The 46,537-nt window shown below is 45.9% G+C and carries 41 protein-coding genes and 1 pseudogene (1 of these 42 cut by a window edge); 20 read left to right on the top strand and 22 right to left on the bottom strand.

Annotated elements, in window-relative coordinates; genetic code table 11:
* A pseudogene (locus tag Q369_RS0117240) lies at positions 1–1,670 on the bottom strand (gliding motility-associated C-terminal domain-containing protein); the annotation flags it as partial.
* 284 nt (positions 1,671–1,954) lie between these two features.
* On the opposite strand from Q369_RS0117240, the gene Q369_RS0117235 reads away from it, so the two are divergent.
* From Q369_RS0117235 to Q369_RS0117225, 3 genes are all read left to right on the top strand, one after another.
* Positions 1,955–2,626: a succinate dehydrogenase cytochrome b subunit gene (locus tag Q369_RS0117235; protein WP_031529030.1), complete on the top strand. Its 672-nt coding sequence runs from the start codon at positions 1,955–1,957 to the stop codon at positions 2,624–2,626.
* Between the two features lie 59 nt (positions 2,627–2,685).
* Positions 2,686–4,674, top strand: coding sequence for a fumarate reductase/succinate dehydrogenase flavoprotein subunit (locus tag Q369_RS0117230; RefSeq protein ID WP_031529029.1), 1,989 nt, complete (start codon positions 2,686–2,688; stop codon positions 4,672–4,674).
* Between the two features lie 71 nt (positions 4,675–4,745).
* Positions 4,746–5,498: a succinate dehydrogenase/fumarate reductase iron-sulfur subunit gene (locus Q369_RS0117225; RefSeq protein ID WP_205624333.1), complete on the top strand. Its 753-nt coding sequence runs from the start codon at positions 4,746–4,748 to the stop codon at positions 5,496–5,498.
* A gap of 73 nt (positions 5,499–5,571) precedes the next feature.
* On the opposite strand, the gene Q369_RS0117220 is transcribed toward Q369_RS0117225, so the two are convergent.
* The 4 genes from Q369_RS0117220 to Q369_RS0117205 all read right to left on the bottom strand — a co-directional run bounded on the left by Q369_RS0117220 (position 5,572) and on the right by Q369_RS0117205 (position 9,848).
* Complete coding sequence (locus Q369_RS0117220) at positions 5,572–6,192, bottom strand: OmpH/Skp family outer membrane protein (RefSeq protein WP_031529027.1); 621 nt, start codon at positions 6,190–6,192, stop codon at positions 5,572–5,574.
* A gap of 101 nt (positions 6,193–6,293) precedes the next feature.
* Positions 6,294–6,641: a hypothetical protein gene (locus Q369_RS0117215; protein WP_031529026.1), complete on the bottom strand. Its 348-nt coding sequence runs from the start codon at positions 6,639–6,641 to the stop codon at positions 6,294–6,296.
* Entirely contained in the window at positions 6,638–9,082 is a 2,445-nt protein-coding gene (locus tag Q369_RS0117210; protein ID WP_031529025.1) for a penicillin acylase family protein, read from the bottom strand. Before Q369_RS0117210 ends, Q369_RS0117215 begins: the two co-directional genes overlap by 4 nt.
* Before the next feature lie 37 nt (positions 9,083–9,119).
* The gene (locus Q369_RS0117205) at positions 9,120–9,848 is read right to left on the bottom strand and encodes a copper homeostasis protein CutC (protein WP_031529024.1); all 729 of its coding nucleotides are present in this window, start codon (positions 9,846–9,848) and stop codon (positions 9,120–9,122) included.
* A 298-nt stretch (positions 9,849–10,146) separates the two neighbouring features.
* Here Q369_RS0117205 and Q369_RS0117200 point away from each other — a divergent pair, with 298 nt between their 5' ends.
* Together Q369_RS0117200 and Q369_RS0117195 are read left to right on the top strand one after the other, a co-directional pair.
* Positions 10,147–10,368: a DUF2795 domain-containing protein gene (locus Q369_RS0117200; protein WP_013927448.1), complete on the top strand. Its 222-nt coding sequence runs from the start codon at positions 10,147–10,149 to the stop codon at positions 10,366–10,368.
* Positions 10,369–10,550: 182 nt separating this feature from the next.
* Positions 10,551–11,204 carry an AlbA family DNA-binding domain-containing protein gene (locus tag Q369_RS0117195; protein ID WP_031529023.1) on the top strand — a complete coding sequence of 218 codons (654 nt, stop codon included), beginning with the start codon at positions 10,551–10,553 and terminating at the stop codon, positions 11,202–11,204.
* A gap of 158 nt (positions 11,205–11,362) precedes the next feature.
* On the opposite strand, the gene Q369_RS0117190 is transcribed toward Q369_RS0117195, so the two are convergent.
* Both Q369_RS0117190 and Q369_RS0117185 read right to left on the bottom strand, forming a co-directional pair.
* Complete coding sequence (locus tag Q369_RS0117190) at positions 11,363–11,716, bottom strand: DUF3127 domain-containing protein (protein ID WP_031529022.1); 354 nt, start codon at positions 11,714–11,716, stop codon at positions 11,363–11,365.
* Positions 11,717–11,797: 81 nt separating this feature from the next.
* The gene (locus Q369_RS0117185) at positions 11,798–12,937 is read right to left on the bottom strand and encodes a cystathionine gamma-synthase (RefSeq protein WP_031529021.1); all 1,140 of its coding nucleotides are present in this window, start codon (positions 12,935–12,937) and stop codon (positions 11,798–11,800) included.
* 178 nt (positions 12,938–13,115) lie between these two features.
* Between Q369_RS0117185 and Q369_RS0117175 the strand changes: the two genes are divergently transcribed.
* The 5 genes from Q369_RS0117175 to Q369_RS0117155 all read left to right on the top strand — a co-directional run bounded on the left by Q369_RS0117175 (position 13,116) and on the right by Q369_RS0117155 (position 17,907).
* On the top strand, positions 13,116–13,799 hold the full coding sequence (locus Q369_RS0117175; RefSeq protein ID WP_229206875.1) for a TVP38/TMEM64 family protein: 684 nt from the start codon (positions 13,116–13,118) through the stop codon (positions 13,797–13,799).
* 128 nt (positions 13,800–13,927) lie between these two features.
* Positions 13,928–15,511: a sodium:solute symporter family protein gene (locus tag Q369_RS0117170; protein WP_031529018.1), complete on the top strand. Its 1,584-nt coding sequence runs from the start codon at positions 13,928–13,930 to the stop codon at positions 15,509–15,511.
* Positions 15,512–15,586: 75 nt separating this feature from the next.
* The gene (locus Q369_RS0117165; protein WP_031529017.1) at positions 15,587–16,564 is read left to right on the top strand and encodes a dihydrodipicolinate synthase family protein; all 978 of its coding nucleotides are present in this window, start codon (positions 15,587–15,589) and stop codon (positions 16,562–16,564) included.
* A 27-nt stretch (positions 16,565–16,591) separates the two neighbouring features.
* Complete coding sequence (locus tag Q369_RS0117160; protein WP_031529016.1) at positions 16,592–16,915, top strand: RNA polymerase sigma factor; 324 nt, start codon at positions 16,592–16,594, stop codon at positions 16,913–16,915.
* A 116-nt stretch (positions 16,916–17,031) separates the two neighbouring features.
* Positions 17,032–17,907: an AraC family transcriptional regulator gene (locus tag Q369_RS0117155; protein ID WP_031529015.1), complete on the top strand. Its 876-nt coding sequence runs from the start codon at positions 17,032–17,034 to the stop codon at positions 17,905–17,907.
* A 47-nt stretch (positions 17,908–17,954) separates the two neighbouring features.
* Here Q369_RS0117155 and Q369_RS0117150 read toward each other — a convergent pair whose 3' ends face one another.
* The 4 genes from Q369_RS0117150 to prfB form a co-directional block, all read right to left on the bottom strand.
* Positions 17,955–19,250: an MFS transporter gene (locus tag Q369_RS0117150; RefSeq protein WP_031529014.1), complete on the bottom strand. Its 1,296-nt coding sequence runs from the start codon at positions 19,248–19,250 to the stop codon at positions 17,955–17,957.
* Between the two features lie 24 nt (positions 19,251–19,274).
* Complete coding sequence (locus Q369_RS0117145; protein ID WP_031529013.1) at positions 19,275–20,054, bottom strand: alpha/beta fold hydrolase; 780 nt, start codon at positions 20,052–20,054, stop codon at positions 19,275–19,277.
* Positions 20,055–20,099: 45 nt separating this feature from the next.
* Complete coding sequence (locus tag Q369_RS0117140; RefSeq protein ID WP_031529012.1) at positions 20,100–20,288, bottom strand: hypothetical protein; 189 nt, start codon at positions 20,286–20,288, stop codon at positions 20,100–20,102.
* Positions 20,289–20,376: 88 nt separating this feature from the next.
* Positions 20,377–21,451, bottom strand: a protein-coding gene (gene prfB / locus Q369_RS0117135; protein WP_157488222.1) for a peptide chain release factor 2 whose coding sequence is annotated in 2 segments (ribosomal slippage) — positions 20,377–21,390 and positions 21,392–21,451 — 1,074 coding nt in all. Because the reading frame shifts where the segments join, the coding sequence is not laid out codon by codon here.
* Positions 21,452–21,767: 316 nt separating this feature from the next.
* On the opposite strand from prfB, the gene lpdA reads away from it, so the two are divergent.
* Positions 21,768–23,165 carry a dihydrolipoyl dehydrogenase gene (lpdA, locus tag Q369_RS0117125; RefSeq protein WP_031529010.1) on the top strand — a complete coding sequence of 466 codons (1,398 nt, stop codon included), beginning with the start codon at positions 21,768–21,770 and terminating at the stop codon, positions 23,163–23,165.
* Between the two features lie 125 nt (positions 23,166–23,290).
* Positions 23,291–25,054 carry a response regulator gene (locus Q369_RS0117120; protein ID WP_051664107.1) on the top strand — a complete coding sequence of 588 codons (1,764 nt, stop codon included), beginning with the start codon at positions 23,291–23,293 and terminating at the stop codon, positions 25,052–25,054.
* Between the two features lie 5 nt (positions 25,055–25,059).
* Here the strand turns inward: Q369_RS0117120 and Q369_RS0117115 are convergent, their stop codons facing one another.
* Together Q369_RS0117115 and Q369_RS0117110 are read right to left on the bottom strand one after the other, a co-directional pair.
* Positions 25,060–26,058 (bottom strand): polysaccharide deacetylase family protein, encoded by a 999-nt coding sequence (locus Q369_RS0117115; RefSeq protein WP_031529008.1) that lies wholly within the window; start codon positions 26,056–26,058, stop codon positions 25,060–25,062.
* Positions 26,059–26,210: 152 nt separating this feature from the next.
* The gene (locus Q369_RS0117110; RefSeq protein ID WP_051664106.1) at positions 26,211–27,974 is read right to left on the bottom strand and encodes a DUF4153 domain-containing protein; all 1,764 of its coding nucleotides are present in this window, start codon (positions 27,972–27,974) and stop codon (positions 26,211–26,213) included.
* Between the two features lie 130 nt (positions 27,975–28,104).
* On the opposite strand from Q369_RS0117110, the gene Q369_RS0117105 reads away from it, so the two are divergent.
* Positions 28,105–29,085: a hypothetical protein gene (locus Q369_RS0117105; RefSeq protein ID WP_031529006.1), complete on the top strand. Its 981-nt coding sequence runs from the start codon at positions 28,105–28,107 to the stop codon at positions 29,083–29,085.
* A 21-nt stretch (positions 29,086–29,106) separates the two neighbouring features.
* Here Q369_RS0117105 and Q369_RS0117100 read toward each other — a convergent pair whose 3' ends face one another.
* The 3 genes from Q369_RS0117100 to Q369_RS0117090 are packed head-to-tail and all read right to left on the bottom strand — an operon-like array spanning position 29,107 to position 31,808.
* Entirely contained in the window at positions 29,107–30,090 is a 984-nt protein-coding gene (locus tag Q369_RS0117100; protein WP_031529005.1) for a bifunctional heptose 7-phosphate kinase/heptose 1-phosphate adenyltransferase, read from the bottom strand.
* A gap of 45 nt (positions 30,091–30,135) precedes the next feature.
* Positions 30,136–30,564 (bottom strand): GNAT family N-acetyltransferase, encoded by a 429-nt coding sequence (locus Q369_RS0117095; RefSeq protein WP_229206874.1) that lies wholly within the window; start codon positions 30,562–30,564, stop codon positions 30,136–30,138.
* A complete protein-coding gene (locus tag Q369_RS0117090) occupies positions 30,561–31,808 on the bottom strand; it encodes a bifunctional 3,4-dihydroxy-2-butanone-4-phosphate synthase/GTP cyclohydrolase II (RefSeq protein ID WP_031529003.1) in 1,248 nt (415 codons plus the stop codon). The genes Q369_RS0117095 and Q369_RS0117090 overlap by 4 nt, the downstream gene beginning before the upstream one ends.
* A gap of 176 nt (positions 31,809–31,984) precedes the next feature.
* On the opposite strand from Q369_RS0117090, the gene Q369_RS0117085 reads away from it, so the two are divergent.
* The 4 genes from Q369_RS0117085 to Q369_RS0117070 all read left to right on the top strand — a co-directional run bounded on the left by Q369_RS0117085 (position 31,985) and on the right by Q369_RS0117070 (position 37,452).
* Positions 31,985–33,925 carry a T9SS type B sorting domain-containing protein gene (locus Q369_RS0117085; protein ID WP_084165771.1) on the top strand — a complete coding sequence of 647 codons (1,941 nt, stop codon included), beginning with the start codon at positions 31,985–31,987 and terminating at the stop codon, positions 33,923–33,925.
* Positions 33,926–34,094: 169 nt separating this feature from the next.
* Entirely contained in the window at positions 34,095–36,017 is a 1,923-nt protein-coding gene (locus Q369_RS0117080; protein ID WP_084165770.1) for a T9SS type B sorting domain-containing protein, read from the top strand.
* Positions 36,018–36,065: 48 nt separating this feature from the next.
* Positions 36,066–36,413 carry a YbaB/EbfC family nucleoid-associated protein gene (locus tag Q369_RS0117075; RefSeq protein WP_031529000.1) on the top strand — a complete coding sequence of 116 codons (348 nt, stop codon included), beginning with the start codon at positions 36,066–36,068 and terminating at the stop codon, positions 36,411–36,413.
* A gap of 10 nt (positions 36,414–36,423) precedes the next feature.
* A complete protein-coding gene (locus Q369_RS0117070) occupies positions 36,424–37,452 on the top strand; it encodes a glycosyltransferase family 2 protein (protein WP_031528999.1) in 1,029 nt (342 codons plus the stop codon).
* On the opposite strand, the gene Q369_RS0117065 is transcribed toward Q369_RS0117070, so the two are convergent.
* The gene (locus tag Q369_RS0117065) at positions 37,433–37,654 is read right to left on the bottom strand and encodes a PspC domain-containing protein (protein WP_031528998.1); all 222 of its coding nucleotides are present in this window, start codon (positions 37,652–37,654) and stop codon (positions 37,433–37,435) included. The two genes, Q369_RS0117070 and Q369_RS0117065, sit on opposite strands and share 20 nt — an antisense overlap.
* Before the next feature lie 346 nt (positions 37,655–38,000).
* On the opposite strand from Q369_RS0117065, the gene Q369_RS0117060 reads away from it, so the two are divergent.
* Positions 38,001–38,195 (top strand): cold-shock protein, encoded by a 195-nt coding sequence (locus Q369_RS0117060; RefSeq protein ID WP_026629450.1) that lies wholly within the window; start codon positions 38,001–38,003, stop codon positions 38,193–38,195.
* Between the two features lie 63 nt (positions 38,196–38,258).
* Here Q369_RS0117060 and lysS read toward each other — a convergent pair whose 3' ends face one another.
* Complete coding sequence (gene lysS / locus Q369_RS0117055; RefSeq protein ID WP_031528997.1) at positions 38,259–39,974, bottom strand: lysine--tRNA ligase; 1,716 nt, start codon at positions 39,972–39,974, stop codon at positions 38,259–38,261.
* 212 nt (positions 39,975–40,186) lie between these two features.
* On the opposite strand from lysS, the gene Q369_RS0117050 reads away from it, so the two are divergent.
* Positions 40,187–42,691: an AsmA family protein gene (locus Q369_RS0117050; protein ID WP_031528996.1), complete on the top strand. Its 2,505-nt coding sequence runs from the start codon at positions 40,187–40,189 to the stop codon at positions 42,689–42,691.
* 3 nt (positions 42,692–42,694) lie between these two features.
* Here Q369_RS0117050 and Q369_RS0117045 read toward each other — a convergent pair whose 3' ends face one another.
* Entirely contained in the window at positions 42,695–43,405 is a 711-nt protein-coding gene (locus Q369_RS0117045; protein ID WP_031528995.1) for a response regulator transcription factor, read from the bottom strand.
* A gap of 87 nt (positions 43,406–43,492) precedes the next feature.
* Positions 43,493–44,332 carry a hypothetical protein gene (locus Q369_RS0117040; protein WP_031528994.1) on the bottom strand — a complete coding sequence of 280 codons (840 nt, stop codon included), beginning with the start codon at positions 44,330–44,332 and terminating at the stop codon, positions 43,493–43,495.
* Between Q369_RS0117040 and Q369_RS0117035 the strand changes: the two genes are divergently transcribed.
* Complete coding sequence (locus tag Q369_RS0117035) at positions 44,331–45,557, top strand: AI-2E family transporter (RefSeq protein ID WP_051664105.1); 1,227 nt, start codon at positions 44,331–44,333, stop codon at positions 45,555–45,557. The two genes, Q369_RS0117040 and Q369_RS0117035, sit on opposite strands and share 2 nt — an antisense overlap.
* A gap of 4 nt (positions 45,558–45,561) precedes the next feature.
* Here the strand turns inward: Q369_RS0117035 and Q369_RS0117030 are convergent, their stop codons facing one another.
* On the bottom strand, positions 45,562–46,041 hold the full coding sequence (locus Q369_RS0117030; protein WP_031528992.1) for a gliding motility lipoprotein GldH: 480 nt from the start codon (positions 46,039–46,041) through the stop codon (positions 45,562–45,564).
* 32 nt (positions 46,042–46,073) lie between these two features.
* Positions 46,074–46,537 carry the 3' portion of a hypothetical protein gene (locus tag Q369_RS0117025; RefSeq protein ID WP_031528991.1) on the bottom strand. 46 nt of this gene lie beyond the right edge of the window, so only the last 464 of its 510 coding nucleotides appear in the window; its start codon lies off the right edge, out of view; its stop codon occupies positions 46,074–46,076.

The raw sequence follows: 46,537 nt of genomic DNA, 5'->3' as shown, positions 1-46,537 counted from the left end.
CCTGATGCCGCAGCTGGTTTGGTCCATTTGACAGTGATCACGCCCCTTGTCTCACTGGTAGAGTCAACAGTGACATTGGTGATAACCGGCATGAGCAAAGGCAGTTTAAGGCAGAATTCGTCAGAAGCGACACTTTCCCCTCCGCCCACCAGGCTTCCCGGCTCAGAACCGTTGGTGCCTGGCCTTGGGAAAATAACCACCAGCCGGTAGCTGTACGAAACACCCGGCCTGAGGCCTGCGCCATTGTTGTTGTCCAGGAAAGTAGTCTGGGTGACCGGCACGCGGGCAACTTCCTCGTAGCCGGACCCGGCAGGGATACCGGTGATACAAACATCCTCTAAGATATCTGTACACCCTTCTGCCCTGTATATAACGACCCTTGCTCCTTGTACCTGGCATTTGTAAGCATCCCAGTTGAGCCTGTAAGCGGTACCAGCCGGGTCAGTGGCTGCCACAGCTGTAAGGCCTGTGGGCTTGGGCCCGTAAACCCGGATGTTGAGGGTGGTCATATCGACCAGCTTTCGGAACAGGGAGGGGTTGGGTGTGCCGCTTGCGGGCGCATCTTCTACTTTGAATAGCACATCATAAGGCTCCATGCGGATGTGGCTGCAGGAAGTCTGCCAGGTAAACTGGCCAACGACGGTGTTCTGTGAACCTTGCTGGGGGACATTGAATGCGGCCAGCGCAGGCGGCACCAATGCGCTCTGGTAGACCCCTCCTGTGGAAGTAAGTGTCAGCCTGTCGCCATTCTTGTCTGTGGCCCTGATCTGCTGGTTGATGAAAGTGCCGGCTTCCACGCAAATGTCGTCCAGCGGGTCCATTAAGGGCCGGTCGTTGCGCGCGTCTTCCACTAGGATCTGCATATCCCGTACAATCTGGCCGATCAATCTTCTGTCCCGCCATTCTTCTACAATGAATGCAACGTTATACTGTCCCTTCATAGCTGGCGCATCCCAGATGAGATCACCTGTAAGTTCGTTGATACTGAAATTAGCAGGCGTAGCCCCAGCCTCTGTGCGTCCCGGCGCGCCGATCGCGTTAGGCGCGGCGTAGGGAATGTTGGTGCCTATTCCGCCACCACTACTTTCTTGAGGTACGAAGAGCTTATACGCAAGGCTGTCACCGTCGGCATCGAATGCATTCGGGTTGTGAATGTAACGCTGTCCTACTGCCGCAAGATCAATGGGCGGGTTGAGTAAAACAGGAGTTTGGTTTGGTCCGAATTGTGAATTGATCTCTAAGGTGCTGTGAACAAAGAAGTTGAGTTGGTTAGTTTGCACTCCGTTGTTCAGGTTAACAGTATTTGCATTCCGGTTTTCCATCCTTACAGAAATCTGGTAGGTGCTGGCGGCCGGGAAAGTGTAGGTGGTAATATATTCGTTGTAGGTCGTGTTGTTACCGATGTTCCGAATGGAGTTGGGTACACGGTCAACGCGGCGCGGGCCATCGGACCCAAAAAAGAAGTCGACATAAATAGCATTGTCAGCTGCAATCTTTCCAGCCGGCGATACGTCGAAATAGGCCGACAGTTTGATTTCGTAGGTAAGTCCTGAAATCCGTTTCGCCGTAATTTCCCCTGCCCGGAAGTGGGTCGCCCGGACCTCAGAAACAGAAAACAGCAGAATGATAAAACCAATTAATGATAGGAGGGAACGTAAAGTACTTGACATATAAGAATGGTTATTAGTCTGACCTGAACTCTCAACGAAATTCCTACTCGAAAATGTGTATGAGAATATTAAACAAAACTTGCTTTTCTGGTGTTTTAAGGGCGTTTCAAACACACTGATTAGCACTAGCTTGCCAGAATCAAAAATTTCTTAATAATGATTATAAATAATAGCCCATGCAGCAAAAATGGGCGGGTTTTTTTGCCTGACGAGCGTTTGTGATATACCTTTGAATCGTTCTAAATATACCTCATTTTTTTGCACTAAAACCATTTGTGTTTCATATGTCGTGGTTTTCACAAACGTTAACGAGCTCGATCGGGAAAAAGCTTCTGATGGCTCTTACCGGACTTTTTTTGATTGTTTTTCTGGTGATTCATGCCGGTATCAATGCAATGATCTTTTATAATGACGGCGGCGAAACTTTCAGCCACTGGGGTCATTTCATGGGTACAAACCCGATCATCAGGACGCTTGAAATCGGACTTGTTGCGGGTTTCCTTATTCACATTGTCGACGGTCTTATCTTATGGAAAAACAACAGGGAAGCCCGTCCGGTAAAGTATGCAGTCAATAATCCTTCTGCAAACAGTACCTGGTATTCAAGAAGTATGGGTCTGCTGGGGACGTTATTGCTGATCTTTCTGGTTATCCACACAGCGCATTTCTGGATTCCTAACCGCTCTAACCAATTTGCTACCGGCGAGGAACTGAACCTTTATCAGATGATGCTGGATATCTTTCAGAATGAGTGGGTTGTGTTGATTTATGTGTTGGGTTGTATCTCATTGTTCTGGCATTTGCTGCACGGTTTCAAAAGTGCTTTTCAGACACTGGGAGCAAACCATGTCAAGTATAACGGTTTGATTTCATTTGTAGGAACAGCGTATTCGGTTCTTATACCGCTTCTTTTTGCCTTGATGCCGATCGCGATTTATCTGGGTTGGGTCAAATAACGAGTGCCGGTGTATGCCGGTGATTCTTTCATTTCAAATTTCGATTAACTAATATTTATATGGCGACTTCATCTCGTCTGGATGCCAAAATACCTCAGGGACCGCTTGAAACTAAATGGAGCAAATACCGCTCTTCGGTGCCGCTGGTAAATCCCGCGAATAAACGTAATCTTGAAATTATTGTAGTTGGTACCGGTCTGGCAGGCGCTTCTGCTGCTGCTACGCTGGCTGAGCTGGGATACAAAGTAAAAGCTTTCTGCTTCCAGGATTCACCACGCCGCGCGCACTCCATTGCAGCGCAGGGAGGTATCAATGCAGCAAAAAACTATCAAAATGACGGGGACTCGATTTACCGTCTTTTTTATGATACAATTAAAGGTGGTGACTATCGCTCAAGAGAAGGCAATGTACACCGCCTTGCCGAAGTTTCGGGAAGTATCATCGATCAATGCGTAGCTGCCGGTGTGCCTTTTGCACGTGAGTACGGCGGTTTGCTTTCCAACCGTTCTTTCGGTGGAACGCAGGTTCAGAGGACGTTTTACGCAGCCGGCCAAACAGGCCAGCAATTATTGCTAGGAGCTTATTCAGGTCTGCAGCGCCAGGTTGGTATGGGTACAGTTAAAATGTACAACCGCCACGAAATGCTGGATATCGTGAATATCGATGGTAAATGCCGCGGTATTATCGCACGAAACCTGGTTACAGGTGAATTGGAAAGACACGCAGCTCACGCTGTGTTGCTTTGCTCAGGTGGTTACGGTAACGTTTTTTATCTTTCTACCAATGCACTGGGAAGCAATGTAACAGCTGCCTGGAAAGCGCACCGCCGCGGGGCATTTTTCGGAAATCCTTGCTTTACACAAATTCACCCGACCTGTATCCCTGTTTCAGGCGAGCACCAATCCAAGCTGACGCTGATGTCAGAGTCGCTTCGGAACGATGGACGGATCTGGGTACCCAAAGCTAAAAACGATAACCGCCCCGGTAATGAAATCCCAGAGGAGGAGCGTGACTACTACCTTGAAAGACGCTATCCTGCATTTGGTAACCTTGTTCCCCGTGATATTGCTTCACGCGCCGCTAAGGAACGTTGCGATGCAGGCTACGGCGTAGGAACCTCTAAGTTGGCAGTATACCTCGACTTCGCTGCTGCGGTAGAACGTTACGGTAGAGGGGAAGCGAGTAAAAATAACATTCACACTGCATCTCCATCAGATATTATCGCCTGGGGTAAAGCAGTGGTGAAAGAAAAATACGGTAACCTGTTTGATATGTACAAACAGATTACCGGAGAAGATCCGTACGAAGTTCCAATGCGTATTTACCCTGCTGTTCACTACACAATGGGCGGACTTTGGGTTGATTATAATTTGATGACGACAGTACCAGGATTGTATGCACTGGGAGAAGCAAACTTCTCCGATCACGGTGCAAACCGTCTGGGTGCCTCCGCTTTGATGCAGGGTTTGGCTGACGGATATTTTGTGATCCCTTATACAATCGGTGCCTACCTGGCGAACGAGATCAGAACAGGAAAGATCTCGACAGATCACGAAGCTTTTGTTCAAACAGAAAAAGAAGTAAGAGATAGAATTGGGAAGCTGCTGAGCATTCAGGGTAAAACCTCTCCTGAACTTTTCCACCGCAGGCTGGGCAAGATCATGTGGGATAAATGCGGAATGGCGCGTAACGAGCAGGGATTGAAAGAAGCGATTGTTGAAATACGCCAGCTAAGAGAAGAGTTTTGGAAAGACGTAAAAGTAATGGGAACAGCCGATTACTTTAATCCTGAACTGGACAAGGCTAACCGCATTGCGGACTTTATTGAATTAGGTGAGCTGATGTGTATTGATGCGCTGCAAAGGAATGAATCTTGTGGAGGACACTTCCGTGAAGAATATCAGACCGAAGAAGGAGAGGCCTTGCGTGATGATGAGAATTATATGTACGTGTCGGCCTGGGAATACAAAGGTGTTGAAGAGTGGGAACTTCATAAAGAAGAGCTCATTTATGAAAACATCAAGATTGCTCAAAGAAGTTATAAATAAAGTTCAGGCCGCTGCTTAGTACCGGCCGGATTGACAAACCATTAAAAGATAGAACAATGAGTGCAGGTAACATGCATATAAAGCTTAAAGTCTGGAGACAAAGCACTGCAAATGCACAAGGAGGTTTTGAGGAGTACAGTCTTAATTCGGTTTCTCCGGATATGTCTTTCCTCGAAATGTTTGACGTGCTTAACGAACAATTGGTTGTAGAAGGAAAGGAACCTGTAGCATTCGATCACGATTGCCGCGAGGGAATATGCGGATCATGCGCAATGTTTATCAATGGCCGGCCGCACGGCCCGCTCAAAGGAGTTACAACCTGCCAGCTGCACATGCGTTCTTTCAACGACGGAGATACGATCGTGGTAGAACCTTGGAGAGCGGCTGCATTCCCGGTCATCAAAGACTTGGTTGTGGATCGTGATGCATTTGACCGCGTGATTTCGGCGGGAGGATTTATTTCTGTAAATACAGGAAATGCACAGGATGCCAACAGTTTGCCAGTTCCGAAGGAAGCGGCTGACGAAGCGTTTTCAGCAGCAGCCTGCATTGCTTGCGGTGCTTGCGTAGCTGCTTGTAAAAATGCTTCTGCAATGTTGTTTGTATCTGCAAAAATCTCTCAGCTTGCATTGCTGCCGCAAGGTCAGGCGGAACGCAGTATCCGTGCTGAAAAAATGGTTGCGCAAATGGATGCGGAAGGTTTTGGAGCTTGTACCAATACAGGCGCATGTTCAGCTGAATGTCCGAAAGAGATCAGCATGGTAAATATCGCGCGTATGAACCGTGAATATATCGGTGCGAAGTTCTCTTCTTCGGCTGTTTAAGAATTAGATGGGTAACAAAAAAAGGTGTCGGTTCCAGGGAACCGACACCTTTTTTTGTTGGTAACCTGCCAGCTTACTTCTTCGTAGAATCTGCCGCTGCGGGTTTTCCGGATGATTTATATTCCTTATTAAGACCGTCCAGGATCTTCTGGGTAACGTCCAGTGAAGGATTTGCAAAAAGAATCCCGCCGCCCAGTGAGTAACCCAGGACATACTCGAAACCATTCTCTTTATTGTACTTCTCGATATAAGAGCGGATATTTTTATAAAGCTCTTCATTTTTCTTAGCCTCTTCCTGGCCTAGTGCCTGCGCTGACTGGTCGCGGTAAGCCATTAAATCCTGCTGCTTTTTCATCAACTGCGCCTCTGTTGCTCTTGCTTGCTCCGGCGTCATTGTCTGTGCTTTTTGCTGGAAGAAAGCTACTTCGTTCTGCAAAGAGCGTCCTTTAGTAGTCAATTCGTTTTCAAGCTGGAAATTTCTGTTTTCAAGTTCCTTTCTGGTGTCTTTGAAGAATTCGTAATTTTTCAAAAGAGAATCTACCTGAACATAAACTGTCTTGCGACCCGCAACTACATTACCGTCTGCTGCTGCGCCGGAATCGCCCGAAGGTTTATTTGAAAAATGGAGGAAAAAAAGTACCGCTACGGCCAATGAAAGCACAATGTTCCAGATCAACGAAGTATTATTATTCACGTCTTTAAGGTTTAATTTTTTTGCATGAGCCGCAAAGATAAGGATTTGTGTTTAAGTACAATGAATCTTATATATCCTTGAAAAGGCAATTTAACAGCTGCTTAACTTTCTGTATTCCGTACAAAAATGTCCCTGATCAGGGAACCGGACAGCCCTCCGAAGCCTCCCACCAGCCCGCCGATTACTCCGCTGACCAACAGTAATAAAAGTCCGTCAGGAAGGAAGAATATCTGTGCAATCCGATCAGAGATAGCGCCATTTGAAATAAGATGGAAATAGTATCCATATCCCACCCACAATACACATATTGCCAGGAAGCTGATCCAAAACGATTTAAATGCAGCTGTTGGCCACCAGAGATGAACTGCGAAAGGAACAATCGCAACTACCCACCAGGGAGCGAAGAATTGCAGTATAGCCGTGACGATCAGAATAAAAAGGAAGTTCATCGTTGTTTCTTTTGTAGGGTGATCCGGGAGGTGAGGCGGGAATGTCGCTGGTCGGGCGCACTCAGGAACAGCAGTTCATTCAACTCCCCTTTCTCCCATTTACCAAGCAGATTGAGGTAGTAAGGGCTGCCAGGATTTCCCGATTGTCCGCCCGGGTAAATACCATAGGCACGGGGTGTAGGCCCAAGCTCGACGACCATTCTCCATGAAGGTCCGTTTCGCTTCGTGATCGCATTCACGATACTACTGCCGCCACCGGTCGTGATCGGAGGCGCATTAAAGGATTTCAGGCTTCTGCTCAAATGCCGTATTTCAGTACCTTTCACTTTTGACCACTGCCACGAAGGACTCATATTCCCGTGCTGTGCTTTCAGACTGTCGAGCGTTGCTTTAAAGCTGCTGTACACGATATCATGCATGGTCTCTTGCTGCGGGGTATTTACATTATCAAACCATTTTTCCTCGGGTTGTTTCAAAAGCAAATACAATGTACGGTCCCGTGTAGGCAGCTCAGATCCGAATTCATCGCTCCATATCGCACTCCGCAATGCAGGTAACCACTCTTCGAAAATAGAAGCTGCTACCGAGTTGGGGGAATTTTGGTAGTTCCAGTTGGCAAGGATGATTTTAGCTGCTTTTTCAGATGGAGATAATGCTGTTGTGGACAATACTTCCAGGAGCTTTGGTAAAATGGTCCGGGCGAGCACACTGAAATTGTCGTTCTGCAAAGCGCGCAGGCTGTCTGCATTGGCCTGAGTCATCGCATGTAAACGTTCGTTGATCCGGATCGCCCGCTCGGAAGGCGCGAAAACCCAGTTGATATAATAAGGATAAGTGGTATCCGTACTCGATTGATTGGCACTGCTCACAAAGCCCCTTTCCGGATTTTTGACGTAAGGGTTCTGATCAGCCGGGATCCAGCTCAGCCAATCGGTCCGGGGATCGGTACCATCCAGGATAAATTTACCCTGTTCCTTGTATTTGAGAGGCATTTTTCCATTCACGGTAATGGCGATATTCTTGCTGTTGTCAGCGAACACGAAATTTTGTGCAGGCCCCACGTACCTGGTTAATGCGCTTCTGTAATCATCATAATTTTTCGCCCTGTTCAGCTGGTAGAATGTCATAAAGCTGTTGCCAGGCTCGTGCCCGATCCAGCGGATAGCGAGGTTGGGCTGCTTTGAAGTATTGTCTGTTTCGGTAACCGGCCCGTGGTGGGTATAAATAACATCTTCTGTTACCGGCAGCTTCTCCCCTTTGACGTAAACCAGTTCCTTCCTTACCCGGGTATTTTTCCATTGGTTTTCGTGCCAATACTGCTTTCTGCTGTCGTCTTTGAATTTGATTTTGTATAAATCATAAACATCGGCATCCACATTGGTAACTCCCCAGGCTACATTTTGATTGAAGCCGATAATTGCACTCGGGATACCAGGCAAAGAAACACCGTATACATTCATTTCAGGTGTATGCAGCTGTACCTGGTACCAGATCGAGGGCAAGGTCAGTTCCAGGTGCGGGTCATTGGCGAGTATCGGATAGCCGGTGATCGACTTTTCAGCACTGACAGCCCAGTTGTTGCTGCCAATTCCTTCGATTTTTTCAAAACGTTTTGCAGACAATCCGGCCGTTCCGGTTGAATGTGAATTAGGTTCAAGACTATCAGCAGCAGTCAATTTCTCAGGAATGGGAAGTGGCTCAAAATCCCATTTCCTCCCGGCGGGAATTATGGGACTTTCTTGCAACAGCGGGTAGTTAGGAAAAACCTGGTCTATTACCTGCTTTCCATATTTTTGAAGCAGCTCCGTCATGCCTGTTTCATTGGAGCGCCCTGCGAGAGTAAGCGTCATTTGTTCCAGCATGTACAAGGTGTTGATCGGCTTCCAGGGTTCCGGTTTGTAGCCCAGTAACTTGAATTCTATGGGATAGTCTTTGGGAGCGAGCTGGCTGATGTATGCATTTACCCCGGCAGTGTACCCGAGCAATGCAGTGCGCGATTGCGGCTCGCTCATTGCCATTTTAAGGTTAGCTTCGGCACCATAACCCATTCCCAGGCGGCGGCTCTGCAAGTCCATTTCGAGGGTCACCCTGCCCAGTATCTCAGACAGCCGGCCGGAAGCGGCACGTATTTGCAGGTCCATTTGCCACAATCTGTCCCTTGCAGTTATATATCCCTGGCCGTAAAACAGGTCAAAATCATTTTTTGCAAAAATGTGCGGCACGCCTGCATCGTCAAACCGGATGATCACTTCGCTTTGCAGACTATCGAGCTTGAGCACCAGCTCAGTTTTGGAACCTGATGCGTCTTCACCATTCTGACTGAATCCTGTAAACGGGCTCAGGAAAGGTCCCAATGCAGGTGCAGGTCCAAGCGGTTTGTCAAAAAAGTAAATAAGGGCTATGGCAATGGCCAAAGAAACAATCGCTTTAACAATCTTCATAGAGAGGGGACACTTTTGCAGAAAAAGGTCTTTTTAACTACGAAACTACTTGAACCATAGCTTCTATCACTTCAAGCTTACTATATAAAACCGAACGCTCATCAGGGATTTCGCTGGCCATTGAAACTGCTGCGGGGAAGTACTTCTGTCTCGCCGGACGGAATGCTTTGGCGGTAAGGTGCAGGGAATGTACGCCGGCTGCTGCCAGCTCAGCCGCATTATCAGGATTAACGCCGCCGCCTGCCATAATCTCGATCTTCCCGTTTGCTTCTCTGGAAAGTGCAGCAAGTAAGTCGATACCCTGAATGGCACTTGCCTGCTGGCCTGAGGTAAGGATTCTTTCAGCGCCGGTTTCAATTATGGCTTTCAATGCTTTATGCGGATCGGGCGTCAGGTCGAATGCGCGGTGGAAGGTTACTTTCATCGGTGCCGCATAGTCCACTAACGCTTTTGTCCGCTGTACATCTACTTGTCCTTCCGTATTAAGCACACCAAGTACCACGCCATTTGCGCCTAGCTTTTTGGCCACGTCAATGTCTTTTTTCATAATTTCTTCTTCAAAAAAATCATAAACAAAGTCACCGCCGCGAGGCCGGATCATGACGTATACGGGGATCTCTATATATTGTTTGACAATTTCGATAAGACCTGCACTTGGCGTGGTTCCACCCTCGCCCAATCCGCCGCAAAGCTCAATTCGGCCAGCACCGCCGGCTTGTGCGTTAATGCAGGATTCAAGGGAGTAGGCGCAAACTTCGATAGTCATAATAATGGTATTTTGGGAACGAAACAGGGAATTTACAAAAAGGTTTGAGGGAATGAACAGCCGCTGCTAGAAATGATTGGAACAGGCGGAAATTACACGCTGCTTTTAGGGCTTGTTGCTAGGAATTCAGTAAAAGCATTTAAATAAGATATTGGTTTACAGCTGCTTATTGGTTTGAGAGAAATATTATTTTTAAGCAAGCAATTATTTTTGCTTTTTTTCGCTTTAAGCTTTTAAAAGATGTCAAATTTTTTACTTTTGCAGAAAAGTAAAGTAACCATTAATAGGCGAAAATATTATGTACTGGACTCTCGAACTTGCATCGTACCTTGAAGATGCTCCCTGGCCAGCTACCAAAGACGAGCTAATTGACTTTGCAATCAGAACAGGCGCTCCGTTAGAGGTAGTTGAAAACCTACAGGAGCTGGAAGACGATGGTCAACCCTATGAAAGCATTGAGGAAATTTGGCCTGATTATCCCACGAAAGACGATTTCTTTTTTAACGAAGACGAATATTGATAAGAGACGACACTGAAAGGTGTCGTTTTTTGTTTATCAAGGGTCGGATTTACACGAACTCAGTCTTGAATATTTTTTTAATCTGACAAAACGAGTGTATATTGTTAGCGTTAAGAAAGGAAAGGCGAGGATATAACCGAAGGTGATTTTGTCATAATTCAGATATCTATCCATTCTAACTAATGGAGCTTCGATTGTTAAAAGAGCTGGTAAAGAAAGGGGAAGGTGAGCACGTGGAGTTCAAATTGAAATCCAGCCATCCTGAAAAAATTGTCCGCGAAGTTGTCGCTTTTGCCAACACAGGTGGCGGTAAGCTCTTCGTCGGAGTTGGCGACGACAAAACCATCAAGGGATTGAAAGATGCGGATGAAGATGAATTCACGCTTACCCGGGCGATCGACAAATACATATATCCCAAAATAAGCTACAAAAAAGAACGCGTTCCCGTAAGTCCGGACAGAGATGTGCTGGTACTTACCATTCCGCGCAGTGTCGACAAGCCGCATTATGTGGTGGACGAGACTGGTACCCGCCAGGCTTACATCCGGGTGGAAGACAAATCGTTGCAGGCGAGCAGGGAAATGAAGGAAATTATGCGCCGCGGAAGAGGTGAGCGTGATATCCGTTTTCAATACGGCGACAAGGAGCAGAAGCTCATGAAGCTGCTCGATGAAAAGCAGTCGGTTACCGTGGACCTTTTTGCAACAGTCGCCGGCATTCCCCGTAAAATTGCCTCTAATACATTGGTGGTAATGGTACTGGCCCGAATTCTGGAAGTGCACCCGCAGGAAATGATCGATCAGTTTACGATGTCAATGGGATATCAATCCAACTGACGGTGTAAGACAGGCAAAAAAATTGGCCGTCAATGTACCGAAAGGGAAATTGACGACCATAAAACAGTGCCTTAGCCACTACTTTCTATACTGCCCGGGTTCTTCCCATTAATATCAGCAGTATGTACTCGGTCAGCTTATTGTAATTATCAGCTTAATTAGAAAGGAAGATCGTCAGATTCGTCCTCTGTAAAAGTGGTAACAGGAGGAAGCGGACTGCCGCCGGAAGACGCAGAAGGACCGCCGCCATTCGCTTTGTCTACTTTCCAGGCTTTTACTTCTGTGTACCAGCGGGAATTGTACTCGCGGCTCTCGATATCAATGGAAGCTGTAACTGATTGATTGATTTGAAGGTCAGCCTGGTCGATTTTATCTCCCCAAAGCGAAATGCAAACCTTTTTCGGATACTGAGAAGGTATTTCAAGAATAAATTCCTGTTTACGCCACATTCCGTTTTTGCCCTGACCTGTTACCTCAGGAAGCAAAGCGATCACTGTTCCCGTTAATTCCATTTATTTGTTTTGATTTTTAGTGTTTCAAAAAAGGTAGTTTCAAAAGTAAGATTTTTGAAATTGATTGGCAAGAATCCGCTGCTACCCTATTGCCTGTGCCAGATCTGCGATCAGGTCTTCTGCATCCTCAATACCTATGCTGAGCCGGATTAAAGTATCTTTTAAGCCCACTTTCTCTCTTTCTGCTTTCGGAATGCTGGCGTGCGTCATACTCGCAGGGTGCGTACAAAGTGACTCCACGCCTCCCAGTGACTCGCCGAGGGAGAACAATGCAAGGCGCTCCATTGTAGTGACAGCTTCCTCATAAACATCTCCTTTTAGCTCAAATGAAAGCATTCCGCCAAAACCGCGCATTTGCTCCCGGGCAATTTCGTGGCCAGCGTGGGAAGGAAGTCCCGGATAATAAACGATAGCGACCTTTGGATGATTGGAAAGCCAGGCAGCGATTTGCATTGCATTTTCACAATGCCTTTGCATTCGGATATGCAGCGTTTTCAACCCTCTTAAAACCAGAAAGCAATCCTGGGGGCCAGGCACTGCGCCGGCTGCATTCTGGATAAAGGCGAGTTGCTTTGCGAGCTCAGTATCATTCGTGATCAATGCGCCCATGACGGTATCAGAATGTCCGCCGAGGTACTTGGTAACAGAATGCATGACAATATCTGCCCCCAGGTCGAGCGGGTTCTGCAGGTAAGGCGAGGCAAATGTGTTATCAACTACGCAGTGGATGTTCTGTTCTTTACAAAGTGCAGTTATTTGCCGAATATCGATGATTTTCAGAAGCGGGTTAGTAGGTGTTTCGATCCAGATCATCCGGGTTTTCTCTGAAAAAGCTTCTGTCACATTCCGTGGATCAGACATATCGACGAACTTGAAAACCAAACCATAACCTTCATAAATGCGCTTCATGATCCGGTAAGTACCGCCGTAAATGTCGTTGGTGACGATGATTTCGTCGCCCGGTTTGTACAGCCTCAGTACTGCGTCTGTGGCCGCCATTCCGGAGGAAAAGCAGATCCCGTGCTGTCCGTTTTCCAGTGCAGCCAATGCATTTTGCAGCGCAGTTCTGGTGGGATTATGCGTGCGGGAATATTCGTACCCTTTGTGCTTGCCCGGACTTTCCTGAACGTAGGTGGAAGTCTGATAGATCGGCGTCATGATAGCGCCGGTCGTTGGGTCGGGTGTTACGCCTGCGTGAATTGCTTTTGTTGCGAATTTCATTTCGATGTTTGAAGTGCCACGAAGGCACGAAAATACACGAATAAGCTTATTGATAATGCACTTTTGTGCCGGTCAGAATTCAAATGCGGCCACATAAAAGGTAAGAACATTAAAAACCTTTTGTACAAACAAGTGGTTATTTGAATGCAGATACTGCATACCTAGCCGCACTACATCCGTGGAAAAATCTACACCTAAAAAATTCTCGTTACCAGTGGTTATCAGTGTGCTGATGACCGTTGTTCCGCTGCTGACTACTTCCATTCTCACGGCCTGGGCAATTAGTAACGAGCAGTTTTTGCGGACAATGCCGCTAGGGTGGTGGGTTGGTGTTACATTGATGCTGACGATTGCATCCTCGCTTGCGCTTACGCCGCCTACTTTCCTGGCGCTTGTTTACGGTTATTTTTTGGGCTGGATATCGCTCCTCATGCTTTTCGGAATGAACCTGGGCGCCATTGCGTTGATCTACGTTTCTGCCAATTATTTGCATGCTACTTCGCTAAGGAAGCATTTAATGCAGGTTTATCCGCAGGTGGGCAGCTTGTTAAGCCGCTTTCATAAGAATGAGCTGCGACTGATCTTTTTTGCCAAACTTTCACCTGTTCTTCCTTTTGCAATCACCAATCTCTTCTTTGCAATGGCAGGCGCACGCTTCAAACAGGTACTTGCCGGCGGTACGCTGGGGATGATCCCCCGCACGGTACTCGCTGTATGGGCGGGAAGAGAAGCGCAGGATATCAGGTACCTCTTGGAGCATCCTAACGAAGGTCTCGCTACCAAAGTGGTTTTGATCCTGCTGATCATCGTCTCCACAATCGGGGTCGGGTATTTCTTTCGGGAGCGGAAAATAGTAGGATAGTTACGCTATACTTTGCAGAAAATAGCTTTTCTTGCTAAGATCCTACAATAATACGCTACGAAACCACATAAATTCATTGTCTTCATCCTGTTTCTTTGTGGTAAAGTTATAATTCATCCGAAACCAGAATGAAATCCTTACCATTTGTAGATCTGGTCATTGTGCTTGCCTATCTGGCAGGGATGGTTGGTGTAGGGATTTATTTTTCAAGAAAGAATACGACCGCGGATCAATTCACGAAAGCTTCGGGGCGGATCCCGGGTTGGGCGATTGGGATCAGTATCTATGCGACATTTTTAAGTAGTAATACTTTTCTGGGAGTTCCGGGGAAAGCGTTTGGCAGCAACTGGAATTCATTTGTATTCAGTTTATCAATGCCGCTTGCTGCCTGGGTAGCGACCCGGTTTTTTATTCCATTTTACAGAAAAACGGGCGCGGTATCCGCCTACACGCATCTTGAACACAGGTTTGGGCCTTGGGCGCGTACTTACGCTGTCGTCTGTTTTTTGCTGACGCAACTGGCCCGCATGGGTTCTATCTTCTTTGGGATCGCATTGAGCTTGCAGGCGCTGACCGGGTACGAAATGTCAACGATCATGATCGTGGTCGGGATTTGCATTGTGCTTTATACGGTAATGGGCGGAATGGAAGCGGTGATCTGGACAGAGGTGGTGCAGGGTGTGATTAAGACAGTCGGCGCGCTCGTTATTTTATACTTGGTTGTCGACGGAATGGGCGGCGGCGTATCCAGGATAATGAGTGTCGGCAGTGCTGAAAATAAATTCAGTCTCGGCACATTCGCGCCGGATTTTACGCAATCATCTTTTTGGGTCGTGTTGCTTTACGGGTTTTTTATGAACCTGAATAATTTTGGAATGGACCAAAACTATGTGCAACGTTACCATACTACTACGTCGGTAAAAGAGGCTGCTGGTTCTGTCTGGCTTTGTGTTTATCTCTATCTGCCTGTTTCTCTGATGTTTTTCTTCTTGGGATCTTGCCTCTACGCATATTATCAGAGTAATCCAGCCCTTCTTGAAACAATCAAAATGCAGGTTGCAACGGAACGACTGCCGAATGGAAGTCAGGAGGCGATCAGAGGATTAGCGGCGACATTGGTACCGGCTGACTATGGTGACAAGGTAATGCCGCATTTCATGGTAACAAAAGTGCCCGTAGGTTTGCTGGGGCTCATTATTGCAGCAATCATGTCAGCTGCGATGAGTACGATCAGCTCCGGAATGAATGCATCTGCTACGGTATTTTCGGTAGATATTTATCAAAAATACATCAAGCCTGACTTGTCCCAGGGAGAGTCGCTGCGGCTGCTCTATATTGCTACAACGGTGTTCGGTTTGCTGGGAATGGTGACCGGGATTGCGATGATCGGCGTGAAAAGTGTTCTGGATGTTTGGTGGATGCTGTCGGGTATTTTCGCCGGCGGAATGCTCGGGTTATTCCTTTTAGGGATTATTTCAAGACAAACGCGCAATGCAGAGGCATTGACTGCCACGCTGATCGGTATCGTGGTGATTATCTGGATGACATTCTCCGGTCAGCTTCCTGATGAATATGCATACCTGCGTAACCCATTGCATCAGAATATGATTATGGTGGTAGGAACACTCACGATCTTTCTGATCGGAATGCTCCTGACCAAATTGAAAAGAACGAGAACTGCCGAAAAAGAATTGATACTGGACAGTAAATAAATGCGCTGAACAAAAGCTCGTAGTCAGGCTTATTTTATTAAAGTTAAAACAACACCAATTTAATTGTTACTCAACATGACAAACGCACAAACGTCACGTTCGCTGCCGCAGGGATTTATTCCGGTTATGCTTACACCTTTTCTGGAATCGGGAGCAGTGGATTTTGAGGGGCTGAAAATGCTGACTGAAATGTACCTTGAAGCAGGCGCTGCGGGGCTGTTTGCCAACTGTTTGTCAAGTGAAATGTTTGAATTGACCGAATCGGAGCGACTTGAAGTGACGCAAACCGTAGTGGACCAGGTTGCCGGAAGAGTACCGGTAGTAGCCACCGGGACCCTCGGCGGGTCGATTGAGCAACAGGCAGATTTCGTAAAACGTATATACCTCACCGGAATAGATGCCGTGATCGTGATCACTGGTTTGCTGGCTGAGGAGCATGATAACGAAGCGGTTTTTCATACAAATGTAAAAAGGCTGCTGGCACTTACCGGCGACATTCCCCTGGGATTTTATGAATGCCCCGTACCTTATAAGCGGCTAATAGACAGCCGATTGCTGGGTGAGCTGGTGCAGAGCCAGCGAATTGTTTACCACAAGGATACTTGTCTCGATATCGAAGAAGTTGTAAAGCGCATTGCAGCCACAGAGGGATTCAGGTTTGGGTTGTACGATGCCTATATGGTCAATGCGACTGCCTCGCTCCGGGCCGGCGCCGCTGGTTTGTCGTGCATTCAGGGCAATATATATCCTGAGCTGGTAGTATGGATGTGCAATCACTTCAATGATGTGTCCCGTGCCGAAGAGGTGGAGAGGCTGCAGACATTCTTCAATGATTCAATGGATATCGTGCATACTGCCTATCCGATAATCGCGAAGTACTGCCTTCAGAAACGAGGCTTTCCCATTTCACTTTATACCAGGAGAAAAGTTGACGAACTGACCGAAGAGGTGAAAGAACGGGCTGACAAGTTATTAGATGAAGCCGCCCAGCTTCGAAGCGAGCTCGGCGTCGAAAGTGTTTTTAGAAACAGCTTTGCTGCGCCATTGAAATAAAAAAGAAACAATCAAAATCAAATCACCATGGCCTTTCCGACTCAGCAGATTTTGCACCGCATTACCGAAGGAGATAAGGTCGCGTTTGCGCAGCTTTGCACTCATTTTCGTGAACCCGCACTGACATTATGCAGGGTGATTTTAAAAGACGACGGCGAAGCAGAGGCAATAACAAGCCATGTTTTTGAGAAAATCTGGGAAGACCGGATTAAGCTGGAAAAAGAAGAGAATTTTCAATCATACCTGTTCCTCAATCTGAGAAACCAGATTTTTATGGAAATGAGGAAGTACCAGGATCTCGGCTTCCGACAGACGTACCTGGACAAAATGGGCTCAGTCAACAGATCTTAGCGAAGGGGATATGCGGCTGTCGAACTTTTTAAATACAGATCGGATAGATAAGCAAAAAATATTCTTTAAATGAATAGCAGACAGATACCTAAACCCTGTCACACTGGACATTTAAAATGAAACCTCATTTTCACAAAGTTCCGATACCCTCGCGAACTTCATTCAGCATTCGCCACGAAAAAGACGCCGGCTTTGGGACTGTCTGGCATTACCATCCCGAGCTTGAACTGCATTATCTCGTAAAAGGCAAGGGAGTGCGCTTTATCGGCGACAGTATCAGCAATTTTTCAGACGGGGAACTGATCCTTTTGGGAGAAAACCTGCCACATACCTGGCGTGTGGAGGAAGGCGCGACCAACACAGCCGTTGAAGTAATCATCATTCATTTTCTTCCCAATTGTCTGGGCGGGGACTTTTTGCTCTTACCGGAAGCTTACCAGATCCCGAAACTTTACGAAAAGGCAAAACGCGGGCTCCTCATTTCAGGGAATGCAAAAGAAAAGATAGTCGAGCTGATGTACTCAACAGTTCACGCACAAAACCTCGACCGGCTGATCGCACTTATGTCTATCCTGAAAATACTGGCGGAAACAACAGACTACGAGACCATTGCTTCTGCGCACGCATTTTATAAGTCGAACGATTCGGAAACTTTGCGTCTTAATAAAATTTACGCATATACGCTGTCTAACTACCGCAACGACATCACGCTGCAAGACGTGGCTGCAATCGCGAATCTTGGAATAACTTCATTTTGCCGGTACTTCAAATTAATGACCAAGAAAACGTACAATGATTTTCTGGTGGAAATACGCATTAGTCAGGCTTGCAGGTTGTTAATTGAGGATAAGCTGGCGACAGAAGTCATTTGTTTCGAATGCGGCTTCAACAATGTTTCCAATTTTTACAGGCATTTCAAGAAGGTTACAGATATGACTCCGCTTGAATACAAAAGGAAGTATTTGTACAAAACCTCTCCGGAAATGATGTAGGGCTACTTGCTGTGATTTTCATTTACTCAATCACTCGTTCTGAATTGCTAATTGTCTTCAATGAGCGAGGTATGTTTGGTGTCTTTCATCCGGATATAGATTACCAGGGATATAAAAATGCAGATGGTGACATACCAGTAATAGTAGCTTTCATGTCCCAGATTTTTGAACCAAAGGGCAAAATATTCCGCCGTTCCTCCGAAGATTGCAACAGTGAGAGAATAGGGGAGCCCCACGCCAAGCGCCCGTACTTCGACCGGAAATAGCTCGGCTTTTACGACTGCATTGATGGATGTATAACCGCTCACGATAAGCAGCGCGGCCATCAAAAGTGCGAATGCAGACCACATATCGGTCGTTTTACTCAATGTAGTTAAGAGTGGATAAGTGCAGATGGTGCCCAGTACACCAAACGAAATCAACAACGGGCGCCTGCCAACACGATCGCTTAATGCGCCAAAAACCGGCTGCAGCACTGCAAAAATGAAGAGTGAGCAAAAGGTGAGAATGGTAGACTGGTATTTGGTAAGTCCGACCGTATTGACCAGGAATTTTTGCATGTAGGTGGTATAGGTATAAAACGCGAGCGTGCCGCCCAGGGTTAAGCCAATTACGACAAGTATTGCCCGGGGATGTTTGAGCAACTCTTTTAATGAACCTTCTTTTTTGGCTTCCTGCGTTTTTGTCTGGAATGCTTTGGTCTCTGTGAGATGTGCGCGTAAGTATAAGGCAACCAGCGACAATGCAGCTCCGAAGATGAAAGGAATGCGCCAGCCCCATTCATGCATTTGTTTGTCGGTAAGGAAGATATTTTGAAGAATCAGCTGCAAGCCAAGCGCAAGCAGCTGTCCGCCGATCAATGTGACATATTGAAAACTCGAATAGAAGCCGCGACGTTTTTCAGTAGCGACTTCGCTCAGGTAAGTGGCGGAGGTGCCATATTCACCTCCCACACTCAACCCCTGCAACAAACGCGCAATAAGCAGCAGGATCGGCGCTAAAATGCCTATACTGTTGTAGCCAGGCAAAAATGCAATGAGCAATGAACCGAATGACATCAGTAAGACAGACAATGTCATGGCGACTTTCCTGCCCCGGGTATCTGCCAGTTTTCCGAAAATATACCCGCCTATCGGCCGCATTAAAAACCCGACGGCAAAAATTCCGGCTGTATTGATGAGTTGGACTGTCGGGTTGGAATCAGGGAAAAAGGTACTTGCGAAATAGAGGGAAAAGGCGGAGTAAGCATACCAATCATACCATTCAACGAGGTTCCCGGCAGAGCCGCCGATGATGGCTCTTAACCGCCAATTGGTGTCATTTCGAGTTAAATGTTGCTGCATAACGTCAGATGGGTGTCTGACAAGTTACTCAAATAATGTACAAATCCACGCGGCAGAATGTGTAACCAGCTGCGAGTGGCCACTTTTGAGGCGGATCGTCTGGTCGGCCGGAAGTAACTTGGCCAATATACTGACTGTGTGAGGTTTCAAGAGTTTGTCAAATTCGCCTGTAAACAAAAACACACGCACATCGCTAGTCTTTGCAAGGCTGCTGATTTGGTGAATGTCAAACCGGAGGCTTCGGAACGCAATCCAAGATTTTAGTATAGTGCGGCGTTTTTCCGGTGTGTTGAGAACATGTTGCGTAAAGCGGACGAGGCTGCTGTTAACGAGTTTCAACTTCTCTAAAATCAGGATTGTTTCAAAGAAGAATGCGGGTCTTTGCATTACCTGGCGAAATAGTGATCGTCCTAATGCATTCCGCGTTGCCATTGAGTAGAGGGGATTTTCAGAAATTCCGTCGGGAGCAATTAAATAAACATTTCCGATCCTGTCTGCGAAAGCTTCAAGCGTAGCCAATGCAAAGCGACCGCCCATGCTGAAACCAGCCACGTCAAATGTTGTGATTGCATTGTCTTCTAAGAATTGTGCGAGATAGTCTCTCCAGATTGATTTGGAAACGAGGGGAATATCTGAGTCCGCACTTTTGCCATGGAAAAAAAGATCAAAGGCAAAAATGGTGTAATGTGAACCTAATACCTTTTCAAAAGGATCAAAGCAGCTTAATCCATCCTGCCCAATGCCGTGGAATGCGAGAAGAGCACGCGGGCCGTGGCCAAGTTTGTGATAGTGGAGAGGTTTCAATGGAGACTATTCATAGGCTTCTGGCTGATGACTCTTAGATAAGGATCATTCATGCAGCTTGCCTTCTGATTTTTGCTCAGAAATCAACTTTTCAGAGATTGTTGGTTCATCCCGACGCTCCTCAGCAATCAATGTATCCAGCAGATCCTCCACTATTCTAGGATGCTCCTTCAAATTGATTATGAGGTCAGTTTTCTGACCCTTTTCATTCGTGATGAATCGAATACCTGTCATGATAATTGCTATTTGGAATCAATTTAACAAAAAGCAGAAAAACCTCCAACTTCCGTGACTGTGCGGCAGTTGAAGGTCTTCTATGTGGTTAAGATTCCATCAGATAAGCCTTAATAAAATCGTTGATTTCACCATTGAGTACCGCCTCCGTGTTGGAAGTCTGATGATCGGTGCGATGGTCTTTTACCCGACGATCATCCAGTACGTAGCTTCTGATCTGGGAGCCCCATTCGATTTTTCGTTTGGAAGCTTCTACTTCTGCACGGGCTGAGTTGCGTTTTTCCAGCTCAATCTGGTACAAGCGCGATTTCAAAAGCCTGATTGCGACCTCTTTGTTCATCAGCTGCGAACGCTCCTGCTGGCAGGCGATGATAATGCCCGAAGGTTTGTGATGCAGACGAACTGCCGTTTCGACCTTGTTTACATTCTGTCCACCAGCACCGCCTGAACGATAAGTATCCCAGGTAATATCCGCCAGGTTTACGTCAATTTCGATGTTATCATCGGCAAGCGGGTACACGTAAACTGATGTAAATGAAGTGTGGCGCCGCGCATTCGAATCAAAGGGAGAAATGCGTACAAGCCTGTGCACACCGTTTTCTGATTTCAGGTTGCCGTAAGCATATTCGCCGTCGATTTCCAATGTGACAGATTTCACGCCGGCCACATCGCCGTCCTGCAAATCAACCTCGCGGACCTTGTAACCATTTTTCTCTGCCCACATGATGTACATCCGCATCAGCATCGAAGCCCAGTCCTGCGACTCGGTACCACCGGCGCCTGCATTGATTTCGATCACTGCGGGCAGCTCGTCGCCTTCTTCGCCCATCATCTTGCGGAATTCAATTTCTTCCAGCTTTTCAGAGAGCTTTTTGCCTTCTTCGTCTACCTCTTCTTCGGTAGCTTCTTTAGCTTCATAAAATTCCCAAATGGTATCAAGATCGTCGCGGAGGCGCGCCAGTTCTTCATAGCCATTTGTCCAGAACTTCAATCCGCGGATTTCCCGCATTGTTTTTTCGGCGCGTTCTGAATCATTCCAGAACTCCGGTTGAACAGTTTGCTGTTCAAGATCTTCTAATTGTTTTTTACGGTTACCGTAGTCAAAGATACCTCCCCAAAGCCTCTACACGGGCCTTCAAGTCTTTCAATTGCTCTGCTGTCATTTGAAGTTTGAGTTTAAAATGTTAAAAATGCCTCCTTGATGATAGCGGTTATCAGCCTCGTCATACTGAGCGGAGTCGAAGTGCACTATGCTTCGACTCCGCTCAGCATGACAAAGGCAATGCTAAGTATGCCAAAGGAGTGCCAAGTATGGCAAAATGGTGCGCCAAAGCTGCGAATAGCAAAGATATAACAATTCGGAAGAATGGTCGGTTTCAAAGAAATAGGCTGCGTTGGAGATGTAGGCATTCCGGCAAATCGTCTTAACTTTGCGAGAAATTTAGTGTACCCATTTCTTATCAATAAAAATACCAGAAAATGGCTCAAACATATGATGTGATTGTAATTGGTAGCGGCCCCGGAGGGTATCCGGCAGCCATTCGTGCTTCCCAATTAGGACTTAAAGTTGCAATTATCGAGAAAGAAAGCCTGGGTGGAATATGCCTTAACTGGGGTTGTATTCCAACAAAAGCGCTCCTGAAAAGTGCGCAGGTTTTTGAATACATTAAGCATGCAAAAGACTACGGAATCAACGTAGGTGAATCATCTGCCGATTTTTCAGGGGTAATCAAACGCAGCCGCGGCGTGGCTGACTCAATGAGCAAAGGGGTTTCCTTCCTGATGAAAAAGAATAAGATCGACGTCATCATGGGTGCCGGTAAGGTGAAGGGACAGAAAACGGTTGAGGTTACTGATAAGGAGGGCAAGAAAACAGATTACACTGCCAATAAAGGGGTGGTTATCGCAACTGGCGCCCGCGCACGGGAGTTGCCAAACATCAAAATCGACGGACAGAAAATCATTGAATACCGCAAGGCGATGAGCCTTGAAAAACAGCCTGCATCGCTACTGGTGATTGGTTCTGGTGCAATCGGAATGGAATTCGCGTATGTATACGCTTCCATGGGCACCAAAGTGACTGTGGTTGAATTCCTTCCAAACCTGGTACCGGTAGAAGATGAGGAAATTTCAAAAGAAATCGCCAAGCAATACAAGAAGCTGGGCGTAGATACTTACGTAAATTCAACAGTTGAAAAAGTAGATACCAGCGGAAATGGCTGCGTTGTTTCGGTGAAAACGCCGGACGGACAAAAGACGTTTGAAGTGGATGTGGTGCTTTCAGCTGCCGGCATTGTTTCCAACATCGAAAACATCGGTTTGGAAGAGACAGGTATTAAAACGGATAAAGGCAAGATCGTTGTCAACGAATGGTACGAAACCAGCGTTCCGGGTTTCTATGCGATCGGTGACTGTACGCCTGGTCCTGCATTGGCGCACGTGGCTACGGCTGAGGGTATCATTTGTGCTGAAAAAATCGCCGGACACAAAACAGAGGCGCTTGACTACGGTAACATCCCGGGATGTACCTACTGCCAGCCGGAAATTGCTTCTGTTGGCTACACAGAAAAGAAAGCGAGAGAAGCTGGTTACGATATCAAAGTGGGTAAATTCCCATTCAAAGCTTCCGGAAAAGCAACTGCTGCCGGCGCAACGGATGGTTTCGTAAAGGTAATTTTCGATTCCAAATACGGCGAATTCCTTGGCGCACACATGATCGGTACCAATGTAACTGAAATGATTGCTGAGGTAGTAGTAGCGCGTAAGCTCGAAACAACCGCTCACGAAATCATGCGGTCAATCCACCCGCACCCGACCATGTCTGAGGCTTTGAAAGGAGCGACGGAAGCGGCTTACGGAGAGGCGATCGACTTGTAGAGTTAGCATTAAATTATTGGAATGTAGGGTATTCAAGAAATTGAATGCCCTATTTTTTTAATCATTTTGTAAATTTGGCTGTAAGACCTTCTGCATAATTATCTCAGCGTTTAAAATCGTAAGTCTTGAAAAGCGCCATTTACACAGGTGATTTCGACATATTGTGGAAAAGGGAACGCGAAATTAAGTCCCGCTGGGGAAACCTGATCTTCTGCACGGCATTCCTGCTGGGTTATCCGGCGACCTCCCTGCTTTATCTTTTACGGAACAACCCGGCATTTGCCGACATACTAGCCGCTGAAATCGTTTTCAGCAGTGTTGCACTGATACTGCTGTTGCTGCATTTCACCGGAAAAATTTCCAGCCAGAGCTCTTCATTTCTTACCTATCTGGCCCTGATACCTGTTCACGCGTACATTCTTGCAACAGTTCCCCACGATTACTACGGACGCGCCACATTCAACATGACGCTTGCGCTGGTATTTACATTCATCGTAGTGCGCTGGCCGGTTTGGAAGGCGGTTGTAGTTACGATACTCATTTCCCTCACCTTCCCTATTGCGTTGTATTGGGGGCACCCGGGCGTTTTTTATCAATTTTTGCGGGAAGGCGGCTTATTCTTCTTTATGGGACAGCTGCTTTTTCCATTTGTAATGCTGCGGAATGAGAAGAGAGACAAGCGTGAGTTCTTCTACCGGTATACCCTGGCCGCGCAAAATGAAAATCTTGAAAAGCAAAAGCAGATCGCGGAGCATGCGACGATCGCAAAATCAGAGTTCCTTTCCACAATGAGCCACGAGATCCGGACTCCGTTGAATGGGATCGTAGGTATTGTCCATTTGTTACAGGAAAATAAAGCCAGGGACAGCCAGGAGCAGGAGCTGATTGAAACTTTGAAATTTTCGGCTGCGCATTTAATGGCGGTGGTGAATGAAATTCTTGACTTCAACAAAATCAATTCGAACCACGTGAAGCTGCACGCGGAAAGCTTTGATCCCGAAGTACTTTTCAAAAATCTTTATAACACATTTGTTCCGAAAGCCAGAGAGAAGAATCTGGAACTACTGTTTGATATCCCCGACAACCTGCCTCAGCTGACGGCCGACCAAACCAGGCTAAGCCAGGTAATTACCAACCTGGTACACAATGCAATTAAATTTACTGACAAAGGATTTGTCCGGTTTTCAGTTATAGAAATTAGCCGGACTGACTCCATTATTACGCTCGGATTCAAAGTTGCAGACAGCGGGATTGGCATATCAGAATCGCAGCAGTCGAATGTATTTCAGATTTTCACACAGGTAAAAAGTCGGGTAAAGAGGCAGGATAGCGGTACCGGGTTGGGATTGGCCATTTCAAGGGAGCTTGTGCGCCTGTTTGGCGGAGATATCAAGCTGGAAAGCCGGCTGGGCAGCGGCTCTGCGTTTTCCTTTCAAATCGAGCTGCCATATTCTTCCAAACAATCTTCTGAAGAAGCAGTTGACAAGGTACCAGTCACCGACTTTAATACCAATACACGAATATTGCTGGTCGACGATAATGCAACTAACCTGATGCTTGCGACCCGGCTTCTGGAAAGAAAGGAAATCCCGTTTGACTTGGCGGCAAACGGGAAAGAGGCGGTTGATTTATATATCCAAAAGCGTCATGACTTGATCTTTATGGATCTTAGAATGCCAGTTATGGATGGTTTTGAGGCAACGAAGCTAATCCGGGCGCTAAGTGCCAATGTGCCGATAATAGCTTTAACAGCTTCTGCATTCGAAGATGAACGTGAACGCGCATTGGCCAGCGGGTTCAGCGATTATTTAGTTAAGCCGTTTCTACCCGCTGATTTTTACAAAATTATCGCCCTACACAACGGGGTTGAGAATGGCGGTTTGTCATAACAGACTCACTTTACCTTTTGTCGCCGCTGCATTGCTTCGCGCCAGGTTGTCAGTATGATACCTTCTTTTTCAATGTACTTTTTTAGTTCAGGATCGATCATCGCGAGGAAATCGCCTTCCCGTGTTGGCCAGGAGTCTGATATTTTTGGAAATACTTCCGTGTGAATGGTACAATGCATGATTACCATCGTAAGTCCCGGTTTTAATTTGCCGAAAGCTTCGATGTACTTTGCCGTTTTATATTGCTGCATTGCTTTCTCCGAAGTATCACCGTTTTCAGGACCTTTCCAGCCGTAGCTGCTATTTTCCAGATCGTCCAAAACAGGCAATCCTGCATTCCAGAGTTGCTGTCCCACTTTCTGGGTCATCTCGAATTGTTCAGAAATCATTTTTTCCTCGGCACGAATTGCGGTATTGTGCCCGCCGGGGAACATGACCGGGATTTTTTCCTGCATGCCTACTTTCAGATATCTCTCCATAAATTCGGGCGTGGCAAACAATGTTCCCATATGTGAATCCAAATGCGTAGGTTCAAATCCCATTGCTCTGGCGCGGTCGAGCTGGGCGCGGATTTCCTGCTCTACTTCGTCAGGTGAAGCATTCTTTACTACCTCCGCGACACTGCGCCACAATGCGCCCTCTGGATCTGTTAACCCTTTTACCTGCTGTTTACCAGCCAAAGGTCCCCAGCGATAATCTTTCCATTCAGAAGTCAGGGTCAAATGCAACCCGGCGTCGAGGTCTCTATTTTCTTTCCAATAGTTAACAAAACCAGGTACCCAGCCGCACGGCATCATCACGCTCAGCGAATTGGCGACACCTTCCCGGATTGCGCGGATCGCGCCCTGGTTCGACTCGTAACTCATTCCTACATCGTCGACGTGGATAATCAGCACCTTTTTACCTTTGGGATAGCCCAGCTTTTCAGCATAAGTCTGCCCGGCACTTTGAGAAAAGGCTACTGTTGAGAAGCAGATCATGATCAGGAGCAGTGTTACGTTCATCATGCATTTTGGTTAAGTTTACGACTAACAACCTTACATGCCATGAAGAATTATGTACTAGTGATTCTACTGTTTTTATTGCCTGCGCGGACTTTGGAAATCAGTTGCGTTGATTTTGAGAGCAAACTAAAATAGGGAAGGGGTTCAGATAACTACCTGAACAACACTATGCCTTCACCATAATAATAGTCTGTGCCATTGTTGATGGAAGAAAAAACAATTGCAACATCGTCAGTAGCAGTGGTGTACCTGATCATCATTTCGCTGGCCGGTACCGAATCGAAGTGATTAGCGTAGGCAGATTTCAACGTCCGTATCTTTTCAGATAGATCCCAGGTGTGGAGCTTGCTGTCATTTTTATATAAATTGATAAATCTTCCATTCGCCGTAACGTCAAGTTTGTAGGGACCGGATCTTAAATGCGTTGATTGGTTTAACTGAAAGTATTTAAGTTGATTGAAGCCCGAGATCGATATAGTAGCATCCGCATTTTCGAGGGATCTTGATGAAAAATTAGCGTAGTTTCCATACCGTCCTGAGTTATCGGGCTTGTTTACGACGTGCTCTGCCAGTGTCTGCCTCATTTCTTCATAGTGTTGATAACCAGTTTCGTACTTCTTTTTCAACCCAGGAAAATACTGGTCCAGCCCTTTCTGTTCTCGTGTGTTGAAGAACTGAATGATCGATTCCAGTTGCCTGTAATCCGCGGTTGGCACCGACACTTTCCCTGTAATATGTCCATTTGCATCAAGCATTTTATTCTCTTTGAGGATTTTATCAAAAGTGCGGAGCTGGCTATTTCTCGCGACAACAAAGATGTTCCACGGCCCGATTGCCAGTAACAATGCAATCGCCGAAAGCGAGCCTGGTATCCACCTGATATCCGCCTTTTTATTCACCAGAAAATAGAGAGTGGTCCCCGCCAGCCAAACTGCCAGAATTGCTATGATGTACCTGTTTTCAGTGACGCCATAATCATTGATTCTTCTGAAAATACCTATGAAAAGCAGTACGATGAGCGGGAGCAGGGCAAGGTAAAATCGTTTGGAAAATAGCCTGACCCATTTTTCCCGGATCGATTCCCGCAGAGGATGAAGCAGCAGCAATGCGAGGATCCCTGCAATTGAGAACGCCATTACGAGGTAGGCAACTCCGCCGTCGGGCAGTTTCCATTGGAAGAGGATTTTGAAAGTGTAGGCGTACAGAATAATCATGTAAACCACTTCCAGCGGCAATAAAACGTATTGTGTGAATATTTTCAGCCCGGTCGGGTAAGCCGTTTCCTGATTCAGTTTATTCAGATTTGCAGGGATCTTGCTTAGGAGGAACAGGGTATGGAAGACTACCGCGATTAACACAAAGAGGTCACCTTCTATCTGAATGAGATAGGTAATATTGAAGAGGTATTCGACTGTTTTTACAGCAATCAGCAGCCCGATGTACAAGGTCACTGCGTACAATGTAGCATTAAGAAATTGGAGAAACAGTGTCTTGTTAAACTGCCAGAAGCCGTTTGACTGGCCTGAACCTACGAATGGGGCGTACGCAACGAACAAGTGGGACGCAACCATGAAAAGCATGAATCTGTAAAAATCAGCGGGGGAGGTTTTGTCTGGGAGTGTAAAGAAATAAAGCGTGAGGACCGTTGAAAGCAGCAGATTGGTTCCGATACGAAAAGCAGGCTTCCATTTTTTCCTTTCTGAAATCAGCTGAATGGCAATCATCAGCGGGGTGGCGACGAAAAGCGGATAAGCCAGTCGGGTCATCAGATTTATTTCCTCTTCATTGCCCCTGGCTTCAATATGTCTCCACAACACAGCTGCTTTACAGATCGCAACTGCTACCACCCATGGGAAACGTCTGACGGTATTGGTAAGTTGTTCACTGACAATGTGAATGGAAGGTAGCTTGATCATGGCTTGATGAAAATTGATTCGGGAATGCATTATAAACACGCGTCAAATTACCCTTCCGCAAGTGCAAACACAATACCCTATTTTACTTTCGCGTTATCTGCGAGGTTAACGCACCCCCTAAATTTGCTTTATGATCAATATCCGGTACCTCTTGGCTTGTCTTTTATTTATGACAATCAATGCTGCCAATGCCCAGCATTTTGCATTAAGCCGGCTCTTTTATCCAAATCTTACATTGAAAGCAGATTACTACGTGCCTTCGAGCCTGGACGGGGTGCAGGATTATGGAATGTCACGAACGGGATTTTTGGGCGTTATACCATTGCAAAGTGAAGTGCAACTGGGATTTAGTTTGAGGAAAAAGTTTGATCTGCGTGCGGTACATACCGTTGCTATCGCGCAGTATACCCAGATTCAGCCGACTATCGACAGCAAGAATGTTCCTGGAAACGGGTATAAGACACTCTCACTCGGTGTGATCAGGTTGCAGGCCAGCATTAAAGATCGGCTTTGGGCGTATGGAGGAGGTTTGGGGATGACGGAAACCAATGAGACGTTCTTCAGTCCGCAGCCATTTTTCTGGGGAGGCGCTGCCCGTATGCATATCCTCGGCCTGCGAACGCAGATTGCTTACGGATCTGTTATTGCTTACAACCAGAAATTGCGCTTTGTGCCTGTTTTTGGGGTTAACAAAGGTTTGGGAAAACATTGGCGGGCTTCTGCATTACTGCCTTTTGTGGCTAACGTAAATTATAAAGCGACGAAATGGTTTAATGTAGATATGTTTGGCGGGCTGAATGGTTACAGCGGTGGTTTCCAGTTTCAGACACCGGAAGAGAAAACCCTCAGAAGAGAGAATTACCGCCATATCAAGATTGGAATGTCGGCCAATACGCACCTTTTCAGCGTAATCAATGTCTCGCTTGAAGCCGGCGTTACTACCTTCCGGCAGCTTCGGACATTTAACAGCGCACGGGAAAACCTGACTTCTTACACGCCCGCAACCACGCCTTACATTGGCGCGAGTGTGCGCTACATTACCAGCCGGTCGAGCCTTTCTTCCAAGTTTATCAAAAAGATGGGATTGGGGCAGACGGGCATTAACTGGTAATCAGGGAAGAAGTTTGAGGTATTAAGCGAGATCCAACTTTTCTGCCTCCGCTTTCAGCAGGTTTTTGTCAATGGGAACTACGCCTACCATTTCGCAAACCAAGCCACCACCCAGGTTTGAAATTGCAGCAATTGACTTTGGCGGCAAGCCCAATGCCACGCAGCAGGCGGCAATGCTGATCACAGTGTCACCGGCACCGGAAACATCGGCAATGTGGCGGATGTGCGCAGGCAGTTTGTGTGTTTCTCCATTCAGGTCAATAAAAACGCCGCGCTCGGAAAGTGTGATCAATGCTCCTTTTACATTCAAAGTTTCTTTCAGCTGCTCCACTGTCGCGCGAAGCTCTTCCGGTTTGTCCACATTGAATTCGACTTTCAGACCTTCCCTAAGCTCTTTCAAATTTGGCTTGAAGAGCGTGGTGTGGTTATAGGATAGGAAATTGCGTTTTTTTGGATCAACAACCGTGGGAATGTTAAGAGAATTAGCAAATGCAGTAATTTCTCCGATTGACTCAGCAGTGAGAACACCTTTATCGTAATCCTCAAAAATGATGACGTTACAACTCGGGATCAGCTCTTTCGCTTTTTCCACCAATTGCTGCGTCTCGCTCTTTGAAATGGGCCGATCTGTTTCGGTATCGATGCGAACTACCTGCTGTGAGCCTGCAATAATGCGTTCTTTGATCGTCGTAATACGCGCGTCGCTGCGGATCAGACCTTCACAATTCAAGCCTTTTTCTTTCAGACTATTTTCAAGCAAATCTCCGGAGCTATCAGCACCAATTACAGAGCAGACAATCGCTTCCGCACCGAGTGATTGTACATTCAAAAGTACATTGCCGGCTCCTCCGAGGCGGTATTCGCGTCTTTGCACAGTAACAACCGGCACGGGCGCCTCTGGTGAAATTCTGTCCACTTTTCCCCAGACATAAGAGTCCAGCATAACATCGCCGATCACCAATACACGCAGGGAATCGAATGCTTCAAAGATCTGATTAATGTTCATTTGTAAAAATATGCTCCCTTGATCCACTGTGGCTTTTGGTGATCATCACACTTTGGCTACAAAATGGAGGCTGGTAATTTGAAATCTTTTATTGAGATAGAGCCTGTGTGCGTCTGATCTTGTTTCTGACACACCCGAATCAAGGTGTACCTGGTCAAAATTGCCGGTTCTGGCATAGTCCATGATCCAGTCGAGCAGCATTCCCGCACAGCCTTTTCCCCGATGCGCGGGTAATGTCGACAGGTCGTCTATATAAATGTATTTTCCCCTGAACAGATTATAGCCTGTTTCGAAAACGGCTACGGCAGCGGCTTCGTTTTCTGTTTCTGCAAAAATGATTTTCCGGTTGTCTGCAAGTGTTTTTACAACCTCCGAAAGATACATTTCATCCGACAAACCAGGTCTCAGTGCCTGTATAGCGCTGCGACATTTAAGGATATCGGCTCCCGTTTCAGCGGTCCTGATGGTTATCATCCTTTGTTAACGGGAATTGTAAGATTACTCAGGTTGTGACCCATTTTATCCCTTTTCGTTAAAAGGTACCTTTCATTAAATGGATTCGCAGGAATTTCAACCGCTACGGAATCGACAATTTCCAGTCCGTACCCGATCAGGCCAGCGCGTTTTTTGGGGTTGTTTGATATTAATTTGATCTTGGTAACATCCAGGTCACGCAGGATCTGGGCACCTACGCCGTAGTCCCGGTCATCCATTGGAAAGCCGAGTTCGAGGTTGGCCTCTACGGTATCGCGGCCCATTTCCTGTAATTTATATGCGCGGAGTTTATTCAGGAGCCCGATTCCACGTCCTTCCTGGTTCATATAAACAATGACACCTTTGCCGGCTTTGTCAACCATTTCCATTGCTGCATGCAGCTGCGGCCCGCAGTCGCACCGGCACGAACCAAAAATATCTCCCGTGACACAGGAGGAATGGACGCGCACTAATATAGGTTCATCTTTTTCCCAGGTACCTTTTACCAGTGCCAAATGAAGGTCGCCGGTATTGATCTGGCGGTAAGCTATCAGGTCGAAATGGCCCCAGTTAGTAGGCATATCTACCCCGATTTCGCGTTTAATCAACGACTCTTCGCGTAGGCGGTATTCGATCAGATCCTTGATACTTACCAGTTTAAGATTAAACTTGTTGGCAATTTCGCGCAACTGAGGCAGGCGCGCCATAGAACCGTCTTCATTTAATATCTCAACCAAAACACCGGCGGGAGACAATCCTGCCAGTCTTGGGAAGTCAATGGCAGCTTCTGTATGTCCTGTTCTCCGGAGTACCCCGCCTTTTTTTGCCCGCAAAGGAAAAATATGTCCTGGCCTGCCCAAATCTTCCGGTTTGGTCTCCGGATTTACGAGCGCCTGAATGGTTTTGGCACGGTCGCTTGCAGAGATTCCGGTGGTACAACCGTTACCTAAAAGGTCGACGGAAACGGTGAATGCGGTTTCGTGCAGCGCCGTATTGTTGCCGACCATCATTTCAAGTTCTAGCTCGGAGCAGCGTTCTTCTGTGATTGGAACGCAAATCAGTCCACGGCCTTCGCGTGCCATGAAGTTGACGATTTCAGGGGTAACCAGCTCGGCAGCGCAAATAAAATCACCTTCATTCTCACGATCCTCATCGTCCACCACAATGATCAATTCACCTCTTTTGACAGCCGCAATGGCATCTTCTATGGAATCCAACTTAATCGGATTGTTAGTGCTATTCATTAATCGGGTTGATGAAAAATAGTTTTAAACCAAAACTCGTTTTTACCGTACAAAGGTATATTGTTAATATCGAAAGTTCTATTTTTGAACTTGGTCGAATGATTAACAATGGATTTATCTTAACCGTTTCAAAGTTTAGATCAAGACGACTTATCCGGGGACATTTCTACTCATCTATGAATTTCAGGCAGTTGATCGCATTTGTGCTGGGCTTGTTTCTGGCTCCGTCCTACCAGGTTTCAGGTCAGAGCTTTTGCGGGAATACCGGCGGTTTTTCGATCACACCTTCCGAAGGTTGTGCACCGCTGACAGTCACACTGAAAAATAAGGTGGCGAAGGCTGAGAATGTTACCTACGCTTACAACTTTGATCGTGCCCAAACTTCTGCTCCGGGCCAATCAGAATCGACATCGGATTCGACTTACACTTACAATCTACCTGGTACTTACACGATTTTGCAATATGGAAGCGCAAATGGAACGGGATTCAGTCAATGTGCAGATGTAGTTGTCAAAGAAACGCGTGCACCCAATGCAGAATTGATCCGATGCACAAACGGAAAAGTGAGATTGACGCTCATTGATGACAGCATTTCAAATGCTTACGATGCAATTATAGTCGACTGGGGTGATGGTTCTAGCCAGAGTTTGAGTCCAAAAAGCAGCAGTTTGTACCTAGATCATAACTATGCATCTAATTCCACGCGGCCTATTACATTAAAGGGAAGCTATCGGAACGCAGATTGTCAGCAGAAAATGGGCGTAAAAACTTTAACAGGCACTACTCCGCAGCCTTTGGCACGAATTCAAATTAAAAGCGTGGAAATGCTGGAATCCGGCGAGGCGAGAATTTTATTCGAGGGAATGGAGGGAATAAACACGGAGGTTTTGATCGATCATGGTGACGGACAATTTATTTCGACCGGAAAAACCAGCCAGACGGGGGGAACGCAAGTGGCCACGATCTCGGGCTTGGATCCAAAGAAGTTGTATAGGTTCAAACTATCGTCGATGAACATTTGCGATGAACTGGTTAGCAGTCCTGTTGTGAGCAGTATGCAGATCCAGGAAGCAGCTCTGGCGCTGGATGAGATTATTTCCCTTTCCTGGCAAAATCTTCCGAACACGGAAAATCTGACGATGTATCAGCTGAAAAGGAATGGTTCAATCATTTTTTCATCAGCGACTGAACTTTCCTATTCGGATACAGACGTGACTTGCGGCAACACTTACAAATATGAAATAGTGGCCATTATTGAGAACGATATCCGCTCTTATTCCGCGCCGGTTACGCTGGAACCTAAGACTTCAGTTCCGGGTGTGATCAATCGGGCAAGTGTTACAGTTCAGGATAATAGGACAATCGCTACCCAGGTTGCATTGAGCGGTGAGGGACTTACCAGCTCTTACGACCTCGTTATCGAGCGTGCCTTGTTGGGGAGCAGCGCTTTTCAACAGGTATCAGCACCTAACAATCAAAGCTTGCAATTTTTTGATACCAATGTCGATCCTACGGCTGCATCTTATTGCTACCGTTTTCGATATGAGAATGCATGTAACCAGAAGTCGCCTGATTTCAGCAGCCCGGTTTGCTCCATTCTGCTATCGAGCAAAGCGCCCGAAATTGTCTGGAGTGCTGAATCGCCGTTTACGGAAGCGGTAAGCTCTTACGATTTGCATCAGCTGGACGAGCAAGGTAACATCCAGGCTATCATTTCTAAGGAGCTAAGTACTGCGCATATTCTGGATTTGTCAAAACAGTCATCGTACTCCTACCGCGTGGAGGCGCAGTCAGCAAATGGATCTATGACAAGCTACTCGAATATTCTCCAATTCAGAAGTGAACCGATCATACTGGTGCCGGATGCTTTTACGCCCAATGGAGATACTCACAATGAGCGTTTTGAGATTAAAGGTTACTTCATTTCCAAATTTGAAATGTCCATTTTTGATCGTTGGGGGGAAGTAGTTTATCATACCAGCGATTTGTCCGGAAGCTGGGATGGGAAAGTGAATAGCAAAGAGGCTGCTGGGGGGTATTACATCTACCAAATAAATGCAACCGACAATTCGGGGCAAAAATTAGAGCGAAAAGGTAGCTTTTTGTTGATTAGATAGGATTTTTCCAATCCATTGATTGTACGGATAATAGTTTGGAGTCTCTCCCGTTAAATATTTACGTAGATTGCGACCCTATTTTCAAAATCTCCCCGACACTTTTCAAAATTCCATATTGCTCAATGTTAAATTGACTGTCGTTAAAGCCGAAGCTTAATATTGCACACTTATGAAATTATTGCTACCTCTTCAATCGTTTTTATTTGTTCTTCTTTGTTTATTAAAGATTTCCGCAGATGCACAGGGGCTGTGTAATAATGGCGGTGGTGGATTTGATGTTAATATAACGGAAGGATGCGCGCCGTTTACAGTGCGCCTTAGCAATACCGTCTCTAATGCAATCTCGGTTTCATATAACGGTGCTTATGATGGACGTATCACAAACCTAGTTCTGCAAGATGTATCATCTATTACCTACCGTTTACGAGGGACCTTCACGCTATTACAGCAGGTAGTAACATCGAGCGGCATTGGATATGCCTGTAAAACGATCACCGTCTTCGAAAGCAGACCACTTACAGCAGCATACTCTTCTTGTGGAGGTGGAAAAATAACCCTTAGCTTAGCTGAGGATCAAGTTATTGGGGGTTATGATGAAGCCAGAATTGAATGGGGTGATGGGGAAACTTCAACCTGGAAAAAAGGAAGCAGCTACATTTTCGAGCATAATTACACTAACACAAGTACAAGTCCCACGGTAAAAGTAACCGGGGTGCATGTTGGCAAATCCTGTGCACAGGGCGCAACTGCCAGCATTCCGATATCCTTTCAGCAAGCTCAGCTGAATGATATTTCCATCAAGTCCGTGGAAATGCTTGGCGGCGGGATTCTGCGATTAAATTACCTTGGCGCAACCGCCATTCCTACCGAAATCAAATACAGTACTGACGGAAACACATTTGGCACAGCCGGGAAAAGATCTTCTGGCGGTTTGCAGCCTTTTGATATCAGCAACGTCAATGTAAACCAAAGCTACAAGGTCAAGCTTTCTTCTCAGGACCTTTGTCAGGGATTGACAGACAGCAAGGTTATTACCAGTATGACACTGGCAGGAAAGTCTGAGGATGGAAAAAATGTTTTGACATGGAACAAATATCCCACAGATGCAGACTTCGTCAGCTACGATCTTTTGCGGGACGGGACGGTGATCAAGAGCTTCAATTCAATTGACGAGATTACCTACACCGACGAAGATGTTGCATGCGGAAGTTATTCAGAATATCAGGTAATTGCCAAAATCAAAGATGTAACATCTACTTCTGCACCAGTGGGTGTTAAAACGGAGGTGTCTTCTGCAAGGCCAATATTGCAAGCTTCTGTTTCTGTTGCAGGGGATAATCGAGTATTTATAAAGGCTAGTGTACCGGGCGCAGGACCAAATAGTACTTATGATCTTTCCATTGAAAAAGCTGAATCCGGGACACCTACATTTCGCAAAATAATCACGCTTTACAATCAAAACGAGTACTTGGATCCTGACGTGAGGACTAGCGAGACTTCTTACTGCTATCGCTTCAACTATCAGAATTCCTGCGGGCAGAAACTTCCGGTGACTCAGCCCATTTGCACAATCCTGTTAAAGAAAAACCTGACTACCCTCAACTGGTCTCCAGAATCTCCTTTGCTTGAAGGTATTGATAATTATGAAGTGAGCCAGATCGCCTCCAGCGGTGCTACTAACATTCCAAATCAGCTTAAAACGAGCTACACTGTCCAGCTTAACTCTCAAAGCGATCTTGAATATAACTTCCAGGTCCGCGCTAACTCTGCCTCGGGGGATTTTGAGAGTTTGTCCAACATTATCAATTATCGCAGGAGCGCAGGTGTTTTTGTGCCAGATGCATTCAGCCCGAATGGAGACGGTTATAACGATGTGCTCGAAGCAAAGTCAACGCAGCTTCAATCCTTTGCATTTTCCGTGCTAAACAGGTGGGGTGAGGTGGTTTTCCATTCCGACGATATTGCAAAAGGTTGGGACGGGACCATCAATGGCGCAAATGCCCCGGTAGGATCCTACGTTTACAAAATGACTTTCGTAGACGACATCAACCAAACAGTTGAAAAAAGTGGTACTTTTATGCTTTTAAGGTAGAAATCTCCAAAGAAATTTGTAGAAGCTAACACTTAACGGTTTAAAGATATGTTTGGAAATATGGCAGACATGATGGGCCTGATGGGTAAAATGAAAGACCTGCAGTCCCGAATGAAAGAAGCTCAGGAACAGCTCATCACAATTACGGAAACAGCCGAGTCCGGTGGCGGATTGGTAAAAGCTACGGTAAATGGACAGAAGGCGCTGATTAGTCTCGATATAGATCAGGATCTGATTAAGCCCGAGGACAAGGAAATGCTGCAAGATCTAATTGTAGCGGCGGTGAACCGGGCTTTTGACAACATTGAACCCAAAATCAAGGCGCATTTACAAAAAGCAACTGATGGTGTGTTACCCAATATCCCAGGGCTGGATCTGAGTGGGTTCATGAAATAAAATCTTTTTAATGACCTCCTCTGTTGCGATCGTAATCCTGAATTACAACGGTAAATACTATCTTGAAAAGTTTCTCCCCAACATTGTCCGCTATTCAGTCGGTTACGACATCTGGATAGCGGACAATGCTTCTACTGACCATTCCATTGAATGGGTAAATGCAAACTTTCCAGAAATTAAAACATTAAGAATTGCCGCAAACAAGGGATATGCGGGAGGTTACAATGAAGCCCTCAGGCAAATCACTTCGGACTTCTACATACTGCTGAATTCGGACATTGAGGTAACTCCAAACTGGATTGCGCCGGTCATTGCCTTTATGGAAACCGACGCAAACATCGCGGCCTGTCAGCCTAAGATTCTGGCTTACGATCTGCCTACGCACTTTGAATACGCCGGAGCAGCGGGCGGGTTTATGGATTACCTGGGCTATCCTTTTTGCAGAGGACGGATTTTTGATACCCGTGATCAGGATAATGGGCAGTATGATGACGAAAAGGATGTATTCTGGGCAACCGGTGCCTGCCTGTTTATGCGTGCCAGCGCATTTCACAAGGTAAATGGGTTCGATGAATCGTTTTTCGCCCACATGGAGGAAATTGACCTGTGCTGGCGGCTGCTGAACATGCAGTATCGGGTTACCTATTGTGGAAAGTCAGTTGTTTATCACGTAGGCGGTGGTACTTTGCACAAATCCAACCCGCGGAAAACTTTCCTGAATTATCGTAACAACCTGATCATGCTTTTCAAAAACCTGCCGAAAGGAAGACGGTGGAAAACGGTGTTTATCAGGGTTGTACTTGACGGGATATCCAGTGTACGATTTATTGCAGCCGGGGCCTGGCCTGATGTATTTGCTATTATCCGGGCGCATTTTGCCTTTTACAAAATGATCCCCTCGCTTATCAAAGATGTACCGCGTACAACTTACAGGGCTCCGCTATATTCAAAGAGTATTGTTTGGGAATATTTCGTCCGCGGGAAACACCATTTTGATCAACTTTCGGGGATAAATCCGCCTACAGTTCCCAAATTGTAGGACTATTGCTCTTTCTCCAATGCTGCCGGATCTCCATCCAGAATGCAAGTACCAGATACAATATGATCGGTGAACCGAAAGTCATGAATGTAGCGTAGATGAAGTACTTTCTGATGCTGCTTGCAGGAAAATTAAGCTTTTCACCCAGCTTGGCACATACTCCAAATATTTGATCTTCAACGTAATACCGAAGTTTGTTCATGCCTTTCTCGAATTGTTAGTTCATAGTTACCAATTTTAGAGGGGATAAACAATCAACCTGACGGTTTTTTATCAAAGGAACGGTAAAGCAAAATACCGCTAAGTCGTTACTTTACAAATTCTTCTGGCAAATAAATTGTTTTACAAACAATTTTTGTTTCTTTGTGATTAAAGATTTTGTAAGTTGTTCATTATAATCAAGATGTCTTAACAAGAATTTCCAAAATTTCTTTTGTCGAAGGGTTGAGCCTCCCTCAATTATTTGGTGACGGCATTTTGAATATCCACTGAATCACGAATAAAATCCTTGTATTTTCACCTTATTTCAATTTTTTTATTTCAACATTATGCCAACAGGTACTGTAAAATTTTTCAATGAAGCTAAGGGATACGGCTTCATCGTTGAAGACGACACAAACAGAGACATCTTTGTCCATGTGACAGGATTGGGAGGACTTACTATCCGTGAAAATGACCAAGTTGAATACGAAGTCGTTGAAGGTAAAAAAGGACTTAATGCTGTACAGGTAAAAAAAATATAACTGTATTTTTTTTGCATGAAATGAAAAATGCCACTCCTGCGAGTGGCATTTTTCATTTTTGTTCTATTCAACCCAGGCTTTTACATCGTCAAGCTGAGGCATCTTTTCGTCTATTTTCAGCTTCTTTCGCATTCCGCCTAAATCATTGAAAATCTTGTTCGGATTAGCGGCTTTAAGTTGCTCAATGGTGAGAATATTCATTTTCTGCAAAGCAGGTATCCAGACTGCAGGTACGCCTGCATTTACATAATCCGTTTCCTTTGCCATTTCAGCTTTTTTCTCAGGCCGCATTTGCGGGAAAAAAATTACTTCCTGAATGCTCGAATTGTTTGTCAGCAGCATTGTAAGTCTGTCAATTCCAATTCCTATCCCTGACGTCGGCGGCATACCGTATTCAAGTGAGCGCAGGAAATCGTCGTCCATCTCCATTGCTTCCTCATCGCCTCGTTCTTTCAGTTTAAGCTGATCTTCAAATCTTTCACGCTGTTCCAGAGGATCATTCAGCTCAGAATATGCATTGGCTATCTCTCTTCCATTGACAAATAGCTCAAATCGCTCCACCATTCCTTTTTTCGTCCGGTGCTTTTTGGTAAGCGGCGACATTTCAACTGGATGGTCTGTGATGAAGGTAGGCTGAATAATGTGCTCTTCTACTTTCTCACCAAATATCTCGTCAATAAGCTTCCCTTTTCCCATGCTGTCGCTCACTTCCATTCCCCACTGCCTGCATTGCTCACGGATTGCTTCTTCATCAAGCGCGTCAACATTTAGACCGGTATATTGATGTATTGCATCGGTGATGCTCAATCTCCGGTAAGGTCCTGCAAAATCAAGCTCAACATCCCCAAACTTCGCCTTGGTGGTTCCATTGACCTGAATAGCCACTTTTTCAAGCAGCTCCTCCGTCATTTTCATCATCCAGATGTAATCTTTGTAAGCGACATACAATTCCACCGTTGTGAATTCAGGATTGTGCGTGCGGTCCATTCCTTCGTTACGGAAGAGCTTTCCAAACTCGTACACACCATCAAATCCACCTACAATCAACCTTTTAAGGTGGAGCTCGGTAGCGATACGCAGGTATAGTCCAAGATCCAATGCATTGTGGTGCGTGGTAAATGGACGAGCCGCGGCACCACCGTGAATGGATTGCAGTACCGGTGTCTCTACTTCCAGCCAGCCATTTGAGTCAAAATAAGACCGCATTGTGGTAATGATCCGGGCGCGTTTTACGAAAATATCGCGTACCTCAGGATTCACGATCAAATCCACATAGCGTTGACGATATCTTAACTCAGGATCCGTAAATCCGTCGTAAATATTGCCTTCTTCATCGCGCTTCACAACCGGTAGCGGGCGAAGGGATTTGTTCAAAATTTTAAACTCCTGAACATGGACCGAAATCTCACCCGTTTGTGTGGTGAATACAAATCCGGTAACTCCAATGATATCACCAATGTCCAGCAGTTTTTTGAAAACCGTATTGTACAAGGTCTTATCCTCTCCCGGACAAAGATCATCCCTTCTGAAATACAGTTGAATGCGACCCGTGCTGTCCTGAAACTCGGCAAATGCAGCACTTCCCATGATGCGGAAACCCATGAGCCGGCCAGCCATAGCCACATGTTTATAGTCGATCTTATTGTTCTCGTAATTTTTGAGGATATCCCCTGCGTATGTGTTTACCACAAACTCCTCAACCGGGTAGGGTTCAATTCCCAGCTTTATCAATTCTTCGCGCTTTTGGCGGCGCAATATTTCCTGTTCGCTTAGTAGCATTGTTGCTGCGATATGTGATTGACTATTTGAAACTGATCTCAGAAAGAGTCGGCAAAACTACGATTTTTTGCCTTGAATAGCGAAGATGAACCTTTAAGATACCTCACTTGGTTTGAGCAATATAGGCTGGCACGTTATTAATGAATGTATAGTGCTGCGTGCAGGCTAAAATGTTGTCCAGTTAGCAGCAATTGCGTTAAACCCCTCATTTCATGTTTGCAAGAGTATTGAAAATCTTTGGAATTGTAGTCCTCTGTGCCGTTTTCATGTTTGCAGCAGTCGAAATATGGGTGGACAGAAATAAGGAAAAGATATTCAGGAGTGTTCAGGAGCTGGTTAATGAAAACCTGAACGGGAACCTCGAAATAGATGACTTCAAATTCCGCCCATTCTACGGCGGGTTCGGTTTAAATTTTACCTTGTCAAAGGTCAGACTTACAGACAGTCTGTTCAATACCCACCAAAAACCTTTTCTGGAAGCTGAGCTGATCCATGTCGCTTTGGATCTGAAAGGTTTTTACAAAGGAAATATCAAGATCAAAAATCTGGTACTGCAGGACGGTTCACTAAACCTGTTCACCATGCGTAATGGATATTCTAACCTGACCATTTTCCAATCCGGAGAGGGGAAAGACAAGAAGAAAAAGTCGGGCAGCAGCAATATCGTTGAAAAGTTTGGCCATCTCCGTTTTATCAATTTCGGGGTGATGTTCGCTGATTCGGTCAAAAGAAAATACTATGGTGCGCTGTTCCATGATGCTACCAACATTGTTACGGTAACTGACACCACAGCCAATTCCAGCTTCAAAGGCGCTGTTTTATTCAAAGGACTTACCTTCAAACCTGAAAAAGGCGGTTTTTTGGTCAACCAGGAAACCAGCCTCAACCTTGCGCTTGCATTCGATAGCGAAAACAAGAAGTTAACCATCTATCCGTCGGTTCTGGAAAGCGCCACGCACGACAAGATCAACATCAATGGAGAATTCGACTTCTCAGATACGACGCGGAAGTTTAAGATGCATTTTTCTGCCAACAAGATTGAAGTTGCCAATGCATTGCCGCTGCTGACTAAAAAGCTGCAGAGCCAGATTGACTCGTTAGGTGTAAGAGCCAGGGTAAATACAGAAGTGAATGTAGCCGGCCAGCTCTCAGCTGTACAGCCGCGCGTAGATGTAAAATTTGAAACAGATACCTTCAAATATGATTTGCCCGTTGGAACACTCAGGCAGATCAAAGCTTTTGGGACATTTACTAACCAGGCAGATACCTCGCGAATTCCTGATGTACATAATTCGGCTTTAACTGCGCCTAAAATCACGGGATCGTTTGAGAAAATACCTTTTCACTTCAAGTTCGCTGTTAAGGATTTCCGGTCTCCGCGGGCTGTGCTCGAAGGACATGTTCTGGCTGACTCTACTAACCTCGGTTCGCTATTCGATCCGGATAAGTATGTTTTCAAGCGGGGCACTGCCCGGATCGACTTCCATTTTGCTGGTAGCCTGAAAAACTTCTATAATTCTCGCGAAGACAAGTTCGACGGCAAGATAACCGGCAAAGCGACTGTCAACAACATTGCAATGGACTACCTGCCCAGGAAAGTCCGTCTTTCCAAGATTGATGGTGAATTCAATTTCAATGAGAAAGCGGTCGTATTCCAGGACCTGCATTTCTCCGACGGGCAGAATATGCTATATATGCGCGGCAAGTTGATTGACCTGATACCTTATCTTTTTGGATCGCCCAAACCGCTGCGTGCTACTGTCGATATTAATATCCCTAAATGGAAGCTCAATTGGCTGGAAAATCTGTTTGCAGCAAGGACAAATGAGCCGGAAAACAGGCGGAAGAAATTGAGGCTGTCACAGCTGCTTGACAATGCGATTGATCAAATGGAGATTACTGCGAAGCTGGATACCAAAGAGCTGCAGTACCGAAACTTCACGGCGCGGGATGTGAAGGGGGAATTTACGATCAAGGATAACGCGGTCAGGATCGAGTACTTTGTGATGAAAGCTTTTGGAAAGGGCAGTATGCGGATATCAGGAAATATGGATAATTCGGCACGCGGACAGTTACCACGAATGGCTGTGAAAGGCAAGGTTGTCAATGCCGACGTACATTCTGTATTTTATTCCTTCGACAATTTTGGTCAGAAAGCGATAACCAGCGATAATATCAAGGGCGTTCTTAATACGGATTTCAAATTCGAGGCTAACCTGAATAATAATGTAAGGCTGATGCCCGCAACGATGCGCGGAGAGTTGTCCTTCGACCTTTCAAACGGGTACATTATCAACTTCGAGCCTTTTATGAAAATGAAGCGGCTTATTTTCAAGAAGCGCAATTTCGAACGCGTTCGGTTTGCCCCAATCCGTAACAATATCAGGTTGGTTGGACAGGAAATCCAGATAGCGCCGATGGAAATTGAATCCAATGTGCTTACCCTTTATCTCGACGGCATTTACAGCTTTGGTAACAAAACAGATATCAACATCCAGATTCCGTTGAGCAACCTGAAAAAGCGGGACTCTACCTATGTTCTTGATCCTAATAACGAAGAGAAAAAGGATGGTTCGAAAATCTTCCTTCGCGCGATTGACGAGAATGGCGAGGTGAACATCAAGCTCGCTTTCCGCAGGAAGAAAGATAAGAACAAACAAAAAGACCAGGGAAAGGACGACGAGGTTGAAGAAGACTCGCTCAGTGTTCAAAACTGAGCATTAAGCAGGTTCGTTGCTGAACATGTAACCTACGCCCTTCAAAGTTTTGATGTACTGATCTCCCAACTTTTCTCTCAACTTCCTGATATGCACGTCGACGGTGCGTTCCAGCACATAGATATCAGCTCCCCAGATTTTTTGGAGCAGCTCGTCGCGGCTGAAAACTTTGTTTGGAGTTTGTGCAAGGAAAAACAGCAATTCAAATTCCTTCTTAGGTAAAACGATTGCTTTTTCACCAGACTGAGTTACCGTATAGTTCTTCCGGTTGATCGAAAGGTCAAGTATGTCAATGGTATCTCCCGATTCAGCCTTTTGCGCTTCCCGACGGAACAATGCATTAATGCGGCTCATCAAGGCACGTGGCTTGATCGGCTTGGTAATGTAATCGTCTGCGCCTACATCAAATGCAGCTACCTCAGAATATTCTTCTGAGCGGGCGGTGAGGAAAAGTATATATGTATTTCTGATATCAGGATTCTGGCGTAAAATCCTGCCTGTTTCAATACCGTCAAGCTGCGGCATCATGATATCCAGGAGGATAAGGTCCGGGGTAAAAGTCTTGGCAATTTCGATTGCTTTTTTGCCGTTGGACGCTGTAAGTACGGAGTAGCCTTCCTTGGTTAAATTATATTCGAGGAGCTCAACGATATCGGAGTCATCATCCACTACAAGTACTTTCGGTGCTGATACAGCGGATTTAGTGGTGCTCATTGCTATTATGATTAAAACGCACTTCGAAATTAGAGGATGTGATGTTCACATTACATGTATCCCGCTATTGTTAACACAAACTTAATATCAACGATAAGTAATCCGGTACATATCTCCCTGCTCGGCGGTGACAAGCATATCGGTATTGTTCAAAAACAAGATCGCCTCGTTTTGCTTTTTTACCAACCGGAAACAGCCCACGGGTTTACTAAAATTAATGCCGTCGCCAGAGACTTCAAACACCAGCACTTTCCCATAAGTCAGCAGCACGAACCTTTTACCGTCGGGACTGATATCTGCTGAGGTTACCTGCGCATTCACCGGGATACTGTCTGCCACACTGACTACATAATCCCCGGGTTTATCCGAAATGCGGTACATTCTCACAACCGGATCATCTCCCCAGTTCTTGGAAAATAAATAAAGGCTGTCCTTGTGATGAAAAAAAGCTTCCGAATCGAAAATTCGGCCCGCGCTGTTCTTTGCGGGTTTTTGCTGCTCGGCGTATTTGAACTTGATTACCTGGGTAGTCGAGTCAAGGCTATTGTATTTATAAATCTCATATTCGGATCGTGTAGCTGCATTATTGCCAAAATCACCAATGTAAATGTTACCAACCTTGTCTTCGGCCAGGTCTTCCCAATCTACATTTTTCGCCTGTGGAATGGCTTTGATTGAAATGAGTTTACCGGAAAGATCAAATCCGTACAGCTCGGGTTTGCCGCCGCTGTCATTGTGCGACCAGAATATGTTTGCATTCTGCGACCTTGCGAGCCCCGAACTTTCAGAGATCAAGCTAGGAAGCTTGCCTATTTTGCTAATTTTGTACTCAGACCGTACTCTCTTGAAATTGTTGACTTTGTGATCAGAATCGCAGGTAGAAAAAAGCGTCTTCACAGCAAACCACACGTACATTAACTTATTCATGAATTCAACATTACGCCCTGTTCCGGACAAAAGTAAAGAAACACCCGTTTACCTGAAGTTAGCCAGCGCACTTGTGGCATTGATTGCAACGGTTTACATTCTGTTTGTTCTTCGTGAAACTATCATTCCACTTGCATTTTCAATCCTGCTGGCCATTCTGCTTTATCCCGTCTGTGCCTGGCTTGAAAGAAAGAAAGTACCGCGGATCGGCGCAATCCTCCTAAGTATCTTAACGCTTTTTACAGTTATCGTTATTCTGATCTATGTAGTTTCCATTCAGATTGGAAGTTTTGCAGAAGAGTTGCCCCGTATTACTGAAAAGGCAGAAACTATCATGGATCAAACGCTTACAATGGGCGAGCGCTATCTCAATATCAGCCGCAGCCAGCAGGTAAGTGAGGGTAAAAAATACCTGGTGAATGCACTTACGGAAGGTCGCGCTTTTCTCCTGAATACGCTTGTAACCACTACCGGCGCAATTTCGACGTTTGTGTTAATCCCGCTTTACATCTTCTTCTTCATGCTTTACCGCGACTTTTTCAGAATGTTCGTGCATAAAGCGATCCGGAATGTACCTAACGAAGATCTGAATGCATTGTTGAGGAAAATTTATGAGGTAATCCAAAGTTACTTGTCCGGATTATTTCTGGTAATTCTGATCGTAGGTGTTTTGAATAGTGTCGGACTGCTGCTTTTGGGAATTCCGCACGCCATATTCTTTGGATTTTTGGCCGGGTTCTTAATCCTGATTCCCTATATCGGCATCCTGATAGGCTCGGTTCTTCCTGCTCTTTTAAGTATTGTAACTATGGATTCGCCCTGGTACGCAGTAGGAGTGATCGGGGTAATGAGCTTTGTTCAGTTTCTGGAAGGTAACTTTATCACCCCCAATATCGTAGGATCCAAAGTAAGTGTGAATCCTCTGGCGGCAATCATTGCATTGTTTCTGGGCGGCCAATTATGGGGACTTTCTGGTTTGATCCTTGCACTTCCTGTCACTGCAATCCTGAAAGTGATCCTGGATACAATTCCGAGCCTGGAACCGTACGGGTTTTTATTGGGCGAGCCGGTACATGAAGTAGCCGCAGAACAAGCGGAGTTGCAGCGGGAAGCAGTAGTCACTCCGGAATTTAAGAAGAAGCCCTACCGAAGATACCGCAACAAACCCCGCAAAAAACCGGAGGGATTTTCCGGTAACATTCAGCCCGGGTCTGCTGACAGCTAACAGCCTACTTAACAGGTACTTTCTCAACACTTATTCCCACGCTCATTACAAATGGGAGCGGATTTTGCCGCATGGATTGAGAGAGTGTGAACGTGTAGATCCCGGACCTTGGAAACCGATAGTTTTTGAGAAAAGGAATTTTGTGATCAAACAAATCACCCAGTCCGTGACCATAAGGCTTGCCGGTAACTTCATTCGATAAATACACTTCTTCCAAAGTATTTGAAATCACTTTCTGGTCGGGACCAACAAAGTTTCTTGTCATATACAAATTGTAATAAGGGTATTGCAGCGTGTTCCTGAGCAGGTAGTAGAGATTATAGGTCTGAGTAGTATCAGTAATTTCGACCTTGAAGGTAGGCCTGTTTTTGATATACCAAAGGCCATCGTCAATATCTTCATGCGCCTTGTAAACCACGTTTTCGTCGCAGGCAACAAGTGCCAGGCAGAGGAACAGGACAGCAGCAATTCCGGAAAACTTCATGAAAGTATCGACTGGTTGGACTTCAAAACTATCTATTTTTCCTTTAAACTGCTCTGCTCACTGAAATAACGATTCAGCCAGGAATTGGAAGCTGCGATTTTCCAGCGCGTCATCCATTGCGCTTTTGTGGCCACCTGGTTGTCAAAAATGGTAGTAAAAGGTTGAATGATCTCGTCCTGAACAGATTGTTTGATCTTAGCAACCGGTATGGTTTGAACTTCGCCATTTTCATCCAGGTACGCCAGCGAGCGGTCGAAGAAGTCGATCTGCATACGTTGTCCGATCTCCTGCAACCAATGCACGGATTTGTCAATGGAACAGCCGCTCGGGAGTTCGTCCCTTTCGTCAACAGCGATTACTACAAAGCGATGTTCAAACACCTTTCCTGAGGCGGTCAGCCGTTTTCCGTGTGCTTCCCAGCTATCAAGCGAGGCTTTCAGGGTTTCTGTGATGATGCCTGTTTCTGTTTCGGTAAGCTGGCGATTAGCCTGGTAAA

It is taken from the genome of Dyadobacter crusticola DSM 16708 (genome assembly GCF_000701505.1).
GTDB lineage: Bacteria > Bacteroidota > Bacteroidia > Cytophagales > Spirosomataceae > Dyadobacter > Dyadobacter crusticola.
This window is presented reverse-complemented; position numbering and strand designations above follow the sequence as displayed.

Coding starts and splice junctions, on each gene's coding strand:
- Q369_RS0117235 (WP_031529030.1), top strand. CDS start 1,955: ATGTCGTGGTTTTCACAAACGTTAACGAGCTCGATCGGGAAAAAGCTT.
- Q369_RS0117230 (WP_031529029.1), top strand. CDS start 2,686: ATGGCGACTTCATCTCGTCTGGATGCCAAAATACCTCAGGGACCGCTT.
- Q369_RS0117225 (WP_205624333.1), top strand. CDS start 4,746: ATGCATATAAAGCTTAAAGTCTGGAGACAAAGCACTGCAAATGCACAA.
- Q369_RS0117215 (WP_031529026.1), bottom strand. CDS start 6,641: ATGAACTTCCTTTTTATTCTGATCGTCACGGCTATACTGCAATTCTTC.
- Q369_RS0117210 (WP_031529025.1), bottom strand. CDS start 9,082: ATGAAGATTGTTAAAGCGATTGTTTCTTTGGCCATTGCCATAGCCCTT.
- Q369_RS0117205 (WP_031529024.1), bottom strand. CDS start 9,848: ATGACTATCGAAGTTTGCGCCTACTCCCTTGAATCCTGCATTAACGCA.
- Q369_RS0117200 (WP_013927448.1), top strand. CDS start 10,147: ATGTACTGGACTCTCGAACTTGCATCGTACCTTGAAGATGCTCCCTGG.
- Q369_RS0117195 (WP_031529023.1), top strand. CDS start 10,551: ATGGAGCTTCGATTGTTAAAAGAGCTGGTAAAGAAAGGGGAAGGTGAG.
- Q369_RS0117190 (WP_031529022.1), bottom strand. CDS start 11,716: ATGGAATTAACGGGAACAGTGATCGCTTTGCTTCCTGAGGTAACAGGT.
- Q369_RS0117185 (WP_031529021.1), bottom strand. CDS start 12,937: ATGAAATTCGCAACAAAAGCAATTCACGCAGGCGTAACACCCGACCCA.
- Q369_RS0117170 (WP_031529018.1), top strand. CDS start 13,928: ATGAAATCCTTACCATTTGTAGATCTGGTCATTGTGCTTGCCTATCTG.
- Q369_RS0117165 (WP_031529017.1), top strand. CDS start 15,587: ATGACAAACGCACAAACGTCACGTTCGCTGCCGCAGGGATTTATTCCG.
- Q369_RS0117160 (WP_031529016.1), top strand. CDS start 16,592: ATGGCCTTTCCGACTCAGCAGATTTTGCACCGCATTACCGAAGGAGAT.
- Q369_RS0117155 (WP_031529015.1), top strand. CDS start 17,032: ATGAAACCTCATTTTCACAAAGTTCCGATACCCTCGCGAACTTCATTC.
- Q369_RS0117150 (WP_031529014.1), bottom strand. CDS start 19,250: ATGCAGCAACATTTAACTCGAAATGACACCAATTGGCGGTTAAGAGCC.
- Q369_RS0117140 (WP_031529012.1), bottom strand. CDS start 20,288: ATGACAGGTATTCGATTCATCACGAATGAAAAGGGTCAGAAAACTGAC.
- lpdA (WP_031529010.1), top strand. CDS start 21,768: ATGGCTCAAACATATGATGTGATTGTAATTGGTAGCGGCCCCGGAGGG.
- Q369_RS0117115 (WP_031529008.1), bottom strand. CDS start 26,058: ATGAACGTAACACTGCTCCTGATCATGATCTGCTTCTCAACAGTAGCC.
- Q369_RS0117110 (WP_051664106.1), bottom strand. CDS start 27,974: ATGATCAAGCTACCTTCCATTCACATTGTCAGTGAACAACTTACCAAT.
- Q369_RS0117105 (WP_031529006.1), top strand. CDS start 28,105: ATGATCAATATCCGGTACCTCTTGGCTTGTCTTTTATTTATGACAATC.
- Q369_RS0117100 (WP_031529005.1), bottom strand. CDS start 30,090: ATGAACATTAATCAGATCTTTGAAGCATTCGATTCCCTGCGTGTATTG.
- Q369_RS0117095 (WP_229206874.1), bottom strand. CDS start 30,564: ATGATAACCATCAGGACCGCTGAAACGGGAGCCGATATCCTTAAATGT.
- Q369_RS0117090 (WP_031529003.1), bottom strand. CDS start 31,808: ATGAATAGCACTAACAATCCGATTAAGTTGGATTCCATAGAAGATGCC.
- Q369_RS0117085 (WP_084165771.1), top strand. CDS start 31,985: ATGAATTTCAGGCAGTTGATCGCATTTGTGCTGGGCTTGTTTCTGGCT.
- Q369_RS0117080 (WP_084165770.1), top strand. CDS start 34,095: ATGAAATTATTGCTACCTCTTCAATCGTTTTTATTTGTTCTTCTTTGT.
- Q369_RS0117075 (WP_031529000.1), top strand. CDS start 36,066: ATGTTTGGAAATATGGCAGACATGATGGGCCTGATGGGTAAAATGAAA.
- Q369_RS0117070 (WP_031528999.1), top strand. CDS start 36,424: ATGACCTCCTCTGTTGCGATCGTAATCCTGAATTACAACGGTAAATAC.
- Q369_RS0117065 (WP_031528998.1), bottom strand. CDS start 37,654: ATGAACAAACTTCGGTATTACGTTGAAGATCAAATATTTGGAGTATGT.
- Q369_RS0117060 (WP_026629450.1), top strand. CDS start 38,001: ATGCCAACAGGTACTGTAAAATTTTTCAATGAAGCTAAGGGATACGGC.
- lysS (WP_031528997.1), bottom strand. CDS start 39,974: ATGCTACTAAGCGAACAGGAAATATTGCGCCGCCAAAAGCGCGAAGAA.
- Q369_RS0117050 (WP_031528996.1), top strand. CDS start 40,187: ATGTTTGCAAGAGTATTGAAAATCTTTGGAATTGTAGTCCTCTGTGCC.
- Q369_RS0117045 (WP_031528995.1), bottom strand. CDS start 43,405: ATGAGCACCACTAAATCCGCTGTATCAGCACCGAAAGTACTTGTAGTG.
- Q369_RS0117035 (WP_051664105.1), top strand. CDS start 44,331: ATGAATTCAACATTACGCCCTGTTCCGGACAAAAGTAAAGAAACACCC.
- Q369_RS0117040 (WP_031528994.1), bottom strand. CDS start 44,332: ATGAATAAGTTAATGTACGTGTGGTTTGCTGTGAAGACGCTTTTTTCT.
- Q369_RS0117030 (WP_031528992.1), bottom strand. CDS start 46,041: ATGAAGTTTTCCGGAATTGCTGCTGTCCTGTTCCTCTGCCTGGCACTT.